The sequence below is a fragment of the Cellulosimicrobium marinum genome (assembly GCF_020551945.1).
In the GTDB taxonomy this organism is placed as follows: Bacteria; Actinomycetota; Actinomycetes; order Actinomycetales; family Cellulomonadaceae; genus Cellulosimicrobium; species Cellulosimicrobium marinum.
Window position 1 is genome coordinate 1 of record NZ_JAJBZH010000007.1, and the last position, 51903, is coordinate 51903.

The window sequence follows — 51903 nt, forward strand, 5'->3', positions numbered from 1 at the left end:
AGCTAAGCCCTTCAGCGCCGATGGTACTGCCCTGGAGACGGGGTGGGAGAGTAGGACGCCGCCGGACAACCCTTCACCGAAGGCCCACCCCACACGGGGTGGGCCTTCGGCATTTCCGCATGCCCTCGCGCGTGCGCGCAGGCTCGTCCCGGGTCGACTACGTGCTCGGCTCGACCCGGCCGGATCCGTGTCGCCCGAGCCAGTGCGTCGGGTACCGGGGGAGAACCCTGGTACGCGCCCCCCAGTAGAATGGCGAGCATGTCCACCATCTCCCGTGACGAGGTCGCGCGCGTCGCCGCGCTGGCCCGCATCGACCTGCGACCTGAGGAGCTGGACCGGCTCTCCGGCGAGCTCGACGTCATCGTCGACGCCATCGCCAAGGTCAGCGAGGTCGCCACGCCCGACGTCCCCGCGACGAGTCACCCGCTCCCGCTGACGAACGTGTTCCGCGACGACGTCCCCGAGCCGGCGCTGCCCGTCGCGGACGTGCTCGCCGCCGCGCCGTCGGCCGAGGACGGCCGCTTCGCCGTCCCGCAGATCCTCGGGGAGGAATGATGACCGACGACCTGACCCGGCTCTCCGCGGCGGAGATCGCCGAAGGCCTGAACGCGTCCGACTTCTCCAGCGTCGAGGTGACGCAGGCGCACCTCGACCGTATCGGCGCCGTCGACGGTGCCGTCCACGCGTACCTCCACGTCAGCAGCGAGGACGCCCTCTCGACGGCGCGCGACGTGGACGCACGGCGTGCCGCGGGCGACGAGCTGCCCCGTCTCGCGGGCGTGCCGATCGCCGTGAAGGACGTCGTCGTCACGAAGGGCATGCCGACCACCGCGGGGTCGAAGATCCTCGAGGGCTGGGTCCCGCCGTACGACGCGACCCTCGTCGAGCGGATCCGCGCGGCGGGTCTGCCCATCCTCGGCAAGACGAACATGGACGAGTTCGCGATGGGCTCCTCGACGGAGCACTCCGCGTACGGCAACACCCGCAACCCCTGGGACCTGGACCGCATCCCCGGTGGTTCGGGTGGCGGGTCCGCCGCCGCGGTCGCGGCCTTCGAGGCCCCGCTCGCGATCGGCACCGACACCGGCGGTTCGATCCGCCAGCCGGGTGCCGTCACCGGGACCGTCGGCGTCAAGCCCACCTACGGAGGCGTCTCGCGCTACGGCCTCATCGCCATGGCGTCGTCGCTCGACCAGGCCGGCCCGGTCACGCGCACGGTCCTCGATTCGGCGCTCCTGCACGAGCTGATCGGCGGTCACGACCCGCGCGACTCGACGTCGTACCGGGACAAGCTGCCGTCGCTCGTCGACGCGGCGGTGCAGGGCGCGACCCAGGACCTCGCGGGCCTGCGGGTCGGCGTCGTCACCGAGCTCTCCGGCGAGGGGTACCAGGACGGGGTGAGCGCGCGCTTCGCGGAGTCGCTCGACCTGCTGCGCGCCCGTGGCGCGGAGATCGTCGAGGTGTCGTGCCCGCACTTCGAGTACGCCCTCGGCGCGTACTACCTCATCATGCCGAGCGAGGCGTCGAGCAACCTCGCCAAGTTCGACGGGATGCGCTTCGGTCTGCGTGTCGAGCCCGAAGACGGTCCCGTGACTGCCGAGCGCGTCATGGCCGCGACGCGCGGTGCCGGTTTCGGCGACGAGGTGAAGCGCCGCATCATCCTGGGGACCTACGCGCTCTCGGCCGGCTACTACGACGCGTACTACGGCAGCGCGCAGAAGGTGCGCACGCTCATCCAGCGCGACTTCGCCGCCGCGTTCGAGCAGGCGGACGTCCTCGTCTCGCCGACCGCCCCCACGACCGCGTTCCGGTTCGGCGAGAAGCTCGACGACCCGCTCGCGATGTACCTCAACGACGTCGCGACGATCCCGGCGAACCTCGCCGGCGTCCCGGGCATGTCCGTGCCCGCCGGCCTGTCCGACGACGGACTTCCCGTCGGGTTCCAGGTGCTCGCCCCGGCGAAGGCCGACGACCGCATGTACCGCGTGGGCGCGGCGCTCGAGGCAGCGCTGCTGGACGCCTGGGGCAGCCCGCTGCTCGACCGCGCGCCCGTGCTGCCCACCGCCACCGCCGAGCTGGAGGGCTGAGGAGATGACCGCCACCACCGTCGACCTCGTCGACTACGCCGACGCCACCCGTCGCTACGACCCCGTCATCGGGATCGAGGTGCACGTCGAGCTCGGCACGCTGACCAAGATGTTCTGCCCGGCCGAGGTGAGCTTCGGCGCCGACCCGAACACGCAGGTCACGCCCGTCTCCCTCGGGCTGCCCGGTGCGCTGCCCGTCGTCAACGGCAAGGCCGTCGAGTACGCGATCCGGATCGGCCTCGCGCTGAACTGCCAGATCGCCGAGACGTGCCGCTTCGCCCGGAAGAACTACTTCTACCCGGACGTGCCGAAGAACTTCCAGACGTCGCAGTACGACGAGCCCATCGCGTTCGACGGGTGGATCGACGTCGAGCTCGAGGACGGCACCGTGTTCCGCGTGGAGATCGAGCGCGCGCACATGGAGGAGGACGCGGGAAAGAACACCCACGTCGGCGGCGCCACCGGGCGTATCCACGGCGCGGAGTACTCGCTCGTCGACTACAACCGCGCGGGCATCCCTCTCGTCGAGATCGTCACGCGTCCGATCACGGGTGCGGGGGACCGCGCGCCCGAGGTGGCGCGCGCGTACGTCCAGACGCTGCGCGACATCTTCCGGGCGCTCGACGTGTCCGAGGCGCGCATGGAGCGCGGCAACGTCCGCGCGGACGTCAACCTCTCGCTGCGCCCGACCCCCGAGTCGCCCCTGGGGACGCGCACGGAGACGAAGAACGTCAACTCGTTCCGTTCCGTCGAGCGGGCCGTGCGGTACGAGATCTCGCGGCAGGCCGCGGTGCTCGACGCGGGCGGCACCGTGGTCCAGGAGACACGGCACTGGCACGAGGACACCGGCATCACCACGTCGGGCCGCGTGAAGTCCGACGCCGAGGACTATCGGTACTTCCCCGAGCCGGACCTCGTCCCGGTCGCACCGCCGCGCGAGTGGATCGAGGAGATCCGGTCGGGGCTCCCCGAGCTGCCCGTCGCGCGGCGTCGGCGCCTGCAGGGCGAGTGGGGCTACGCGGACGCGGAGATGCGCGACGTCGTCAACGCGGGCGCGATCGACCTCATCGAGGCGACCGTCGCGGCGGGCACCAGCCCGGCCGGGGCGCGCAAGTGGTGGATGGGCGAGCTCGCGCGCCGGGCCAAGCAGGACGACGTCGAGCTGGCGGGCCTCGCGGTGACCCCCGCGCAGGTCGCGGAACTCCAGGGCCTCGTCGACGCGGGCCGGATCAACGACAAGCTCGCGCGTCAGGTCCTCGAGGGCGTCCTCGCCGGCGAGGGCGACCCGGAGCAGGTCGTCGTCGCCCGCGGGCTGGAGGTCGTGTCGGACGACGGCGCGCTCCTCGCCGCGATCGACGAGGCGCTCGCCGCGCAGCCGGACGTCGTCGAGAAGGTGCGGGGCGGCAACCTCGGGCCGGTCGGCGCGATCATCGGCGCGGTGATGAAGGCGACGCGCGGCCAGGCGGACGCCGGTCGCGTGCGGGAGCTCATCCTCGAGCGGATCGGGTGATCGCGTGACGCGGGGACCCGTGGTGCTCGGGGAGATGGTGCGTCTGCGGCCGGTCGAGGCTCGCGACGCGGACCGGATGTGGGAGTCGTTGCAGGACCCGGAGTCGAACCGGCTCACGGGGACGACGGCGACGTTCACGCGCCCGCAGATCGACGCGTGGTCGGCCACGATCGGCGACCGGGAGGGGCGCTTCGACTGGGCGATCACCCCGGGCGCCGTCCGTGACGGCCAGCAGGTCAGCGACGACATGATCGGCGAGATCGTCCTCAACGACATCGACGAGCACGCCGGCTCGGCGAACCTGCGTCTCGCGCTCCTGCCGAACTACCGGGGCCGCGGGTACGGTCGCGAGGCGATCTTCGAGGTCCTGCGGTTCGCGTTCGACGGGACGACGGACGTCGACGGCGTCCGCCACGAGGGGCCGCACCTGCACCGGGTGAGCCTCGACGTCCTCAGCATCAACCCGCGTGCGCGGATGCTCTACGAGTCGCTCGGCTTCCGTGAGGAGGGGCGTCTGCGCGACGTCTACCGAGACGGCGACGGGTGGGCCGACGCCACGGTCATGAGCATCCTCGAGGACGAGTTCCGGGCCGGGATCGGCTCGGCCTGACCTCACCCCCCGACGGGCCCGGCAGCGGACGCTGCCGGGCCCGTCGTCGTTCCGGCTCGTCCCGATCGCACCCCGCTGGCCCCCACCCGGCGCCGAGCCGGGGGCCCCACCCGCCGAACCCCGGGTTGCCCGTCACGATCCAGCTCTCGTGACGCGCAACCCGGGGTTCGTCGTACTGCCGCCGCGCGCCCGGCCGCCGCTCGGGCCAGTCTGGTTGACATCGAGCCGCGTGCGGCCGTACATTCATAGGACGGAAACAATATTCCGCATAGCGGAATGGCGACGAAGAGGACGGCGATGACGCTGGACGAGTTCAACGAGCTGGCCCCGCAGGACGCGCGGGAGGTCCTGCTCACGTGCGCCCACGTGGAGCGCTGGGCCGCGGACGTCGCCGCGGGGCGGCCGTACGCGACCGTCGGCTCCGCGGTCCGGGCCGCGACGTCGGCCGCCGACCCGTGGAGCGACGACGAGGTCGACGCCGCGCTGGCCCGGCACCCGCGCATCGGCGAGAGCGCCGCGGGCGACGACGCCGACGCGCAGATGTCGCGCGACGAGCAGGCCGGGGTCGACACGAGCGGCGACGTCGCGCAGCGGCTCGCGGCGGGCAACCGTGCGTACGAGGAGAAGTTCGGCCACGTGTTCCTCATCCGGGCCGCGGGCCGCAGCGCCGAGGAGATCCTCGAGCAGCTCACGGAACGGCTCGCGAACGACGCCGACACCGAGCGCGCGAACGCCGCCCGCAACCTGCGCGAGATCGCCGCGCTCCGGCTGGAAGGGGTGCTGACCGCATGAGCGCGCACCGCAGCCACATCACCACGCACGTACTCGACGCGGCCCGCGGTAGGCCCGCCGAGGGGATCGCCGTCCGCCTGGAGGCGGCCGCGGGGATCGCGGAGGGGACGACGGGGCAGGGCTGGTCCCTGGTGGCGTCCTCCCGCACGGACGACGACGGTCGGGTGCCCGAGCTCGGGCCGCAGACCCTCGTCCCCGGTACGTACCGGCTCGTGTTCGACACGGCCGAGTACTTCGACCGGCAGCACACCGTGTCCTTCTACCCGGAGGTCGTCATCGTCTTCCGGGTGGCGAGCGCCGAGCAGCACTACCACGTCCCCGTCCTGCTCAGCCCGTTCGCCTACTCGACCTATCGAGGGAGCTGACATGACCGAAACCCTGAACGACGCACCGACGTCGTCGGCGACGAGCACGCAGAGCGGCGGCATCGTCCTGGGGGACAACCAGTGGGGGAAGGCGGAGGTGCGCCTCGTGCGCGTCGACCGCGCCACCCCGCGCCACCGCATCACCGACCTCAACGTCTCCTCGCAGCTGCGGGGCGGCCAGGAGGCCACGCACCTGGAGGGCGACAACTCCACGTGCGTCGCGACCGACACGCAGAAGAACACGGTCTACGCGTTCGCCCGTGACGGCGTCGGCGCGATCGAGGAGTTCGCGATCCGCCTCGGCGCCCACTTCGTCGAGGACTTCGAGTGGATCGAGGGCGGCCGCTGGGAGATCGAGCAGTACTCCTGGGAGCGCATCGAGACCGCGGACGGCGAGCACGACCACGCGTTCGTGCGGAACAACCAGGAGACCAGGACGACGGTCGTCCAGCGCGACGGCGACGAGGTCTTCGTCGTCTCGGGCCTCACCGACCTCGTCGTGCTGAAGTCGACGGGTTCGGAGTTCCACGGCTTCCCGCGCGACCGGTACACGACCCTCGTCGAGACGAACGACCGCATCCTCGCGACGTCGGTGACGTCGCGCTGGCGCTACACGACGACGGACCTCGACTTCGACGCCGTGTACGCGAAGGTGCGCGCGATCCAGCTCGAGGCGTTCGCGACGACGCACTCGCTCGCGCTGCAGCAGACTCTGTTCGCGATGGGCAAGGCGGTGCTCGAGGCCGTCCCGGAGATCGCCGAGATCAAGTTCTCGATGCCGAACAAGCACCACTTCCTCGTGGACCTGGAGCCGTTCGGTCTCGACAACCCGAACGAGGTGTTCTACGCCGCGGATCGTCCGTACGGCCTCATCGAGGCGACGGTCCGGCGCGAGGGCGTGCCCGTCGAGCCGCGCGCCTGGGCGACCGTGACCGGGTTCTGCTGAGCCACGGGGCGGACGGACGACCATGAGCACGCGACGCGCCCTGCCGGACCGCGGGGACACCGCGGCCCGGCAGGGCGCGTCGTCGCCCGGCCGGTGCGTCGCCGTCCCCGGGTGCGCCGCGTCAGGGCGCGGTCGTGATGAGCTCGCGGGTGAGCCCCGCCGCGACGCGGTGCAGGACGGGCACCGCGCGGTCGCCGAACTCGTACGTCACGCGGGCCGCCGGGCCGGAGACGGACAGCGCGGTCGGGGTGGGCGCGTCGGGCACGGCGACCGCGAAGCAGCGCACGCCGAGCTCCTGCTCGCCGTCGTCGATGGCGTACCCGCGCTCGCGCGTGCGGTCGAGCTCCTTGAGCAGGTCGTCGACGTCGGTGATCGACTGGTCGGTCGCGGGCGGCATGCCGACGCGGGCGACGATCTCGCGGACCGTCTGGTCGGGGAGCTGGGCGAGCACCGCCTTGCCGACGCCCGTGCAGTGGGTGAAGACGCGACGCCCTACCTCGGTGAACATGCGCATCGAGTGGCGCGACGACGCCTGCGCCACGTACACGGCCATGTCGCGGTCGATCATCGCGAGGTTCGCCGACTCGCCGAGCTCGTCCGCGAGCCGTTCGAGGTAGGGGCGGGCGCCGGCGCCGAGCTGGCGTCCCGCGGACTCGCCGAGGCGGATGAGTCGCGGGCCGAGGGTGTACCGGCGCGACGGGGTCTGGCGCACGTAGCCCTGCGCGAGCAGGGTGCGCAGGAGCCGGTGGATCGTCGGGAGCGGCAGGCCGGCCGCCTGGGCGAGCTCGCTCAGACCAGACTCGCCGCCGAAGTCGGCGAGCAGCTCGAGCAGCTCGATCGCCCGGTCGACCGACTGCACGCCGCCCGACCCCTTCGCCGCCGCGCGTCCCGTCGCCCCTGCCGGGTCCTCCCGCGGCTCCGTCGCCGTGGAGCTCTCGACCATCACCATCTCCTGTCCACCGGGTGCCGTCCGACCACGGATGGGCCACCTGCCTGAAGAGCGCGGATCCCCGCACTCGCTTCCGCATCACGGAAGTTGCACCTCAGCATACGAGAAGAAGGAACGACCATGACGTCCGACCCGCAGCCCACCGTGCCGACGCAGACCGTCCAGCACGTGACGACCAGCCCCAGCTACTCCATCACGCTGCGCGTCGAGGCGCCGAGCGGGCACCGCACCGCGAGCGACATCGTCGCCGCCGTGAGCGCCACCGGTGCCGCCATCACGGGCGTCGACGTCTCCGAGTCGGGCGCGAACCGCCTCGTCGTGGACATCACGGCGGACACCGTCGACACCGCCCACGTCGAGCGCATCCGGGACGCGCTCGGGGCTCTCGACGGGATCGCGGTGCGCCACGTGAGCGACGCGACGTTCCTCATGCACCTCGGCGGCAAGCTCGAGGTCAACCCCAAGGTGCCGCTGCGCCACCGCGCCGACCTCGCCCGCGCGTACACGCCCGGCGTCGCGCGGGTGTGCCTCGCGATCGCCGAGCGGCCCGAGGACGCGCGGCGCCTCACCGTGAAGCGCAACACCGTCGCGGTGGTCACCGACGGCACGGCCGTCCTCGGTCTCGGCGACATCGGCCCGGCCGCGGCGCTGCCGGTCATGGAGGGCAAGGCGGCGCTGTTCAAGCAGTTCGCCGGCGTCGACGCGTGGCCCGTGTGCCTCGACACCACGGACACCGAGGAGATCATCCGGATCGTCAAGGCGATCGCGCCCGTGTACGGCGGCATCAACCTCGAGGACATCTCCGCGCCCCGCTGCTTCGAGATCGAGCGTCGCCTGCGCGACGAGCTCGACATCCCCGTGTTCCACGACGACCAGCACGGCACGGCGATCGTCGTCCTCGCGGCGCTGACGAACGCGCTGCGCGTCGTCGGCAAGAGCATCGAGGACGTGCGCATCGTCGTCTCGGGGGTCGGCGCCGCCGGGTCCGCCATCATCTCGCTCCTGCAGGGGCAGGGCGCCCGCCACATCGTCGCGTTCGACCGCAAGGGCGCGCTCCACGAGGGCAACGCGGGCGACGACGAGACGCGCCGCCGCCTCGCCACGACGACCAACGCCGAGGGGTTCAGCGGGACGCTGCGCGAGGGCCTCGCGGGCGCCGACGTGTTCGTCGGCGTCTCCGGCCCGAACATCCTCACCGGCGACGACGTCGCCACGATGGCCGACGACGCGATCGTCTTCGCCCTCGCCAACCCGACGCCCGAGGTCGACCCGCTCGCCGCCGCGCAGCACGCGACCGTCGTCGCGACCGGGCGCAGCGACTACCCGAACCAGATCAACAACGTGCTCGCGTTCCCCGGGCTGTTCCGCGGCCTGCTCGACGCCGGCGCGCACGAGATCACGGACGAGATGCTGCGCGTCGCCGCCGTCGCGATCGCCGACGCCGTGGAGCCGGGCGAGCTCAGCGCGAGCTACATCGTGCCGAGCGTGTTCGAGCCCGCCGTCTCCGCCTCCGTCGCGCGCGCCGTCGCCGAGGTCGCGGAGCGCGACCGTGCGGAGCAGGCTCAGGGGAGCACGACGCCGCACGCGGACGTCCCTGCCGGGCGTCGCTGACCATGACGACCGCCCCGGCGGACACCGCCGCGCGCCCGACCGCCCTGCAGGAAGGACACCCCATGACCACCACCACGGCCGCCACCGTCCACGGCCCCGCCGTCGAGCGCGCGAACGAGGTCCTCACGCCCGAGGCGCTCGCGTTCGTCGCCGACCTCCAGCGCCGCTTCGGGGCGCGCCGCGACGAGCTCCTCGTCGCGCGCGGCACGCGTCGCGAGGAGGTGTCGCGCACGGGGCGCCTCGACTTCCTGCCGGGGACGGCCGCCGTGCGCGCGGGCGACTGGACCGTGGCGGGCGCGCCGTCGGACCTGGTCGACCGCCGTGTCGAGATCACCGGCCCGCCGACGCCCAAGATGGCGATCAACGCGCTGAACTCGGGCGCGAAGGTGTGGCTCGCCGACCTGGAGGACGCCTCCACGCCGCACTGGAGCAACGTCGTCGGCGGCCAGGTCGCGCTGCACGACGCGACGCGACGCACGCTCGCGTTCACCTCCCCGGAGGGCAAGCAGTACGCGCTGCGGCCGGAGACCGACGACGCGCCGCTCGCCGTCATGGTGGTGCGCCCCCGCGGCTGGCACTTCGACGAGGTGCACGTCCGGGTCGACGGCGCGCCCGCCGTCGGCGCGCTCGTCGACTTCGGGCTGCACTTCTTCCACAACGCCGCCGAGCTGCTGGCGCGCGGCTCCGGCCCGTACTACTACCTGCCGAAGATGGAGTCGCACCTCGAGGCGCGGCTGTGGAACGACGTCTTCACGCACGCGCAGCAGGTGCTCGGCGTCCCGCACGGCACGATCCGGGCGACGGTCCTCATCGAGACCATCCCCGCCGCGTTCGAGATGGACGAGATCCTCTACGAGCTGCGCGACCACGCGTCGGGCCTCAACGCGGGGCGCTGGGACTACCTGTTCAGCGTCATCAAGTACTTCCGCGACTCCGGGCCGTCGTTCACGCTGCCCGACCGCGGCGCGATCACGATGACCGCGCCCTTCATGCGCGCGTACACCGAGCTCCTCGTGGCGACGTGCCACCGTCGCGGCGCGTTCGCGATGGGCGGCATGGCCGCGGTCATCCCGAACCGCCGCGAGCCCGAGGTCACGGCGCAGGCGTTCGACAAGGTCCGCGCCGACAAGCAGCGCGAGGCGGGCGACGGGTTCGACGGGTCGTGGGTCGCGCACCCGGACCTCGTCCCGGTGTGCCGCGAGGTGTTCGACGGCGTGCTCGGCGAGCGGCCGAACCAGCTCGACCGGCAGCGCCCCGACGTGCACGTGACGGCCGAGCAGCTCCTCGACGTCTCGACCGCCGGCGGCGACATCACCGAGGCGGGGCTGCGCAACAACCTCTACGTGTCCGTCGCGTACGTCGCGGCGTGGCTCGCGGGCAACGGCGCGGTCGCGATCCACAACCTCATGGAGGACGCGGCGACGGCGGAGATCTCGCGGTCGCAGGTGTGGCAGTGGGTGCGTTCGGGGGCGACGTTCACCGCGGGGGAGAGCGCCGGCACGGCGGTCACCGCCGACCTGGTCCGCACGCTCCTGGGCGAGGAGACCGCCCGCCTGCGGGCCGACGTCGGGCCCGAGGCGTACGACGCCGGGCCGTACGAGCAGGCGCGGGCCCTCGTCGAGGAGATCGCGCTGTCCGACGACTACGTCGACTTCCTCACGCTGCCCGCGTACGACGCGGTCGTCCGGGCCGAGTCGGGCGACGGCGCGACCGACGGGGCGGCGTCCTGATGCCGGCCGGGTTCGACGAGCGCGACGTCGCGGCGCTGCAGGCGGCGCTCGACCACGACCTCGCGCCGTGGGACGCCGAGCTCGCGGCGCGCTACCCGGGCGACGACGGCTCGCGCCAGCCCGTCCACACCGTGTACGTCCCGGGCGACCGGTACGCCGCGGGTCTCGCGCCCGAGTGGGCCGCACGGGCCCGTGAGACCGTCGACGCCGCCGGCGGGACGCGGCGCCTGGTCGACCTGCTCGTCCCGGACGTCGACGCCGCGCTCGCGGCCGCCGTGGCCGAGCGCGTCGGCGCGAAGCTCGCGGTCGAGGCGATCGAGGACCTGCGCATCGACTTCGAGGACGGGTTCGGGGTCCGCGGCGACGACGCGGAGGACTCCGCCGTCGCCGCGGCGGCCCGCGAGCTCGCCCGCGCCGAGGCGCAGGGGACGGCCACGCCGTTCGCCGGGATCCGGATCAAGTGCCTCGAGGAGGCGACGCGCCGCCGGGGGGTGCGCACGCTCGCGCTGTTCGTCGCCGAGCTGGTCGCGGCGCGCGCCGCGCACGGGCACGCGGGCCTGCCCGCCGGGTTCGTCGTCACGCTCGCCAAGGTGACGTCGCCCGAGCAGGTCGTCGCGATGGCCCGCGCGTGCGAGCACGTCGAGGCCGCGAACGGTCTCGACGCGGGCAGCCTGCGGTTCGAGGTCCAGGTCGAGACGCCCCAGGCGATCCTCGCCGCGGACGGCACCGCGACCGTCGGGCGCCTCGTGCACGCCGCGCCCGGGCGCGTGACGAGCCTGCACTACGGCACGTACGACTACTCCGCCTCGCTCGGGATCGCGGCCGCCTACCAGTCGATGGAGCACCCGGCGGCCGACCACGCGAAGGCCGTCATGCAGCTCGCCGTCGCCGGGACGGGCGTGCGGATGTCGGACGGCTCCACCAACGTGCTGCCCGTCGGCGACCCGGACCGGGTCGACGCCGCGTGGACCCTGCACGGCCGGCTCGTGCGACGCTCGCTCGAGCGCGGCTTCTACCAGGGCTGGGACCTGCACCCGGCCCAGCTGCCGAGCCGGTTCGTCGCGACCTACGCCTTCTACCGCGAGGGGGCCGCGGGCGCGCTCGCGCGCCTCGCCGCGTACGTCGGGTTCGTGCCCGACGCCGGCGGCGTCCTCGACGAGCCCGCGACCGCCAGGGCCATGGCCTGGTTCCTGGGCCGCGGCGTCGACTGCGGCGCCCTCACCGAGGCCGAGGTCCGCGCAGCGACCGGGCTCGACCGCGACGGGCTCGACGTCGTCCGGGTCACCGGTCACGCGCCCCAGCCCGCGGCACGCTGACGGCGGGCCCCCGTACCGCCTGCGCGTCATCCCTCTCACCTGCCACCCACCTGCCCCACGACCGCCCCCCGACCGCCCCCCCGACCACCCCCCGACCGCCGAGGAGACCGACATGACCCAGACCACCCGCTACTGGACCCCGCAGGGTGGCCTGCCCGGGCAGACCGAGCTGCTCACCGACCGCGCCATCGTCACCGAGGCGTACACGGTGATCCCGCGCGGGGTGCTGCGCGACATCGTGACGAGCAACCTGCCGGGCTGGGAGGAGACCCGCCTGTGGGTGCTCGCACGCCCCATCGAGGGCTTCGCGACGACGTTCGCGCAGTACGTCATGGAGGTCTCGCCCGGGGGCGGCGCCGACCAGGGCGAGGACGAGGAGACCGTGCAGTCCGTCGTCTTCGTCACCGAGGGCACGCTCGTCCTCACGCTCGACGGGACCGAGCACGTCCTCGAACCGGGCGGCTACGCCTACCTCGCGGCGGGGGAGCGGTGGGGGCTGCACAACCGTTCGGACGCCAAGGCCGCGTTCCAGTGGGTGCGCAAGGTGTACGAGCCGATCGCGGGTCACACCGCGACGTCGTTCGTCACGCGGGAGCAGGACGTCGAGCCGCGCCCGATGCCCGACACCGACGGCGCGTGGGCGACGACCCGGTTCGTCGACCCCGACGACCTCGCGCACGACATGCACGTCAACATCGTCACGTTCCAGCCCGGCGGGTCCATCCCGTTCGCCGAGACGCACATCATGGAGCACGGCCTGTACGTGCTCGAGGGCAAGGCCGTCTACCGCCTCAACGGCGACTGGGTCGAGGTCCAGGAGGGCGACTTCATGTGGCTCCGCGCGTTCTGCCCGCAGGCCTGCTACGCGGGCGGCCCCAAGCCGTTCCGCTACCTGCTCTACAAGGACGTGAACCGCCAGGTGAAGCTCGACCGCCGGCGCTGACGCGCAAGCGCTCCGGCCGCCCCCGCACGTCCGTGCGGGGGCGGCCGTCGTCGTTCCTGGGGGCGTCGGTGTTGACGCTTCGGCGTCGCGGTGCCTAGACTTCCATCTAGCAGAAGTTAAGTTCCGCAGAATGGAAGTCGCAGCGCAGCGGCCGGGCGGGACCCGATCCTGAGGAGACGACGATGACGAGCCCCACCGACGGCCCCACCTACACCGTCAACTGCTCGATCCTGCTCACGCACCTGCCGCTCCTGGAGCGTCCGGCTGCCGCCGCCGCCGCGGGCTTCCGCGGTGTCGAGTTCTGGTGGCCCTTCACGACCCCGACGCCCGCCCAGGACGAGGTGGACGCGTTCGTCGGTGCCCTCGACGCCGCGGGCGTCCAGCTCACCGGGCTGAACTTCGACGCCGGGAACATGCCCGGCGGCGACCGCGGTCTCGTCTCCTGGCCCGAGCGCTCGGCGGACCTGCGCGCGAACCTCGACGCGGTCACCGCGATCGGCGAACGCACCGGCTGCCGCGCGTTCAACGCGCTCTACGGCAACCGGCAGGAGGGCGTCGCGCCCGAGGAGCAGGACGCGCTCGGGGCCGAGAACCTCGCGCTCGCCGCACGCGCCGTCGGCCGCATCGGGGGCACGGTGCTCGTCGAGCCCGTGAGCGGCGCACCCGCCTACCCGCTGCTCACCGCCGCCGACGCCGTGCGCGTCATCGACCGCGTCGCGGCCGACCACGGCGAGACGAACCTCGGCCTGCTGTTCGACGTCTACCACCTGTCCGTCAACGGCGACGACGTCGACGCGGCGCTGTCCACGTACCGCGGGCGCGTCGCCCACGTCCAGGTCGCCGACGCCCCTGGCCGCGGCGAGCCCGGCACCGGCGACCTGCCCATCGACCGCTGGACCAAGGACCTGCGGGCCGGCGGCTACGACGGCTGGGTCGGCCTCGAGTACACGACCGACGCCGCCGACCCGTTCGCCTGGCTCCCCGCCTCCGAGCGCTGACACCGCACACCGACAGCGACCACCCGACAGCCATCCACACCCGAGGAGCACACCATGGCCTCCATCGCCTTCATCGGACTCGGCATCATGGGCAGCCCCATGGCCGTCCACCTGCAGGACGCCGGTCACGACGTCGCGGGCTACAACCGCACCCCCGAGAAGACGGCGCCGCTCGTCGCCGCGGGCGGGACCGCCGCGGAGTCGGTCGCCGACGCGGTGAAGTCGGCCGAGGTCATCGCCGTCATGGTGCCGGACTCGCCCGACGTCGAGCAGGTCCTGACGGGCGAGGGCGGCGTGTTCGACAACGCCCAGCCCGGCACGCTCGTCATCGACTTCTCCTCGATCCGCCCCGACGTGACGGTCCGCCTGGCCGAGCTCGCGCGCGAGCGCGGCTTTCGCTACCTCGACGCGCCGGTCTCCGGCGGCGAGGCGGGGGCGAAGAACGCCGCCCTGTCGATCATGGTCGGCGGCGACGCGGAGGACTTCGCGGCGGCGCGCCCCGTCTTCGACGCGGTCGGCAAGACGGTCGTGCACGTCGGCCCGAGCGGCTCGGGCCAGACGGTCAAGGCGGCGAACCAGCTCGTCGTCGCGGCGAACATCCAGGCGCTCGCCGAGGCCGTGACGTTCCTCGAGGCCTACGGGGTCGACCTCCCGAGCGCGTTCGAGGTCCTCGGCGGCGGTCTCGCCGGCTCGAAGGTCCTCGACCAGAAGAAGCAGAACATGATCGACAAGTCCTTCACCCCGGGCTTCCGCATCGCGCTGCACCACAAGGACCTCGGCATTGTCACCGCGGCGGCGCGCGAGAAGGGCGTCGTCGTCCCGCTCGGTGCGATCGTCGCGCAGCTCATGGGCTCCGCGCTCGCCAACGGCGACGGCGACCTCGACCACTCGGGCCTGCTCCGCGGCGTCGAGCGCCTGTCCGGCCGCGCGAGCTCCTGACCCCCCCGCCGCTGAGTGCGGGGCATCTGTCGTCGTCCGCCCGTGACGACGACAGATAGCCAGCACTCACGGGAACCCGACGACGACGTCAGCTCCAGCAAGGAGAGAACCATGCCTCGAATGCGTGCGGTGGACGCCGCCGTGGCGATCCTCGAGATCGAGGGAGCCACCCAGGCCTTCGGCCTGCCCGGCGCCGCCATCAACCCCTTCTACTCCGCGATGCGCGCCCACGGCGGCATCGGCCACGTGCTCGCCCGCCACGTCGAGGGCGCGTCCCACATGGCCGACGGCTACTCGCGCGCGAAGCCCGGCAACATCGGCATCTGCATCGGCACGTCGGGCCCCGCGGGCACCGACATGGTCACCGGCCTGTACGCCGCGTGGGCCGACTCCGTCCCGATCCTGTGCATCACGGGCCAGGCGCCCGTCGCCAAGCTCGACAAGGAGGACTTCCAGGCCGTCGACATCGCGAGCATCGCCGCCCCGGTGACGAAGATGGCCAAGACCGTCCTCGAGGCCGGCCAGGTGCCCCAGGTCTTCCAGCAGGCGTTCCACCTCATGCGCTCCGGCCGTCCCGGCCCCGTGCTCGTCGACCTGCCGATCGACGTCCAGATGACCGAGATCGACTTCGACCCGGCGACGTACCAGCCGCTGCCCGTGCACCGCCCGACGGCGACGCGCGAGCAGGCCGCCAAGGCCATCGACATGCTGCTCGCCGCCGAGCGGCCCCTGCTGATCGCGGGCGGCGGCATCGTCAACGCCGGCGGCGAGGACCTGCTCGTCGAGCTCGCCGAGACGCTCGGCGTCCCCGTGATCCCCACGCTCATGGGCTGGGGCGTCATCCCCGACGACCACGCCCTCATGGCAGGCATGGCCGGGCTGCAGACGTCGCACCGCTACGGCAACGCGAACCTCCTCGCGTCCGACTTCGTGCTCGGCATCGGCAACCGGTGGGCCAACCGCCACACCGGCGGCCTCGAGACCTACCGCAAGGGTCGGACGTTCGTCCACGTCGACATCGAGCCCACCCAGATCGGCCGCGTGTTCGCCCCCGACTACGGGATCGTCTCCGACGCGAGGGCCGCGCTCGAGCTCTTCGTCGAGGTCGCGCGCGAGCGCCGCGACGCCGGGCAGGCGCGCGACTACTCGGGCTGGGCGGCCGACTGCGCCGAGCGCAAGCGCACGCTGCAGCGCAAGACGCACTTCACCGAGACGCCCATCAAGCCGCAGCGCGTGTACGAGGAGATGAACAAGGCGTTCGGACCCGAGACGCGCTACGTGACGACGATCGGACTGTCGCAGATCGCGGGCGCCCAGTTCCTGCACGTGTACAAGCCGCGGCACTGGATCAACGCCGGCCAGGCGGGTCCGCTCGGCTGGACCGGGCCGGCGGCGCTCGGTGTCGCGAAGGCCGTGCCGGACGAGCCGGTGGTCGCGCTGTCCGGCGACTACGACTTCCAGTTCATGATCGAGGAGCTCGCCGTCGGCGCGCAGTTCAACCTGCCGTACGTGCACGTCGTGGTGAACAACTCCTACCTCGGCCTCATCCGGCAGTCGCAGCGCGCGTTCGACATGGACTACCACGTCCAGCTGTCGTTCGAGAACATCAACTCGCCCGAGGTCGGCGGCTACGGCGTCGACCACGTCAAGGTGGCCGAGGGCCTCGGGTGCAAGGCGATCCGCGTGACCGACCCCGACGAGCTCGCCGACGCGTTCGTCAAGGCGCAGGGCATGGCCGCCGAGTTCCGGGTGCCCGTGGTCGTCGAGGTGATCCTGGAGCGCGTGACGAACATCGCGATGGGCGTCGAGCTCACGGGCGTCAACGAGTTCGAGGACCTCGCGATCTCCGCCGACGACGCGCCCACCGCGATCGCGCTGCTCGACTGAGACCGGCGCACCATCGATGGCACGGCACGAGACACCGGACGAGGCACGAAAGTGGAGGACGCGATGAGCACGTCACCGAGCGGTCGCGAGCACGAGTACGACCTCGTCGTCCGCGGCGAGCGCGTGCTCGTCGCGTCCGGCGAGCAGCCCCGGGAGGTCGGGGTCGTCGGGGGAGTGGTGCGCGCGATCGAACCCCTCGGGGCAGGGCTCGACGGCGCCCGCGTCGTCGAGCTGGAACCTCACCAGGTGCTCGTCCCCGGGCTCGTCGACACGCACGTCCACGTCAACGAGCCCGGGCGCACCGAGTGGGAGGGCTTCGCGTCCGCGACCCGGGCGGCCGCCGCGGGCGGGGTGACGACGATCGTCGACATGCCCCTCAACTCGATCCCCCCGACCGTCGACCTCGGTGCGCTCGAGATCAAGCAGAAGGTCGCCCGCGACCAGGCGTTCGTCGACGTCGGGTTCTGGGGCGGGGCCGTGCCGGGCAACACGGCCGACCTGCGCCCGCTGTGGGACGCGGGCGTCTTCGGGTTCAAGTGCTTCCTCCTGCACTCGGGCGTCGAGGAGTTCGGCTACCTCGAGCCCGACGAGCTCGAGGAGGACCTGCGGGTGCTCGCCGACTTCGACGGGCTGATGATCGTGCACGCCGAGGACTCGCGCGCCATCGACCGGGCGCCCAAGCCGCACGGCGACCACTACGACGTCTTCCTCGCGTCGCGCCCGCGCGGTGCGGAGAACGTCGCGATCGCCGCCGTCATCGAGGCCGCCCGCTGGACCGGGGCCCGGGCGCACGTGCTCCACCTGTCGAGCTCGGACGCGCTGCCCATGATCCGCAGCGCCCGGCGCGAGGGCGTGCGCCTCACCGTCGAGACGTGCCCGCACTACCTGGCGCTCGCGGCCGAGGAGATCCCGGACGGCGCGACGCAGTTCAAGTGCTGCCCCCCGATCCGCGAGATCGACAACCGCGAGCTGCTGTGGGAGGGCCTGCTCGACGGGACGATCGACTGCATCGTCTCGGACCACTCGCCGTCCACGCCCGACCTCAAGGAGCTCGACACGGGCGACTTCGGGACGGCGTGGGGCGGGGTGTCGTCGCTGCAGCTCGGCCTCGCGATCGTGTGGACCGAGGCGCGCACGCGCGGCATCCCGTTCGCGCGGGTCGTCGAGTGGATGTCGACGCGGCCCGCGGCGATCGCCGGCCTGCAGCGCAAGGGCGAGATCCGGCTCGGCAACGACGCGGACCTGGCGGTCGTCGAGCCCGACACGGCGTTCGTCGTCGACCCCGAGCGGCTGCACCACAAGAACCCGATCACGCCGTACGCCGACCGCGCCCTGTCCGGCGCCGTCGTCGCGACGTACCTGCGGGGCGAGCTGATCACGTTCGACCGCCCGACGGGTCGTCTGCTCGCCCGCGGCGACGCCTGAGGGCCGATGCTCCCGGGCCCGGCTGCGGGGGCCGGGCACGGGCACCGCGGCGAGCGGGGCGGCACCGCTGGTGGGTGCCGCCCCGCTCCCGCGTTCTTCCGGGCGGAGGTCAGGACCGGGCGAGGAGCTCGTCGAGCTGCTCGTAACCCTCGCGGACGCCGACCTCCATGCCGCTCGCGACGAACGCGTCGCGCCCCTCGATGGTGTCGACGAGCGACGTGGCCGTGAGACGGCAGCGACCACCGGGCAGGTCCTCGAACACGAGGCGGTCGAGCGAGACGCCGTCGGGGAAGCCCTCGTAGGTGAACGTCTGGACGATGAGCTCGTCGGGCCGCACCTCGTGGACGCTGCCGAAGAACGCGTACTCCTCGCCGTCGGGGTCGACCTGGACGTAGCGGTACGCGCCGCCGGTGCGCACGTCCCAGTGCTCGTTGCGCTGGGTGAGGTAGCGCGGGCCGTTCCAGCGGGCGAACAGGTCCGGGTCGACGTGGGCCCGGAAGACCTTCGCCGCGGGCGCGTCGAACTCGCGCACGATGCGGACGAGGGGGAGGTCCTTCGGGACGGCGATCTCGGTCTCGTGGGTGCCGGTGGTGGTCATGGTGCTGCTCCCGTCGTGGGGTCGGTGCCGGTGGTGCCCGGTCGGTCGGGCAGGTCGTGCAGGACGTCGTCGAGGCGGCGGTAGCGGTCCTCGGCCTCGCGCCGGTAGCGCTCGATCCACGTCGTCATGAGGTCCAGGACCTCCGCCTCGAGGTGCACGGGGGCGCGCCGGGCGTCCGTCGTGCGACGGACCAGGCCGGAGTCCTCGAGCACGCGCAGGTGCTTGGACACCGCCTGGACGGACATGTCGTAGGGCCGCGCGAGCTCGCCGACGGTGGCGTCGCCCGACGCGAGCCGGGCCACCAGGTCGCGGCGCGTGGGGTCGGCGAGCGCCGAGAACACGCGGGAGAGCGGGTCCGCCACGATCCCTCCTTCTCAACTGTTCGGTTGACGACGACGCTACGCCGCTCCCGAGAGCATGTCAACCATTCGGTTGATAAATGCACGGCAGGCGGGTCCGCCGGCTCAGGACCGTCGCGCGCGCTCGAAGTCGTCGAGCGACACCCGCCGCTCCTCGGCGTGGTCGACGAGCCGCTCCGGGTACCCCTCCGGCTGCTCGCGCAGCCGCCACGGCTCGTGCACCGCCGACCCCTCGACGCCCCGCAGCTCCGGGACCCACCGCCGCATGTACGACCCGTCGGGGTCGAACTTCTTGCCCTGCGTCACCGGGTTGAAGATGCGGAAGTACGGCGCGGCGTCGCGCCCCGTCCCCGCGACCCACTGCCAGTTGAGCTGGTTCTGCGGCACGTCGCCGTCCGCGAGGTGCGCCATGAAGTGGTCCGCGCCGCGCTGCCAGCGCACGTGCAGGTCCTTGACGAGGAACGACGCGACGACCATGCGGACCCGGTTGTGCATCCACCCCTCCGCGAGGAGCTGGCGCATCCCCGCGTCGACCAGCGGGTACCCGGTGCGCCCCGCAGCCCACGCCTCGAGGAACCGGTCCTCCTCCGCCCCGACCGCCCACGCGTCGTCGGGCACCACCGTGCGCAGCGAGCGGTGCGCCGCCGCGGGGTGGTGGAAGAGGACGTCCGCGTGGAACTCGCGCCACGCGAGCTCCGACCGGTAGGCGAGGGCGTCGTCGGAGAGGGCGGTGCCCTCGTCGCGAGCCTCGTGCAGAGCGTCGCGCACGTCGGCGAGCAGCGTGCGCGGGTGCAGCTCGCCCCACTTGAGCGGGACCGACATGCCCGACGTCGCGGGCCGGTCGGGGCGGTCGCGCTCGCTCGCGTACCCCGCGAGGTGGTCCGCGAGGAACGCGCGCCAGCGGGCGCGCGCCGCGGCCTCGCCCGCGGCGGGGAGGTCGGCGTCCGTGCCGGGGTCGTCCGGCAGGCCGTCGGAGCGCACCTCGGCCCACGGGATCTCGCGGGGCCGCGGCGCCGGGCCGCGCCACCCGTGCTCGACCCATGCGTCACGGAACGGGGTGAAGACTTGGAACGGGTTGCCCTGCTTGTTCAGCACCCGCCCCGGGGCGACGGCGTACGGCGAGCCGGTCCGCACGAGGCGCGCGCCGGCGTCGGCCAGCAGGGTCTCGACCGCCTCGTCGCGCGCGAGTCCGTAGGGCTCGAACGACGCCGCGACGTGGACCTCCTCCGCCGCGACCTCGCGCGCGAGCGCCGGCACGACGTCGCGCGGGTCGCCCCGCCGCACGACGACCCGCCCGCCCGTCGCCTCGTCGAGCGCGGCGAGGCTGCGCGCGAGGTACGCACGGCGTGGCGCACCCGCACCGTCCCACAGGCGAGGGTCGAGGACGAAGAGGGCCACCACGTCGTCGTCGGCCGCGCGGGCGGCGTCCGTCGCGGCGACGAGGGCAGGGTTGTCGGCGAGCCGCAGGTCGCGGCGCGACCACCAGATCGAGGGCATCTCGCCACGCTAACGGTCGCCGCGGACGCTCGCCGGTGGGAGCATCGCACTCATGGACAGGGGCGGGGACGAGCCCGGCGACGGCGCACGGGCCGAGGTCAGCACAGGGCCGGCGGCCGGGCGCATCGAGGGCGACCACGCCTTCTTCGGGCACCCGCGCGGGCTGCTCACGCTGTTCACCACCGAGCTGTGGGAGCGGTTCAGCTACTACGGGATGCGCGCCATCCTGCTGTTCTACCTCACCGACACCGTCGCGAACGGCGGGCTCGCGCTCGACGAGACGACCGGTCTCGCGCTCGTGTCGATCTACGGGACGAGCGTCTACCTGCTGTCCGTCGTCGGGGGCTGGCTCGCGGACCGCGTCATCGGGTCACGCCGCTCGGTCCTGTACGGCGGCATCATCATCGCCGCCGGGCACGTGAGCCTGACCGTCCCCGGCATCGCGTTCTCGATGGTCGGCATCGCGCTCGTCGCGCTCGGCACCGGCCTCCTCAAGCCCAACGTGTCGTCCATGGTCGGCGAGCTCTACGCCCGCGACGACCCGCGGCGCGACTCCGCGTTCTCGATCTTCTACATGGGCATCAACCTCGGGTCGTTCTTCGCCCCGTTCCTCGTCGGCGCGGCGCGCGCGTGGGGCGGGTACCACGCCGGGTTCGCCGTGGCCGCCGTCGGGATGGCGGTCGCGCTCGTGTTCTTCGTCGCGGGCCGCCGGTTCCTGGGCGAGGCCGGCGCGCACGTCCCCAACCCGGTCCGGCCCGAGGAGCGCGCGACGATCGCCCGGATCTTCGCGATCATCGCGGCCGGCGTCGTGGTCGTGGGGCTCGTCGCGGTCCTCGTCGCGGGCGGGTTCGGCATCGACACGTTCATCGACACGATGTCCTACCTGGCGTTCCTCGCGCCGATCGCGTACTTCGTCGTCATGTACCGCTCGCCGAAGGTCACCGACGCCGAACGCCCCCGCGTCATCGCGTACATCCCGCTGTTCGTCGCGGCGATGCTCTTCTGGATGATCTTCGAGCAGGCCGCCACGACCCTGTCGTCGTTCGCGCGCGACCGCACCGAGCTGACCTTCCTCGGCTTCACCATCAGCCCCGAGTTCTTCCAGTCCGTCAACCCGCTCGCGATCATCCTCCTCGCGCCGGTGTTCGCGTGGATCTGGCTGAGGACCGGCGACCGCCCCGCGACGGCGAACAAGTTCGCGATCGGCCTCGCGCTCGCGTCCCTGTCGTTCCTCTTCCTCGCCGCGGCCTCCGCGGTCGTCGGCGACGGCAAGGCCCCCGCCTGGGTACTCGTCCTCGTCTACGTCATCCAGACGCTCGGCGAGCTGTGCCTGTCGCCCGTCGGGCTCGCCGCGACCACCCTGCTCGCCCCGCGCGCGTTCCGGTCGCAGGCGATGGCGCTGTGGTTCCTCGCCCCCGCCGCCGGCCAGGCCATCACCGCGCAGGTCGTCCAGGTGACCGAGGGTGTCTCGGACACCGCGTACTTCGGCGGCATCGGAGCAGTCACCCTCGTCTTCGCGCTCGCGCTGTTCGCGCTCGCACCGTGGGTGACCCGGCACATCCGCCACGCCGACGACCTCGAGGGCGTGCGGACGGCAGGCTCCTGACGTCCCGGGGCCGCAGCTGGCCCGCCGGTCAGGTCGGTGTCGACCACCACTCGACTGTCCCGCGCCCGTCGGTCGTCGTCCGGTCGACGGTCATGCCGAGCTTCTCCGCCACGCGTCGTGACGACGCGTTGACGGGTCGCATGGTCGCCCAGAGCCGACGCCGTCCGGTCGCCAGGGCGGCGTCGCGCAGGACCGTCGCCGCTTCGGTCGCGCAGCCCTGGCCGCGAGCCTCCGGCAGGAGCTCCCAGGCGATCTCCGGCTCGTCGAACGTCCCACGGCCGACGAGCACGGCGACGTAGCCGAGGGGCGCAGACCCGTCGAGCGGCCGGAGGACCCGCGCGCCGATCCCCTGAGCCACGAGCGCGTCCATGGCTCCGATCCTCCGACGGGTCTCCGTCTCGTCCACGGGTGGTGCGTCTCGCGTCGCGAAGAGACGCGTGAGCCACGCGGTGTCCTCGATCCGCAGCGGGGTGAGAAGGGTCCGCGCCGTACGCAGCTCGAGCGGGATCGGTGCGAACATCGCCATCGCCGCATCGTCGCACGCGGGCAGACCCGCGGGATGTCGAACCGCGCTCGGCCTCCCGCTCAGCGCAGCCAGGGCGCCCGGCGGACGAGGGGCAGCACGGCCCAGCGGCGGCCGAGGCCCCACGTGTCGCCCGACAGGGTCGTGGCGAGGACCGCGAGCAGCAGGATGATCACGACGTGCGAGTCGACGACCGGGTTGGTCGAGCCCGGGGTGACAGGCCACTGGGACAGCCACAGCAGCGCGAAGAGCACGGAGCCGCTCACGGCCGCGACGCGCAGGCCGATGCCGAGGAGCAGGGCCATACCGACGCCCAGCAGACCGAGCATGAAAAGCCAGTCGGTGAGCGGCCCCGCCATGGCGGTGAAGGTGCTCGCGAGCGGGCCCTGGACCCCGTTCTGCAGGTAGCCCTGCGTCGGGGCGCCGCCGGCGACCCACGCGCGCTCGGCCGGGGTGGCGTACCCAAGGCCGAGCAGCTTGTCGGTGAACGGCCAGAGGAAGACGACCGCGCCGCCGAGCCGCGCCGCCGCGAGCGCGTACCGCGCGGAGGTCGTGGTGACGACGGTCTCCTGCGTCACCGGCCCGGGCGCGTTCGTCGCCGCCACGGCCTCCGTCGTCGCCGGCCCCGTGCCGGGCGGGGAGGTCGTGCTCGTCGTGCTGGACATGGTGGTGCCCCCTTCGAGAAACGGTGAGCCGGACGACGTCCGGCGTCTCGACCGTGGCAGCGACCTGCGCCGGTTTCAACCCTGACGTCCGGATTGCGTGGAGAACCCGTACCGATCCACGGGTACGTACGTAGGGTCCCCGACCACGCTCCGGACGCCTCGCCCGCGCGAGCGCGACGAGGCGTAATGTGGCCCGGCGGCCGGAGGAACGGTCGCGGCCCCCCGTCGAAGGAGCTGACCCCATGAGCCGCCCCCTGCGCTCCCGGACGTCCACGCACGGCCGCAACATGTCCGGCGCCCGCGCCCTGTGGCGCGCGACCGGCATGGGCTCGGAGGACTTCGGCAAGCCGATCGTCGCGATCGCGAACTCGTACACGCAGTTCGTCCCCGGTCACGTCCACCTCAAGGACATGGGTGACCTCGTGGCCTCGGCGATCCGCGAGGCGGGCGGCGTCTCCAAGGAGTTCAACACCATCGCCGTCGACGACGGCATCGCGATGGGTCACGCGGGCATGCTGTACTCCCTGCCGAGCCGCGACCTCATCGCCGACTCGGTCGAGTACATGGTCAACGCGCACTGCGCCGACGCGCTCGTGTGCATCTCCAACTGCGACAAGATCACGCCCGGCATGCTCAACGCCGCACTGCGCCTCAACATCCCGGTGATCTTCGTGTCCGGCGGGCCGATGGAGGCGGGCAAGGCCGTCGTCGCGGACGGGGTCGCGAAGACGCACCTCAACCTCGTCAACGCCATCAACTACGCGGCCGACGACAACGTGTCCGACGCCGCGCTCGCGCAGGTCGAGGAGAACGCCTGCCCCACGTGCGGGTCGTGCTCCGGCATGTTCACCGCCAACTCCATGAACTGCCTCACCGAGGCGCTCGGGCTGTCCCTGCCGGGCAACGGCTCGACGCTCGCCACGCACTCGGCGCGCAAGGAGCTCTTCCTCGAGGCCGGCCGCACCATCGTCGACCTCGCACGGCGCTACTACGACGACGAGGACGACACCGCGGCGCCCCGCGGCATCGCGACGAAGGCCGCGTTCGCGAACGCCATGGCGCTCGACGTCGCGATGGGCGGGTCCACCAACACGGTGCTGCACGTGCTCGCCGCGGCGCAGGAGGGCGAGGTCGACTTCGACCTGACCGACATCGAGCGCATCAGCCGCCAGGTGCCGTGCCTGTCGAAGGTCGCACCGAACCACCCGAACTTCCACATGGAGGACGTGCACCGCGCGGGCGGCATCCCCGCGCTGCTGGGCGAGCTCGACCGCGCCGGTCTCCTCGACCACGACGTCACCTCCGTGCACACCCCGACGCTGCGCGCCTGGCTCGACGACTGGGACGTGCGCGGCGGCAAGGCCACCGAGCGCGCCGTCGAGCTGTTCCACGCCGCCCCCGGCGGCGTCCGCACCACGCAGGCGTTCTCCACGTCGAACCGGTGGGAGTCGCTCGACACCGACGCCGCCGACGGCTGCATCCGCGACCTCGAGCACGCCTACACCGTCGAGGGCGGCCTCGCCGTGCTGCGCGGCAACCTCGCCGAGGACGGCGCCGTGTTCAAGACCGCGGGCGTCGACCCCGACGTCTTCCATTTCGTGGGGAAGGCCCTCGTCTGCGAGTCGCAGGACGAGGCCGTTGAGAAGATCCTCACCAAGCAGGTCCAGCCCGGGCACGTCGTCGTCGTGCGCTACGAGGGCCCCGCCGGCGGGCCGGGCATGCAGGAGATGCTGTACCCGACGTCGTTCATCAAGGGCCGCGGGCTCGGCAAGGTGACCGCGCTCATCACCGACGGCCGGTTCTCCGGCGGGTCGTCCGGCATCTCCGTCGGGCACGTCTCGCCCGAGGCGGCCGCCGGGGGAGTGATCGGCCTCGTCGAGGACGGCGACGAGATCGAGATCGACGTCGACACGCGCCTCATCCGCCTCAACGTCCCCGACGACGTCCTCGCCGAGCGCCGCGCCAAGATGGAGGCGCGGGAGAACCCGTGGCAGCCGGTCGACCGCGACCGGTACGTGTCCCCGGCGCTGCAGGCGTACGCCGCCATGGCGACGTCGGCGGACCGCGGCGCCGTGCGGGACGTGTCGCTCATCCGTCGTCGCTGAACCCGTCGCTGGCTCTTTCGTCCGGGCTGGTCTGCGAGCCTGGGGGCGGGACGTGCCGGGTCTCCCATCCGCGCCCTCGTTCCTCGGGCGCTCCCGCCAGGCCCGCCACGACCCGGCACGTCCCGCCCGCTGTCTCGCTCGTCGGTCAACACCGCGGCGTCTCGTGGCCGACCGCGGGTGTCACCTGAGGCGTCCCCTCGCCGCGCGGCTGCTCCGTTCCTAGAGTGTGGGCATGACGGACACCGACGCCGGACCCGACCTCAAGCCTCGCTCCCGCCAGGTCACCGACGGCCTGGAGGCGACGGCGTCGCGCGGGATGCTGCGCGCCGTCGGGATGGGCGACGAGGACTTCGCGAAGCCGCAGATCGGCATCGCGAGCTCGTGGAACGAGATCACGCCGTGCAACCTGTCGCTCGACCGCCTCGCGCAGGGCGCGAAGGAGGGCGTGCACGCGGGCGGCGGCTACCCGCTGCAGTTCGGCACGATCTCCGTCTCCGACGGCATCTCCATGGGCCACGAGGGGATGCACTTCTCGCTCGTCAGCCGCGACGTCATCGCGGACTCGGTGGAGACGGTGGTGCAGGCCGAGCGCCTTGACGGCACGGTGCTGCTCGCCGGGTGCGACAAGTCCCTGCCGGGGATGCTCATGGCGGCGGCGCGCCTCGACCTCGCGAGCGTGTTCCTCTACGCGGGCTCGATCATGCCCGGCTGGGTGAAGCTCTCCGACGGCACGGAGAAGGACGTCACGCTCATCGACGCGTTCGAGGCCGTCGGGGCGTGCGCGCGCGGCCTGATGAGCCGCGAGGACGTCGACCGCATCGAGCGGGCGATCTGCCCCGGCGAGGGTGCGTGCGGCGGCATGTACACGGCGAACACCATGGCGTCGGTCGCGGAGGCGATGGGCATGTCGCTGCCCGGCTCGGCCGCGCCGCCGTCCGCGGACCGGCGCCGCGACGCGTTCGCGCACCGGTCGGGCGAGGCCGTCGTCGAGCTGCTGCGCCGCGGGATCACCGCGCGCGACATCATGACGAAGGAGGCGTTCGAGAACGCGATCGCCGTCGTCATGGCGTTCGGCGGGTCGACGAACGCGGTGCTCCACCTGCTCGCCATCGCGCACGAGGCCGAGGTCGAGCTGACCCTCGCCGACTTCGACCGGGTCGCGAGCCGCGTGCCGCACCTGGGGGACCTCAAGCCGTTCGGCCGGTACGTCATGAACGACGTCGACCGGATCGGGGGCGTGCCCGTCGTCATGAAGGCGCTGCTCGACGCCGGCCTCCTGCACGGGGACGCGCTCACCGTGACGGGCCGCACCGTGGCCGAGAACCTCGCCGACATCGACCCGCCCGACCCGGACGGCAAGATCTTGCGGGCGCTCGACCGGCCCATCCACCCGACGGGCGGCATCACGATCCTGCACGGCTCGCTCGCGCCCGAGGGCGCCGTCGTGAAGTCCGCCGGGTTCGACACCGACGTGTTCGAGGGGACGGCGCGCGTGTTCGAGCGCGAGCGCGCCGCGCTCGACGCGCTGGAGGACGGCACGATCACGGACGGGGACGTCGTCGTCATCCGCTACGAGGGACCGAAGGGCGGGCCGGGGATGCGCGAGATGCTCGCGATCACGGGCGCGATCAAGGGCGCGGGTCTCGGCAAGACCGTCCTGCTGCTCACCGACGGACGCTTCTCCGGCGGGACCACGGGGCTGTGCGTCGGGCACGTGGCCCCCGAGGCGGTCGACGGCGGTCCGGTCGCCCTCGTGCGCGACGGCGACCGCATCCGCCTCGACGTCGCGAGCAAGACCCTGGACCTGCTCGTCGACGACGAGACGCTCGCGGCCCGCCGCGAGGGCTGGGCACCGTTGCCGCCGACGTTCACGCGCGGGGTGCTCGCCAAGTACGCGAAGCTCGTCCAGTCCGCGTCGCGCGGGGCGATCCTGGAGTAGTCACCCGGCGTCGTGATCGACGTCGGCCCAGGCGACGGCGCCCGTGCACGGGCCGGGCAGGTCGAGGTCGGCGACGTGCCACCCGGGTCCGGGGGACCGCGGTGCGGGCCCCGCGCCGACGTCGTCCAGGGCGAGGCCGCGCGAGAGCCCGGTGCCGAGCGCCTTGAGGTAGGCCTCCTTGCGGGTCCACGCCCGGGCGAACGCGGCGCTGCGCACGTCGGCGGGGGAGGCGTCGATCTCCGCTCGTTCGCGCGGGTGCAGGCTCGGGTTCACGTCGCGCACGGCGGCGGCGGTGGGCGGCGTCTCGACGTCGACGCCCACCGGGACGTCGGCGAGCGCGACGGCGAACACCCCGGCGGTGTGGCTGAGGGAGACGTGCGGGCCGCCGTCGAGCACGGGGCGCCCGTGGGGGCCGCCGCACGTCGGGCACGCGTCGCGGCGCAGGCCGAGGCCACCGGCGTCGGCCGTCCCGGTCCGGCGCGCGAGGAGGAGCCGCAGGACGACGTGCGAGACGACGTACGTCGCACGGTCGGCCTCGTGGGCGAACGCCCGCGCCCGCGCCCGCTCCGCCGAGTCGAGCACGCGGTCGGCGAGGGGCAGCGCCCAGGGTGCGCAGCGCGCCGTCGTGCCCCACCGGACCGCCAGCCCTGTCCGCCCGGTCGACCCCGGAGGCGTCGAAGGGGCTGCGAGCGCGACGGGCTCGACCCCCGGCAGGATGCCGAGGTCGGGTCGACCGGGCGCCGGAACCACCGCACACCTCCCGTCCTCGTCCCGCGCCGAGCATAGGCGGGCCCGGGCGCGCGTGCGGTGGTCGCCCTCGCTACCGTGAGACGCGAGGCGCGACGACGCGGACGGCACACCGGGAGGCCACGAGATGACCGGCACGACGAGCGACCGCGTCACCGCGCGCGAGTTCCACGACAGCGACGGCGTCGAGGACTGGCGCGTCCTGCTCGCGACGGCGCAGACGCTGTTCCGCACCGGGTCGTTCACCGCGGGCGTCGAGCTCGTGGACGCGATCGGCGAGCTCGCCGAGGCGGCGAACCACCACCCCGACGTCGACCTGCGGTACGGCACGGTCACCGTGCGGCTCACCTCGCACGACGTCGGCGGGCTCAGCCGTCGCGACGTCGAGCTCGCGCGCCAGGTCTCCGCGGCGGCCCGCGAGCTCGACCTGCGCGCCGACCCGGCGGCGGTGCAGGAGCTGGAGATCGCGGTCGACGCGCTCGTCGGGTCCGCGGTCCAGCCGTTCTGGCGCGCCGTGCTCGGCTACGACGAGCACGGGCCGGACGGCGCGGCGCCGTCCCTCGCCGACCCGACGACGCACGCGCCGGCGTTCTGGTTCCAGCAGATGGACGCACCCCGGCCCCAGCGCAACCGCATCCACGTCGACGTCACCGTCCCCCACGACGTCGCGGAGGCACGGGTCACCGCAGCCGTCGCGGCAGGTGGGCACCTCGTCTCCGACCGGCGGGCGCCGTCGTTCTGGGTGCTCGCCGACGCCGAGGGGAACGAGGCGTGCGTGTGCACGTGGCAGGCCCGCGACTGAGCCCGACCCACGACCTGCCCCCGGCACGAGGACCGCGCCGCCGTCACGCGCGAGCGACGACCAGCGTCTCGTAGCCGGGGACGAGCACGCGGCGCTTCGCGCGGCGTGACACGACGCGCAACGGGGCGCCGTCGTCCCACAGGGCGTGGAGCAGCGCCGCGATCTCGGCGCGCGCGAGCGCCGCCCCGAGGCACAGGTGGCGTCCGGCGCCGAACCAGAGCTGGCGGGTCTCGCGCACGTAGGGGCGGTCGGCCAGGAACGGGCCGACGGCGGTGTTGGCCGACCAGGTGAGGACCATGATGCGCTCCCCGGCACGCAGGGTGCGCCCGGCGACCTCGACGTCGGCGGACACGCCGCGGCCGACGACCGACGCGGGGCTCGTCACCCGCAGCCCCTCCCGCACGGCGTTCTCCACGGCGTCGGGTTCGCCCGGGGCCCGCTCGACGGGACGGTCGCGCTCCTCGGCGAGGAGGTGCAGGAGACGGTGCTGCTCGCCCGTGTCGACGAGGAGGGCGGTCGTGCGGGCCATCGCGGAGGCCGACGTCTCGGTGCCCGCGACCATGAGCAGGCTCGCGAGGCCCGTCGTCTCCTCCAGGCCGAGACCGAGCTCGCGGCACCGCCCGAGGAGACGGTCGGCGGGGGCGTGCCGCCAGCCGTCCGGGACACCGCGCGTCAGCTCGTCGACGATCTCCCGCGCGGCGACCACCTGCTCCGGCGACAGGGACGTCGACCCGGCGCTGCCGAGGGCGATCGACGCGAGCCGCTCGCCCGTCGCGAAGGCCGCGAGCGCGTCGTCGTCCGGCGTGCGGGTGCCGGGCGAGACGCCGCCCGGTGCCGGGACGCCGAGCAGGGAGATCATCATGCGGCCCACGAGGACGCGGGCGAGGAGCCCGACGTCGACGGTACCGCCGGTCGCGAGCGTGGCCCGTGCGTCGCCGAGCGCGCCCGACCACGCGCCGTCGACCAGCGCGGCGGCGCTCGCCTCCGTGAAGAGCTCGCGCGACCGCGTGCGCAGGTCGTGGTGGCCCGGGCCGTCGAACAGGTCGAGGACCCAGTCCCCGAGGATCTGCGCCCACAGGTGCCCGACGCCGCCCTCGCCGACGATCGTGAAGTGCTGGTGGTCGGTGAGCACCCGGCGGCCCACCGTCGGGTCGGCGGTGACCCAGCCGATCCCGGGGACTCTCCGCAGCCCGCCGCCCGCGCGCGGTCCGGCGAGCGCACCGCCCGCGAGGAGGAGGCCCGCCATGGCGGGCCGTGCGGCGGCCAGGAGGGCGACCTCGTGCCGGGTCGTGGCCACGGCCGGACGCCACCGGCGGGCGGCTGCGCGGGCTGCGGCACGGTCGGCGCCGGGGGCGGTCGGGACGGTCGTCACCCCGTCAGTGTGGCCGAACCGGGCACGTCCCGGGGACTCCCCGCCGTCGCCTGTGGACGCCGGACCCTTGCGGCCGGGGTTCACCCGGTCCGGTGTGGACGGACCGGCGCACGCGGGGTGTCCCTTGGCTACTGTGGCGCGCGTGCCTGACGAACCCGTCCCCGCGGCGAGCCCGCCGCCACCCGTCGCCGTGCTCGCGGCCGTCGGCGTGCACCTGCCCGAGCGCACGGTCGACGTGCGCGAGGCCGAGCGGGCGCTCGCGGCGCGCAACCCGGGCGCGGCACCGCGCGTGCCGATGGTCTCGCGCCTCACGGGTGTGCGGCGGGTCCACGTGCTCCCCGACGAGTGGGACGCGTCCGACCTCGCGGCCGCAGCCGCGGAGAAGCTGCTCGCGGCGGAAGGGCTCGGGGCGCGCGACGTCGACCTGCTGCTCTTCGCCTCCGCGAGCCAGGACATGGTGGAGCCGGCGACGAGCCACATCGTCGCGGCGAAGCTCGGCGTGCGTGCGCCGGTCATGGACGTGAAGAACGCGTGCAACTCGGTGCTCAACGCGATCGAGGTCGCGGAGGCGCTCGTCGCGACGGGCCGCTACGGCACCGTGCTGATCGCGTGCGGCGAGGCGCCGTCGCGCGCGGTGCGCTGGGACGTGCCCGACCGCGCGACCTACCTGCTGTCCGCGCCGGGGTACACGATGTCCGACGCGGGCGCCGCGGTCCTCGTGCGGCGTGCGACGCCGGCGGAGGCCCGCGCGAGGGACGTCGCGGGGCGGGCCGCACCGCGCGGCATCCTCGCGAGCGCGTTCGGGGCCGAGTCGACGCACTGGGACGTCGGCATGCTGCCCGGCGGCGGTACCGCCCACCCGCGCGACCTCGACCGCACCTACTTCGAGATCGACGGCTCGCGCCTGCGCGACGCGTTCCTCGCGCTCGGCCCCGGTGTCGTGCTCGACGCGCTCCGGCGCGCCCGCCTCACGTGGGACGACGTCGCGCTCGTCGCCGTCCACCAGGTCGCGGTGGCCTACCTGGACGACGTGCACGCCGCGCTCGGGCTGCCGACGGGCCGCACGCTCGTCACGGTCGCCGACCACGGCAACGTCGCCTCGGCGACCCTCCCGCTCCAGCTCGCCACCGCGCTGGAGACCGGCCGGGTCGGGCCGGGGGACGTCGTCGTGCTCGTGGGCCTGGCGGGCGGGATCAGCATCGGTGCCACCGTGGTCCGCCTGTGACGGCGCCCGACGCGCGCCGGTTCGCCGGTCGTGGCGCGGCCGGGCAGCGGCTCGCGGTCGTCGTGCCCGCGCGCGACGAGGCGCACGGGATCGGCGCGACCCTCGCGGCGCTGCGCGACCAGGAGGACGCGGACTTCGACCTCGTGGTGGTGGACAACGGATCCGTCGACGGCACGGGCGACCTCGTGCGCCGGACCGCGGCGGGGTGGGGCATGGCGCGGTGGCGCGTCGTCGACGAGGCGCAGAAGGGGACGGGCGCGGCGGCCGACACCGGCATGCGCGCGGCCATCGCGGCCGGGGCGACGCACCTGGCGCGCACCGACGCCGACTGCCTGCCCGCACCCGACTGGACCCGGCGTGTGCGGGCCGCGTTCGCGAGCGGGCACGACCTCGTCGCGGGACGGCTCGTGGCGCGCACGGACGACCGGCCGGTGAACCGGTGGCAGCAGGGCGTGCTCTCGGCGGCCGTGTCCGTCGCGAGCACGTTCGGGCGCTTCCGGCCGGGCAACCAGGACCCGTCCTACCTCGGCCCGTACGTCATGGCGCCCGGCTGCAACATGGCGATCACCGCCGAGCTCTACGAGGCGGCGGGCGGCTTCCCGCGCACCGCGATCGAGGACGTCCACGAGGACCGCGCGCTCGTCAACGCGGTCCGTCGGCTCACGACGCGCTACGGGGCGCACCGCGAGGTCGTGGTGCACGCGTCGGCGCGCCGCGCCCACGAGTGGGGTCTCGTGCGGACGCTCGGCTGGTACGCCGACCACCGGTACCGGCCCGACGTGGTGGACATCCGGTGACCGTCCTGGCCGCGCCGGCAGCGGACCTGCGCGCCGCGATGCGCTGGGAGGAGCGCGTGCAGCGCGGCGCGCACCCCGTCGTCTACCCCGCGATCCGGGGGCTGCGCCGTCTCGGGCCCGTCGTGCGCGTGCCGGGCATCGGCGTCGTCGTGTCCGACGCCGCGACGGCCCGCGCGGTCCTGCTCGACACCGAGCGGTTCAGCAAGGTCGGGCCGGGCTCGCCGTCGGACCTGTGGACCCCGGTGCTCGGCCCGTCGGTGCTGCTCAACATGGAGGGTGCGGACCACGCGCGCCTGCGCCGTGCGCTCGCGGGGCTGTTCACGCCGCGGGCCGTGCGCGACCTCGTCGCGGCGAGCGTCCCCGACGTGCTCGCGGGGATCGCGCCGCGGCTCCTGGCGGGGGAGCGGGTCGACCTCGTCGCGCAGACCGCCGCGACGGCGGGGACCGTGATCTGCGCGATGACCGGGCTCCCGCCGACCGACGCCGCCGTGCGCGACGCGATGACCGCGGCGCAGTCCGTCGTCGGGCTCGTGCGACTGCACCGGCGCAGCCTCACGCCCTCCCAGGTGCGGCACGCGCGCGCGGTCCTCGCCCGCCTCGCGGCCCCCGCGCGCCTCGCGTACCGCGACGGCGACCCCGCGACCGTGCCCGGACGCATGCGGGCTCTCGGGCTCACCGAGGAGGAGGCGATGGGCGCGGTCGGGGCGTTCGTCCTCACGGGCACGGAGACGATCCAGTCGTTCGTCCCGCGCCTCGTCGCGCTCGCCGCCGACACGGCGTGGCTCGACCGCCTGCTCGCCGCCCACCCGGCGACCACGGACGGGCGGGCGCTGCGCGGTCGTGTCGTCGAAGAGGCGCTGCGCGTCACGGCGCCCACGCCCGCGATGCTCCGCTCGGTGCGTGCGGACGCGACGGTCGGCGACGTGCGGGTCCGTGCCGGGGACCGCGTCGTCCTCGCGACGGTCTCGTGCTGCAAGGACGCCGGGGCGTTCGACCCGGACGCGCCCGTCGACCCCGCCGTGCGGCACCTGTGGTTCGGGGCCGGGCCCCACTTCTGCCTCGGGATGCCGCTCGCCCTCGCCCAGGTCGACGCCGTGCTCGACGCGCTGCGGCCGGTGGCGGCGGCGGGCCGGACTCTCGAGGTGACCGACCGCGCCGTCGCGCGCGGGGTCCTCATCCCGTCCTACCGCTCCCTCGTCGTCCGTGCCTCGGGAGAACGGGCGTGACCGGGCCCGACGCCGCGTCCCGGCACCTGCTCGCCCCGATCCTCGCGCGGGGCGCACCCGGGCACGCGTCCGCGGACGCCGTCGCGCTGCGCCGCTGGACCCGTCCCGGCCGCCGTGGCGCGCGGGTCCGCGAGGAGGTCACGTACGCCGGTCTCGCTCGCCGCGTCGAGGCGACCGCGACGGCGCTCGCTGCCGACGGGCTCGTCCCCGGCGACCGCGCGCTGTTCTCCGTCCGTCCGCGCCCGGCGGGCGTCGCGCTCGCCCTCGGTGTGGTGCGCGCCGGCGGGACGATCGTGTTCGTCGACCCGGGCTCCGCGCCCGAGCTGTTCGCGGCGCGCGTGCACGCCGCGGACCCGTCGCTCGCGACCACCGAGTCGCTGCTGTACGCCGTCTCGCGCGGCCCGCTGCGCCGTCTGGCCCGCTCCCGCGGGCTCCTGCTGCCCGACTACGCGAGCCTGCCCGTGCGGCACGTGCACGCCGGGCCGTGGCTGCCGGGCGTCCCACGCGGGTCGCGTGCCGCCGCGGCGCTCGCCGCGCACCCCCCGGACGTGGCACGGCTCCCGGGGCTGGACCCCGACCGCGAGGCGCTCGCGGTCTTCACGTCCGGCACGACGGCGCAGCCGAAGGCCGTCGTCCACACGGCCGGGTCGCTGCTCGCCGGGACCGACCTGCTGCGCGACGTGTTCGCGCTCGCGCCGGGCGACGTCGTGCACACCGACCAGATGCTCCTCGGCATCCCGGCGCTGCTCGCGGGCGCGACCTGGTCCGTGCCCGCCGACCCCCCGGGCCGCGACGTCACGACGTTCGCCCGCCGGCTCGGCGACGCCGCCGGCACCTACCTCGTCCCGGCCGACGTCACCCTCCTGCTCGACGCCGTCGAGGCGGGCCGGATCCCCGCCCGCGGGCCGCGCGTCGCGCTCGTCGGCGGTGCGCCCGTGACCCGCGCGCTCCTCGCCCGGGCGACGCGCGTGCTGCCCGGCACGCGCTGGGTCGCCGTGTACGGGATGACGGAGATCCTGCCCGTCGCCGTCGTGGAGGCGCAGGACAAGCTCGCCCATCTCGGCGACGGCGACCTCGTCGGCGTCCCTCTGCCCGGCACCGTCGCCCGGGTCGACCCCGTCGAGGGCGACGACCTGGAGGAGGGCGGCCCGGAGGGCGACGCACGTGGTGTCGGCGAGCTCGTCCTCGCGGGCCCGTCGCTCATGGCCGGGTACCTGCACGACCTCGACGCCCCCGCGCGCGGCGCGGGGCGCCGCGCCGCCGAGCACCGCACCGGCGACCTCGCCCGCATCGACGCGCAGGGTCGGGTGGTCCTCGTCGGGCGCACGCGCGACATGATCGTCCGCGGCACGACGAACGTCTACCCGGGCCTGCACGAGCCCCGCGTCGCCGCGCTCGACGGTGTGGGCGAGGCGCTGCTCGTCGGCGTCCCGCTGGTCGACGGCGACGAGCGCGTCGTCCTCGTCGTCACGTCGGGCACCGGCAGAGCGCGGAGCACGCCTGACGCCATGCGCGACGCCGCGCCCCGCGCCACGCTCGACCCGTCGGCGCGCGTCCGGCTCGACCCGCACCACCCGCTCGTCGCCCGGGTCCGCGCGGTGCTGCCCACCGTGCTCGACCACGACGCGCTGCCCGACGTCGTGCTGCACGCCGACCGGGTCCCGCTCGCGGGGCGCTCGCGCAAGCCCGACCGCGCGGCGCTCGCCCGCGCGGCCGCCCCGTTCGTCGTGCCCCCCGTCCCCGCCCGGGCGGGCGACACCGCCGTGACCGGGCCCGGCGCGGGCGGAGGACCCGCGTGAGGGTCGTCGTCACGGGAGCGTCCGGGTTCGTCGGCGGAGCGGTGGCCCGCGCGCTCGTCGCCGACGGGCACGAGGTCTGGACGACGTCGCGTCGCGACGCCCGCGTCCGCGGTGCGCGGCACGTCCCGTGGGACCTCGCCGCAGGGCCACCCGCGCTCCCGGCGGACCTCGACCCGGCGCGCGTCGACGCCGTCGTGCACGCCGGTGCCGCGGTGTCCGACTGGTGCGCGCTCGACGTCGCACGGGCCGTCAACGTTGGTGGGACGCGGGCCGTGCGCGAGACGTTCCCCGCCGCGCGGTTCGTCCACGTGTCGTCCGGGAGCGTCTACGACCCGTTCGCGCCGAGCGTGCGCGCCCGCGAGGACGAGGCGCCCGTCGGCCGCTACCTCGACGCGTACGGGACGACGAAGGCCGAGGCCGAGCGGGACCTGGTCGCCGACGCCGCGCGCCACCCCGGCCGCGGCGCCGTCGTGGTGCTGCGCCCGCACGCCGTCTACGGCCCGGGCGACACCACGCTCCTGCCGCGCGTCGAGGCCGCCGTGCGTCGGGGCCGCCTCGTCCTGCCGGGCGGCGGGCGCGTCCTCCAGTCCCTCACCCACGTCGACACGCTCGTCGCGGCCGTACGCGCCGCCGTCGTGCTCCCCGAGGCCGCCGCGGCGCCCGGGTTCCTCGTCGCGAACGTCGCCGACGCCGAACCGGTCGTCCTGCGCGACGCGCTCACCGACGCGCTGCGCCGCCGCGGCACCGACGTGCGCGTCGTCGACGTCCCCGTTCGGCTCGCGCGGGTGCTCGCGGGCGTCCTCGAACCGGTCGCCCGGTGGCTGCGCCGCCCCGAGCCGCCGCGCCTCACGCGCTACGCGCTCAGCCACCTCGCCGTGGAACGGACCTACGACCTCACCGTCCTGCGCGACGTGCTCGGCGTCGACCCCGCGCCGACGTCCTTCGCCTTCCTCACGCAGGACCCTCCCGGCGGGGACGGCCGGCTGCGCGCGCGGCGGCGTGCGGCGTCGGGCAGGGTGAGGGGCGAAACCCGGACCTGAGAGGACGGACCCATGGCGCACGGACCTGCGGACGGCACCGACGACGCACCCCGCGGCGGGTGGCCCGGGGCGTCCGGCCCGGGCGACGCGCCCTGGTGGACGCGCGCCGTCGTCTACCAGGTGTACCCGCGTTCGTTCCAGGACACGGACGGGGACGGCATCGGCGACCTCCCCGGCGTCGTGCGGCGCCTCGACCACCTGGAGCGGCTCGGGGTGGACGTCGTGTGGCTCTCGCCGGTGTACCGGTCGCCGCAGGCGGACAACGGATACGACATCAGCGACTACGAGGACGTCGACCCGCTGTTCGGCTCCCTCGCGGACCTGGACGCGCTGGTCGACGGGCTGCACGCGCGGGGGATGAAGCTCGTCATGGACCTCGTGGTCAACCACACGAGCGACGAGCACCCCTGGTTCGTCGACTCCCGCGCGACCGTTCAGAGCCTCCGGCGTGACTGGTACTGGTGGCGGCCCGCCCGGCCGGGCATGGAGCCCGGTGCCCCGGGGGCGGAGCCGACCAACTGGCGCTCGTTCTTCGGCGGCAGCGCGTGGCGGTTCGACGAGGCGTCAGGGGAGTACTACCTGCACCTGTTCGACCCGAAGCAGCCGGATCTCAACTGGGAGAACCCCGAGGTCCGCGAGGCCGTCTACGCGATGATGCGGCGCTGGCTCGACCGGGGCGTCGACGGGTTCCGCATGGACGTCATCAACCTGATCTCGAAGGACGTCGCCCCCGACGGGTCGCTGCCCGACGGCGAGGTGCACTGGGGGACCTACGGCGACGGGAGCCCGCACTACACGGACGGCCCGCGCGTCCACGAGCTCCTCGCCGAGATGCACCGCGAGGTGTTCGCGCCGTACCTCGCCCAGGGCCGACAGATCCTCACCGTCGGGGAGACGCCGGGCGTGACGGTGGCGCACGGGGTGCGGTACACCGACCCGGCGCACCCCGAGGTCGACATGGTGTTCCAGTTCGAGCACATGGGCATCGACCACGGCGCGACCCGGTACGACCCGGTCCCGTGGCGCCTGACCGACCTCAAGGCGACGCTCGGCCGCTGGCAGGCGGGCCTCGCGGACCGGGGGTGGAACGCGCTGTACTGGGACAACCACGACCAGCCGCGCGTCGTGTCCCGGTTCGGCGACGACTCGCCCGAGCACCGCGTCGCCTCCGCGAAGGCGCTCGCCCTGCTGCTGCACCTCCACCGCGGGACGCCGTACGTCTACCAGGGCGAGGAGCTCGGTATGACGAACGCGCCCTTCACGCGCGTCGAGCAGTACCAGGACGTCGAGTCCCTGGGGTACTTCCGCGAGCTCACGGGCCGGGCCGGGTGGCCCCGGCTGCGCACCGACGAGGAGATGCTCGCCGTCCTCGCGCACGCGAGCCGCGACCACGCGCGCACCCCTGTGCAGTGGGACGCGGGCGAGAACGCCGGCTTCACGACGGGCACGCCCTGGCTCGAGGTCAACCCGAACCATGCGGAGATCAACGCCGAGGCCGCGTGGGCCGACGAGACCTCGGTGCTGCACTTCTACCGGCGGCTGCACGCCCTGCGCCACGAGGAGGACGTGGTCGCGCTCGGCGACTTCCGCATGCTCCTGCCCGAGCACGAGTCCCTGTACGCCTTCACCCGGACGCTCGACCGGCCGTCGGCGGACGGCCGGAGCCTGGAGCGCGAGGAGCTGCTCGTGCTGGTCGTCGTGGGCGGCTCCGCGCAGACCGTCCCGCCCGACCTCGTCCGCGACTGGCGCGACGCGGAGGTGCTGCTCGGCACCCACCCGGTGCCCGACGGCGCGCGGCGGGCACGCGACGTCGGGCACCTCGACCCCTGGGAGGGTGTGGTGCTCCGCCGCCGAGAGATGATCCCGCGCGAGTAGCGCCCCGGTCATGCGCGCGTCGGGCACCGTCCCACGCGGCACCACGGATCCCCTATGCTCCGGTCAGCCGGTCGACGACGCCGGGTCGCCTGCGGCGGTGCCGCGGAGGGGAGCAGGGGAGTGCACAGCACGGGGGAGGCGCCCGCGGTCGAGACGCGGGGCCTGCGCAAGACGTACCGGAGCAGACGCGGGAGATCCGTCGGCGTCGAGGGGCTCGACCTCGTCGTCCCGGTGGGTGGCGTCCACGGGTTCCTCGGGCCCAACGGGTCCGGCAAGACGACGACGATCCGCATGCTCCTCGGCCTCGTCCGGCCCGACGCGGGCACCGCGCGGATCTTCGGCCACGAGGTCCCCCGGCACCTGCCGGACGTCGTGGGCCGGGTCGGCGCGATCGTCGAGTCGCCGAAGTTCTTCCCGGCGTTCTCCGCACGCCGCAACCTCGACCTCCTCGCGGGCGCGATCGGCGCCCCCGCCGGACGCGTGGGGGAGGTGCTGGCGGAGGTGGGCCTCGCCGAGCGGGCCGGAGACCGCTACCGGGGCTACTCGCTGGGCATGAAGCAGCGCCTCGCGATCGCGGCGACGCTGCTCAAGGACCCCGACCTGCTGATCTTCGACGAGCCCACCAACGGGCTCGACCCGGCAGGGATCCGCGAGATCCGCGACACCATGCGCACCCTGGCCGAGCGCGGCAAGACCGTGCTCGTGAGCAGCCACATCCTCGCCGAGGTGGAGCAGGTCGCGGACACCGTCTCGATCATCGCGCGCGGGCGGCTCATCGCGAGCGGCCGCGTCGACGACCTCATCGGCGCCGGCGCGCGCTCCGTGCGCGTCGGCGTCGCCGACCCCGCCCGGGCCGCGGCCGTCCTCCGCGACGGCGGCCTGACCGTCCGCGAGGACGGCCCCCACCTGCTCGTCGACGGTGTCCCCGACGCGTCGAGCATCACGCGCACGCTCGCCGGGCATGACCTGTGGGTGAGCGAGCTCGTCCCCGTCCAGCAGGGCCTGGAGGCGGTGTTCCTCGAGCTCACGGCCAAGGACGCGGCCGCCGGGTCGCGCCACGACCGCCGCACCCAGGTCGAGGAGGTGCCCGCATGAGCCGGCTCCTGAGGGTCGAGCTGCGCCGCCTGCGTGCCCGCCGGCTCGTGCGGTGGGCCGCACTCGTGACCGTCGCGGTCGCCGTGCTCACCGTCGTCGTCGCGTACGTGTCGAGCCTGCCGACGTCCGAGGCGGAGCTCGCGGAGTCGCGGACCTACTACGAGCAGGCGCGCGACGACTGGGAGCAGAACGGCGAGGAGTACGTCGCGCAGTGCGAGGAGGAGCAGGAGGTCGCGCAGGAGACCGACCCCACGGCGGACTACGGCTGCGACCAGATGACGGCCCCGAAGCCGGAGGACTTCACGACCCAGCCCCCGACGTTCGTCGGCGACGAGGGCGCGTGGCCGGTGCCCGGGCTCACGACCCTGGTCCAGCTCGCCCCGCTGCTCACGCTCTTCGCGCTCCTCGTCGGCGTCTCGTTCGTCACCGCGGAGATCTCCACCGGCGCGGTCGGGCTGTGGCTCACGTTCGAGCCGCGCCGCCGCCGCGTCTACTGGTCGAAGGCGCTCGCCGCGTCCCTCGGCGTCCTGCCCGTCGTGCTCGGCGCCTACGCCCTCATGGCGGGCGGCGCGGCCGGTGCGTACGCGCTCAACGGGCAGCTCGGTGACGTCACCGCGTCGACCTGGGCCGAGCTCGGCGCGGTCGGGGGACGGGTCGCCGTCGCCGCCGCGCTGGTCGCCGCGACCGGCGCCGCGCTGGGTGCGCTGCTCAAGCACGCCGCCGCGGCGCTCGGGCTCGCCGTCGGCTGGTTCGTCGTCGTCGAGAACGTCCTCGCCGTCTGGGCGCCCGAGGCGCAGCGGTGGCTGGTGCGGACCAACCTCACGGGCTGGGTCGAGGGCGGTACGTCGTACTGGGTCAACGAGTGCACGACCGACACGACCGGGTCGGTCTGCGAGACCGTCGAGCGCACCGTCTCGCAGACGCAGGGCGGACTCGTGCTGCTCGGGCTCACGGTCGTGCTGTCGTTGCTCGCCGTGCTCGTGTTCCGGCGCCGCGACGTGTCCTGACCTGCGGCGACGTCCGGCGACCGTGACCGTGCGCGGCGCCGGGCGTCGAGGCGCCCGTCCCACCCCGTGAGACGGGCGCCTCGACACGTGACATCCCCGAAACATGGGCGTACAGTCCCATGCCGTGCAGACGATTCTTCTCGTAGTACTTCCTGAGCGCGCGGCAGACGCCACGCTCTGAGGCTTCGTCCGCGCGCTCACCCCTCGTCCAGCCCGTATCCCGGGTTCGAGGGGTTTTTTGTTGCCACCACAACAGCACAGCACCGCCCGACCCGCGCGACCGGCCCACCCGGCCACCCGTGGACGCCGACCGCGAGACCCGCGGCCCCCGGCCACCGCACCCAGCGCGACAGCACGACCGCACGACCACGGTCGGCCCCGGAGCCGGCGGCGCGCCCCGCACGGGGCGCCCGCCGGACCGAGTCCACGACACGCAGGAGACACCATGGCCCAGGGACCCACCCCGGCACCCCCGCGAGCGGGGGCAGCGGCACAGTCCGCGACGCCGAAGCCCGCCCCGACGCCCGCGTCCGTCGCGCCCCGCGCCGACGCCCGCCGCGCGCAGGCCCGGCCGGTCCAGCCGGTCGGCGAGGAGATGAGCGGCGCGCAGTCGATCGTCCGGTCGCTCGAGGAGGCCGGCGCGGAGGTCGTCTTCGGCATCCCCGGCGGTGCGATCCTCCCCACGTACGACCCCCTCATGGACAGCACGCGCCTGCGGCACATCCTCGTGCGGCACGAGCAGGGCGGCGGCCACGCCGCGCAGGGGTACGCGCACGCCACCGGCAAGGTCGGCGTGACCATGGCGACCTCCGGCCCCGGTGCGACGAACCTCGTCACGCCCATCGCCGACGCCAACATGGACTCGATCCCGCTCGTCGCGATCACGGGCCAGGTCGGGGAGGCGCTGATCGGCACCGACGGCTTCCAGGAGGCCGACATCGTCGGCATCACGATGCCGATCACGAAGCACTCCTACCTCGTCACCGACCCCGACGACATCCCGCGGACGATCGCCGAGGCGTTCCACATCGCCTCGACCGGCCGCCCCGGCCCCGTGCTCGTCGACATCGCGAAGTCGGCCATGCAGGCCGGCACCACGTTCTCCTGGCCGCAGGACGTCCACCTGCCGGGCTACCACCCGGTGACGAAGCCGCACAGCAAGCAGATCCGCGAGGCCGCCCGGCTGCTCGCCTCCGCGCGCCGGCCCGTGCTCTACGTCGGCGGCGGTGTCGTCCGCGCGAACGCCTCGGCCGAGCTGCGGCGCCTCGTGGACCTGTCCGGCGCCCCGGTCGTCACGACGCTCATGGCGCGCGGCGCGGTGCCCGACACCCACCCGCAGAACCTCGGGATGCCCGGCATGCACGGCACCGTCCCCGCCGTCGCCGCGCTGCAGAAGGCCGACCTCATCGTCTCCCTCGGCGCCCGGTTCGACGATCGCGTCACCGGCAAGCTGTCGAGCTTCGCGCCCCACGCGCAGGTCGTGCACGCCGACATCGACCCCGCCGAGATCGGCAAGAACCGCGACGTGGACGTGCCCATCGTGGGCGACCTCAAGGAGGTCATCAGCGACCTCCTGCCCGAGCTCGAGCGCGAGCACGAGGCGAAGGGCAAGCCCGACGTCGCCGCGTGGTGGCACCAGATCGACGACTGGCGCGAGACCTACCCCCTCGGCTACACCGAGCCCGACGACGGGCACCTCGCCCCCCAGTACGTCATCTCGCGGCTCGGCGAGCTCGCCGGGCCCGAGGCCCTGTACGTCGCCGGCGTGGGGCAGCACCAGATGTGGGCCGCGCAGTTCATCCGCTACGAGCACCCGCGCACCTGGCTCAACTCCGGCGGGCTCGGCACCATGGGCTTCTCCATCCCCGCCGCCATGGGTGCCAAGGTCGGCCGCCCCGACGCCACCGTGTGGGCGATCGACGGCGACGGCTGCTTCCAGATGACCAACCAGGAGCTCGCGACCTGCACGATCAACGAGATCCCCATCAAGGTCGCGCTCATCAACAACAGCTCGCTCGGCATGGTCCGCCAGTGGCAGACCCTGTTCTACGACCAGCGCTACTCCAACACCGACCTGCACACCGGCCACGGCACCGCGCGCGTCCCCGACTTCGTCAAGCTCGCCGACGCCTACGGCTGCGAAGGCATCCGCGTCGAGTCCGCGGGCGACGTCGACGCCGCGATCAAGCGGGCCATGGAGATCGACGACCGCCCCGTCGTCGTCGACTTCAACGTCTCGCGCGACGCGATGGTGTGGCCCATGGTCGCCGCCGGCGTGAGCAACGACGACATCCAGTACGCGCGGGGAATCTCGCCCGCGTGGGACCGTGAAGACTGAGACCGGGAGCGAAGCCGCCATGTCCCGCCACACCCTCTCCGTGCTCGTCGAGAACAAGCCCGGCGTGCTCACGCGCGTCGCCGGCCTGTTCGCACGCCGCGCGTTCAACATCCACTCGCTCGCCGTGGGCCCCACGGAGCACGAGGAGATCTCCCGCATCACCGTCGTCGTCGACGTCGAGGAGCGACCGCTCGAGCAGGTGACGAAGCAGCTCAACAAGCTCGTCAACGTCATCAAGATCGTCGAGCTCGACAGCGCCGCGTCCGTGCAGCGCGAGCTCCTGCTCGTCAAGGTCCGGGCCGACGGCGCGAACCGCACCGGCGTGCTCGAGGTCGTCAACCTCTTCCGCGCCAAGGTCGTCGACGTCGTCCCCGACGCCGTGACGATCGAGGCCACCGGTACCGGCGAGAAGCTCGACGCCCTGCTCGGCGCGCTCGAACCCTACGGCGTCCGCGAGATCGTCAAGTCCGGCACCGTCGCCGTCGGCCGCGGCGCCCGGTCCATCACCGACCGAGCGCTGGAACGCGTCGTCCGCTCCGCCTGACCATCGCCTACCCTCGCCGCGGGACCCGTCAGGGCCCGGGCGCGGGGCAGGCACCACCACGCACACCCGTACCGCACACGAAGAACCGAGGAGATCCACCGTGGCTGAGCTGTTCTACGACGACGACGCCGACCTGTCCATCATCCAGAGCAAGAAGGTCGCCGTCGTCGGCTACGGGAGCCAGGGGCACGCTCACGCGATGAACCTGCGCGACTCCGGCGTCGAGGTCGTCATCGCGCTCAAGGAGGGCTCGTCGTCCATCGCCAAGGCGACCGACGAGGGCTTCGAGGTGAAGACCGTCGCCGAGGCCGCCGCCTGGGCCGACCTCATCATGATCCTCGCCCCCGACCAGCACCAGCGCGCGATCTACGCCGACTCCATCAAGCCGAACCTCGCCGCCGGCAAGACCCTGGCGTTCGCGCACGGGTTCAACATCCGCTTCGGCTACATCGAGGCGCCCGAGGGCGTCGACGTCGTCCTCGTCGCCCCCAAGGCCCCCGGCCACACCGTGCGCCGCGAGTTCGTCGCGGGCCGCGGCATCCCCGACATCATCGCCGTCGAGAAGGACGCCTCCGGCCAGGCCTGGGACGTCGCCCTCTCGTACGCCAAGGCCATCGGCGGCACCCGCGCCGGCGTCATCCGGACGACCTTCACCGAGGAGACCGAGACCGACCTCTTCGGCGAGCAGGCCGTGCTCTGCGGCGGTATGTCGCAGCTCGTCCAGTACGGGTTCGAGACCCTCACCGAGGCCGGCTACCAGCCCGAGATCGCCTACTTCGAGGTGCTGCACGAGCTCAAGCTCATCGTCGACCTCATGTGGGAGGGCGGCATCGCCAAGCAGCGCTGGTCGATCTCCGACACCGCCGAGTACGGCGACTACGTCTCCGGCCCCCGCGTCATCGACCCGAGCGTCAAGGCGAACATGCAGGAGGTCCTCGCCGACATCCGCTCCGGCGCGTTCGCGAAGCGCTTCATCGACGACCAGGACGCCGGTGCGCCCGAGTTCACCCAGCTGCGCGAGAAGGCCGCACAGCACCCCATCGAGAAGGTCGGCAAGGAGCTGCGCAGCCTGTTCGCGTGGAAGCAGCAGGACGCCGACTACACCGAGGGCAGCGCCGCACGCTGACGCAGGCAGGGCGACGCAGGAGCCCTTGCCGGAGTCGGCGGGAGGTGTTCTGCCCGACCATGAGCACCGAGGGCAGCGCCGCACGCTGACGCAGGCAGGGCGACGTAGGAGCCCTTGCCGGAGTCGGCGGGAGGTGTTCTGCCCGACCATGAGCACCGAGGGCAGCGCCGCACGCTGACCTGAGGTTCGTCGCTCACCTCGAGGAGGGGGCGGCGTCGCGCGCGATCGACCATCCGGCCTCGTGCCTCGGCCTCCCGCCAGGCCCGCCACGATCGCGCGCGACGCCGCCCCCTCCTCGTGCTGTCGGGTCGCCCCGTGTGGGTCGATCGCGCGACCTGGGCGGTGGGGGTGTCCGGATCGGGCGGATCGTCGGTTCGTGCGCGAGGATGGGCGCATGAGCACACCGACGGGGGACGCGATGGCCGGGGACGAGAGCATCGAGGCCGTGGACGGTGCCGTCCCCGGTGGGCAGGACGAGCTGGCGGCGGAGATCCTGGAGTTCTGGGAGGCGGCGCGACCGAGCGCGGGCCTGGGCAAGCTGGGTGTCGTCATCGGGACGGGTGTGGCGGAGAGCGTGCCGCCGCCCGCGTGGTCGTTCGGGGACAACCCGGCGCTGGCGGACTCGCTCCTGGAGGCGGTGCTGTCCGGTGCGAAGACGTCGACGTCGTCGTCGCTGTGGGAGTACGACGACCAGACCCCGGTGCCGGAGAAGGGTGAGCTGTCCATCCTGCTCGACGGCGAGGGGCACCCGCGGGCGCTGATCCGCACCACGGCGGTCGACATCGTCCCGTTCGGCGAGGTCGACGAGGCGTTCGCCGCGGCGGAGGGGGAGGACGACGGGTCGTTGGAGGCGTGGCGCGAGGGGCACCGTCGCTACTTCGAGCGCGTCCTCGACCGTGAGGTGGGCGAGGACATGCCGGTCGTCTGCGAGTGGTTCGAGCTGCGGTACCCCCGCTGACGAGGGGTGGGCAGCGGGGGCCGCGCCACGTTCGGCCGCCCGCTGCCCGCCGGGGCAGGTGAAGAGGACTACCCCGGGATCGTGGACGCGGCGTGCACCGCGTGGTCGGGCCGGCCGGCGGCGGCGAGGAGCAGGGCGCGCACGTCGTGCGCGACGACGGACCGCGCACCGCGCAGCACGGCGAGCTCGGGCACGGCGCTCGCGACGATCGTCCCCGTGGATTGGTCGGTCGCGGCCAGCGCCCGGGTCGTGGCCTCCGCCAGCGGGTCGCCGCCGACGACGCCGGTGGGGCCGCCGAGCACCATCGTGCCGGGTTCGAGGATCGCGACGACGGGCTGCAGGACGACCGCGACGCGGCGGGCCAGGTCCTCGACGAAGCGTTCGACGGCGGGCGAGCCGGCCTGGTCGGTGAGCGCTGCCACGGCGTCGGCGTAGGGGGAGTCGTCGTCGATCCCGTCGACGCCCGCGCGCACCGCGACGTCGACGACCCGCATCCCGCCGACGAGGTCCTGCGCGTTGACGGAGTCGTCGATGTCCTGCGCGGGCAGCGGGAGGTACCCGATCTCGCCCGCGCCGCCGGTGAGGCCGCGGTGGAGGGTGCCGTCGACCCACGAGCCCAGCCCGACGCCCTCGCCGAGCCACAGCAGCGTGAAGGTCTCGTCGGTACGGCCCGCGTCGCGCTCGGCGATCGCGGCGAGGTTGACGTCGTTCTCGACGCGCACGGTGATCCCGAGCTCGTGCTCGAGGTGGGCGCGCAGCCCCTGCCGGGGCCACCCGGGCAGCTCGCCGACGAGCGCGAGGTCGCCGCTGCGGGGTTCGGCGGCGGCCTGCACACCGAGCACCGCGGTCACGACCCGGTCCGTGGGGATGCCGGCGTCCGCGCAGGCCTCGGTCCACGCCGCTCGGACGTCGCCCTCCGCGGTGCGGTCCGGCCCCGACGTCACGACGCTCTCGCCGAGCGTGCGGCCGAGCACGTCGACGACGCTCGCGCGCACGCCCCAGGGCAGCACGTCGAGCGCGAGCCCGACGAGCACGTCGGTCCGTGCCGCGTACATGACGGCCTGGGGGCCGCGTGCGCCCTGGACGGTCCCCGTGGACTCGATGAGGCCGGACTGGTCGAGCCGTGCGACGATCTGGGACGACGTGGGCCGGGAGACGCCGACGAGGTCGCCGATCTGCGACCGGGTCATGGGGCCGTGGTCGAGCAGGAGCTCGAGCGCGGCACGGTCGTTGATCGTGCGGAGCAGGCCGGGGGTGCCCGGCGTGCGGGGGGTCGGGGGCGCGGTCATCGCGGGTTCTTTCGACGCGGTTTAATAAAGTTTCCTAATAGTGCACTGTCGATGGCTCCGGCGCAAGGTCGTCCGGTGCGTGAGACCCGCGTCCCGAGGAGTGGCGCGCGGCGTAGTCTCCTCGCATGACGCGCACCCTTGATCTGGCAGTCGTCGCGGGCGACGGCATCGGCACCGAGGTCGTCGAGCAGGGTCTCGCCGTGCTCGAGGCGGTCGTGGCCGGTTCCGACGTCACGATCACGACGACGCCGTTCGACCTCGGTGCGCGTCGCTGGCACGCGACGGGCGAGACGCTGACGGACGCCGACCTCGACGCGATCCGCGGGCACGACGCGATCCTCCTCGGCGCGATCGGCGACCCGACGGTCCCGTCGGGCGTCCTGGAGCGCGGGCTGCTGCTCAAGCTCCGCTTCGCGCTCGACCACTACGTGAACCTGCGCCCCGGCAAGCTCTACCCGGGCGTGACGTCCCCGCTGGCCGACCCGGGCGAGATCGACTTCGTCGTGGTGCGCGAGGGGACCGAGGGCCCGTACGTCGGCAACGGCGGCGCGCTGCGGACCGGCACCCCGCACGAGATCGCGACCGAGGTGTCGGTGAACACGGCGTTCGGCGTGGAGCGTGTCGTGCGCGACGCCTTCGCCCGCGCGCAGGCGCGTCCGCGCAAGCACCTCACGCTCGTGCACAAGCACAACGTCCTCGTCCACGCGGGCCACCTGTGGCGTCGCACCGTCGAGGCGGTCAACGCCGAGTTCCCCGACGTGACGACGGACTACCTGCACGTCGACGCCGCGACGATCTTCCTCACGACGAACCCGTCGCGCTTCGACGTCATCGTCACGGACAACCTCTTCGGCGACATCCTCACCGACCAGGCCGCGGCGATCACCGGCGGCATCGGTCTCGCGGCGTCGGCCAACATCAACCCGGACCGCACCGCGCCCTCGATGTTCGAGCCGGTCCACGGGTCCGCTCCCGACATCGCGGGCCAGGGCAAGGCCGACCCGACGGCCACGGTCCTGTCGGTCGCCCTGCTGCTCGACCACCTCGGGCTCGCCGACGAGGCGCGCCGCGTCGAGGCGGCCGTGGCAGCGGACCTCGTCGAGCGTGGCGGCCGAGTACGGTCGACGGCCGAGGTGGGTCGCGAGCTCGCCGCTCGCGCCGCCGGCTGAGCCTCGCCGCTGCCTTCCCGCACCGGCGACCCCGGTCGCAACGCCTCGGTCGTCCTCACCCCGGACCGGAACCCCTCCCGTTCTGACCCGGTGACGCCGTCGCGACGTCGTGCTGCCCGCACCGGGCGGCGGCTCGTGGAAAACTAGGCGGAGACCACCCGGGTCACCAGGTGAAAGGCCTCATGATGAGCACCCCGCTTGCAGCGCAGCACCAGCCGACCTCCTCGACGGAGGATCTCATCGCCCTCTTCGACGTCCGTCGCTCCGACGCGCCCCTCCCGGCGCACGAGCGCGAGGCCGCGATCGAGGCGCCGAAGTTCGGCACGGTCTTCACGGACCACATGGCCCGGATCAGCTGGAACTCCACCGACGGCTGGGTCGACCGCCGGATCGAGAGGTACGGCCCGCTCCAGCTCGACCCGGCGACCGCCGTCCTGCACTATGCGCAGGAGATCTTCGAGGGCATGAAGGCGTACCGGCACGCCGACGGCTCCGTGTGGACGTTCCGGCCGGAGGCCAACGCGGCCCGGTTCGCGCGCTCCGCGCACCGCCTCGCCCTCCCGGCCCTCTCGGTCGACGACTTCATCGGGTCGATCACCGCTCTCGTGCGGACCGACGTCGAGTGGGTGCCCTCCGGCGAGGAGGCGAGCCTCTACCTGCGCCCGTTCATGTACGCGTCCGAGGCGTTCCTCGGGGTGCGCCCGTCGCTCGAGGCGGAGTACCTCGTCATCGCCTCGCCCGTGGGGCCGTACTTCGCGGGCGGGGTCAAGCCCGTGTCGATCTGGGTCGACCGTGAGTACAGCCGCGCCGGCGCAGGGGGCACCGGCGACGCGAAGTGCGGCGGCAACTACGCCTCGAGCCTCCTGCCGCAGGTCGTCGCGCAGCAGAACGGCTGCGAGCAGGTGTGCTTCCTCGACTCGGGCACCCGGACGTTCCTCGAGGAGCTCGGCGGCATGAACGTGTTCGCGGTGCGCGCCGACGGCTCGGTCGAGACGCCCGAGCTCACCGGGTCGATCCTCGAGGGCGTCACGCGCTCGTCGATCATCCAGCTCCTCACGGACCGCGGGCACGAGGTCGTCGAGCGGCGCATCCCGCTGACCGACCTCCTCGACGGCATCCGCGACGGCTCCGTCACCGAGGTCTTCGCCTGCGGCACGGCCGCGGTCATCACGCCCATCGGACGGCTCGCCGGCTCCGACTTCGACGTCACCATCGGGGGCGGCGAGGCGGGACAGCTCACCATGGCGGTCCGCACCGAGCTCACCGACATCCAGACCGGCCGCTCGGCCGACCGGCACGGGTGGCTGCGCCGCCTCGCCTGATCACACCACGCGCCCGCCCGTGCCCGACGCCGCGGCGCACCTCCGCACGAAGGTGCGCCGCGGCGTCGGGCACCGGCTCTCACAGCGCCGGACGGCGGACGATCGTGCGGCCCGCGACGCCCGCGAGCAGCGACCACACGGCGATCCCGATGAGCAGGTTGATGAGGCCCGAGAGCGCGGCCGCGGTCACGTCGCTCGACCACGCGAACGGCAGCACGGCGATCACCACGATGACGAGCGCCATGATCCAGCCGAAGAACGCGCGCGGACGGGGCGTGCTGAGGATCAGCAGGTGCAGCAGCCCCGCGGCGAGCAGCGCGAGGATCGCACCGTCGATCGCCCAGGCCGACTGCTGGGACCCCGTGCCGAAGACGTCCGGCGGCGGGACGAGGTCCACCGCGAAGATCCGCTCGAACACCAGCACACCGATCAGCCCGATCAGAGCCGCCACGAGCGCGGTCGCCGCCGCACCCGCCCAGAAGCGGCCCGCCTCGACCGTGAGGCGCGGGTCCGCGGGGCTCACCGACCGTTGCGGCTCGGGGAAGTCCGCCCGCGGCGCACCCCCCGGCGGGACGGCCGGCGGCTGCCCCGGCGGGACACCGCCCGCGGGCGGCTGGCCGTAGCGGCGCGTCGGAGGGTCCTGCGGGTCGTACCCGCCGGTCGTCGGGTCGCTCATGGTCACTCCTGGGTTGGTCCGGCACTCCGGTCCCGTCCGCTGGGGCACGCGCGAGCCTGCCCAGAGGATGGACGCTCCTGTCCATCCTGTCGGAAGGTGTGGCACCATGTGCGCTGTGACACACCTCGCCTCCCAGCTCATTATCGAGTAGCGCGCCCGGACCACCCCCGGACGCGCAGACCTCCCGCACCCTCGGGGGGTCTTTTTGTTGCCAGGCGCCACCCCCGCCCGGCAGCCCGGACGCCGGGCCCTCCGCCTCACGAGGGCACGACCCGGCATCCCGGGAGCGACACCAGAGGGCCTCGCGGCCCACCGCACCACCCGACGACCGGCAGGAAGAAGCACCATGACCTCGGTGACGACCCCCGTGACCAGCCCACGCAGCCCGCGGGTCTTCCACGTCTACGACACGACGCTGCGCGACGGCGCGCAGCAGGAGGGCATCAACCTCTCCGTCGCGGACAAGCTCGCCATCGCCCCGCTCCTCGACGAGCTCGGCGTCGGCTTCATCGAGGGCGGCTGGCCCGGTGCCGTGCCCAAGGACACCGAGTTCTTCCGCCGTGCCGCGAAGGAGCTCGACCTGCGTCACGCCGTGCTCGCCGCGTTCGGCGCCACCCGCAAGGCCGGGCTGCGCGCGTGGGACGACCCCCAGGTGCGCGCCCTCGTCGACTCCGAGGCCCCCGTCGTCACCCTCGTCGCGAAGAGCGACGTGCGCCACGTCGAACGCGCCCTGCGGACCACCCCCGACGAAGGCCTCGCGATGATCCGCGACACCGTCACGTTCCTCGTCGGGGAGGGGCGACGCGTCGTCGTCGACGCCGAGCACTTCTTCGACGGCTACCGCCACGACCCCGCGTTCACGCGCGCCGCCGTCCAGGTCGCGTTCGAGGCCGGCGCCGAGGTCGTCGCGCTCTGCGACACCAACGGCGGCATGCTTCCCGCCTGGGTCGGCGACGTCGTCACCGAGCTGCGCGGCACCCTCGGGATCGGGCACGGCGACGACGCCCTGCCCGGCGACCCCCTGCTCGGCATGCACGCCCACAACGACTCCGGCTGCGCCGTCGGCAACACCCTCGCGGCCGTCGAGGCCGGCGCCGCCCACGTGCAGGGCACCGTCAACGGGTACGGCGAACGCACCGGGAACGTCGACCTCCTCACCGTCGTCGCCAACCTCGAGCTCAAGCACGGCCTGCGCACCCTCGCCGGCGCCGGGCTCGAGGAGGCCACCCGCATCGCGCACGCCGTCTCCGAGATCACCAACATCTCCCCGTACGCCCGCCAGCCCTACGTCGGCGCCAGCGCGTTCGCGCACAAGGCCGGCATCCACGCCAGCGCCATCAAGGTCGACCCCGACCTCTACCAGCACATCGACCCGACAGCCGTCGGGAACGACATCCGCATGCTCGTCTCCGACATGGCCGGACGCGCGTCCATCGAGCTCAAGGGCCGCGAGCTCGGGTTCGACCTCACCGGGCAGGGCGAGCTGCTCACCCGTGTCACGAACCGGGTCAAGGGCGACGAGGCCAACGGCTACACGTACGAGGCCGCCGACGCGTCGTTCGAGCTCCTCCTCCGCGAGGAGATCACCGGCGAACGCCCCGGGTACTTCCGCGTCGAGAGCTGGCGCACCATCGTCGAGCGCGCCGGCGGCCGCGGTACCGAGGCGCGCGCGGAAGCCACCGTCAAGCTCCACGCCCGCGGCGAGCGCATCGTCACCACCGGCGAGGGCAACGGGCCCGTCAACGCCCTCGACCACGCCCTGCGCCTCGCCCTGACACGCGTGTACCCCGAGATCGAGGCCTTCGAGCTCATCGACTTCAAGGTCCGCATCCTCGACACCGAGCAGGGCACCGACGCCATCACGCGCGTGCTCATCGAGACGACCGACGGATCCACGTCGTGGTCGACCGTCGGCGTCGGTCCGAACCTCATCGAGGCGGCGTGGGAGGCGCTCACCGACTCCTCGATCTACGGCCTGATCCACGCGGGGGTCGACCCGCGCTGAGTCTCGGGTCTCGGGTCGGTCGCGGGTGTTGGTTCGCTGGTGTCGGTTAGCGGGGGGGGGGGGGGGGGGGGGGGGGGGGGGGGGGGGGGGG

The 51903-nt window shown here is 73.7% G+C and carries 44 protein-coding genes; 34 read left to right on the forward strand and 10 right to left on the reverse strand.

Annotated elements, in window-relative coordinates; genetic code table 11:
• Positions 1–258 precede the first annotated feature (258 nt).
• From gatC to pucL, 7 genes are all read left to right on the forward strand, one after another.
• A complete protein-coding gene (gene gatC / locus LGQ04_RS14925) occupies positions 259–555 on the forward strand; it encodes an Asp-tRNA(Asn)/Glu-tRNA(Gln) amidotransferase subunit GatC (protein WP_229244745.1) in 297 nt (98 codons plus the stop codon).
• Positions 555–2087 carry an Asp-tRNA(Asn)/Glu-tRNA(Gln) amidotransferase subunit GatA gene (gatA, locus tag LGQ04_RS14930; protein ID WP_229244746.1) on the forward strand — a complete coding sequence of 511 codons (1533 nt, stop codon included), beginning with the start codon at positions 555–557 and terminating at the stop codon, positions 2085–2087. Before gatC ends, gatA begins: the two co-directional genes overlap by 1 nt.
• Positions 2088–2091: 4 nt before the next feature.
• Positions 2092–3597 (forward strand): Asp-tRNA(Asn)/Glu-tRNA(Gln) amidotransferase subunit GatB, encoded by a 1506-nt coding sequence (gene gatB / locus LGQ04_RS14935; protein WP_229244747.1) that lies wholly within the window; start codon positions 2092–2094, stop codon positions 3595–3597.
• A 4-nt stretch (positions 3598–3601) separates the two neighbouring features.
• Positions 3602–4207 carry a GNAT family N-acetyltransferase gene (locus LGQ04_RS14940; protein WP_229244748.1) on the forward strand — a complete coding sequence of 202 codons (606 nt, stop codon included), beginning with the start codon at positions 3602–3604 and terminating at the stop codon, positions 4205–4207.
• A 297-nt stretch (positions 4208–4504) separates the two neighbouring features.
• A complete protein-coding gene (gene uraD / locus LGQ04_RS14945) occupies positions 4505–4999 on the forward strand; it encodes a 2-oxo-4-hydroxy-4-carboxy-5-ureidoimidazoline decarboxylase (RefSeq protein WP_229244749.1) in 495 nt (164 codons plus the stop codon).
• Entirely contained in the window at positions 4996–5364 is a 369-nt protein-coding gene (gene uraH / locus LGQ04_RS14950; RefSeq protein WP_229244750.1) for a hydroxyisourate hydrolase, read from the forward strand. Before uraD ends, uraH begins: the two co-directional genes overlap by 4 nt.
• Position 5365: 1 nt before the next feature.
• Complete coding sequence (pucL, locus tag LGQ04_RS14955) at positions 5366–6310, forward strand: factor-independent urate hydroxylase (RefSeq protein WP_229244751.1); 945 nt, start codon at positions 5366–5368, stop codon at positions 6308–6310.
• A 121-nt stretch (positions 6311–6431) separates the two neighbouring features.
• On the opposite strand, the gene LGQ04_RS14960 is transcribed toward pucL, so the two are convergent.
• On the reverse strand, positions 6432–7253 hold the full coding sequence (locus LGQ04_RS14960) for an IclR family transcriptional regulator (RefSeq protein WP_229244752.1): 822 nt from the start codon (positions 7251–7253) through the stop codon (positions 6432–6434).
• 126 nt (positions 7254–7379) lie between these two features.
• Between LGQ04_RS14960 and LGQ04_RS14965 the strand changes: the two genes are divergently transcribed.
• The 8 genes from LGQ04_RS14965 to allB all read left to right on the forward strand — a co-directional run bounded on the left by LGQ04_RS14965 (position 7380) and on the right by allB (position 18108).
• Positions 7380–8870 carry an NAD-dependent malic enzyme gene (locus LGQ04_RS14965; RefSeq protein WP_229244753.1) on the forward strand — a complete coding sequence of 497 codons (1491 nt, stop codon included), beginning with the start codon at positions 7380–7382 and terminating at the stop codon, positions 8868–8870.
• Positions 8871–8932: 62 nt separating this feature from the next.
• Positions 8933–10600 carry a malate synthase A gene (gene aceB, locus LGQ04_RS14970; protein WP_229244754.1) on the forward strand — a complete coding sequence of 556 codons (1668 nt, stop codon included), beginning with the start codon at positions 8933–8935 and terminating at the stop codon, positions 10598–10600.
• On the forward strand, positions 10600–11916 hold the full coding sequence (locus tag LGQ04_RS14975) for a DUF6986 family protein (protein WP_229244755.1): 1317 nt from the start codon (positions 10600–10602) through the stop codon (positions 11914–11916). Before aceB ends, LGQ04_RS14975 begins: the two co-directional genes overlap by 1 nt.
• 112 nt (positions 11917–12028) lie before the next feature.
• On the forward strand, positions 12029–12859 hold the full coding sequence (locus tag LGQ04_RS14980; RefSeq protein ID WP_229244756.1) for a bifunctional allantoicase/(S)-ureidoglycine aminohydrolase: 831 nt from the start codon (positions 12029–12031) through the stop codon (positions 12857–12859).
• Between the two features lie 182 nt (positions 12860–13041).
• Entirely contained in the window at positions 13042–13857 is an 816-nt protein-coding gene (locus LGQ04_RS14985; protein ID WP_229244757.1) for a hydroxypyruvate isomerase family protein, read from the forward strand.
• 54 nt (positions 13858–13911) lie between these two features.
• A complete protein-coding gene (locus LGQ04_RS14990) occupies positions 13912–14796 on the forward strand; it encodes a 2-hydroxy-3-oxopropionate reductase (RefSeq protein ID WP_229244758.1) in 885 nt (294 codons plus the stop codon).
• Between the two features lie 111 nt (positions 14797–14907).
• Positions 14908–16683 (forward strand): glyoxylate carboligase, encoded by a 1776-nt coding sequence (gene gcl, locus LGQ04_RS14995; protein ID WP_229244759.1) that lies wholly within the window; start codon positions 14908–14910, stop codon positions 16681–16683.
• Between the two features lie 63 nt (positions 16684–16746).
• On the forward strand, positions 16747–18108 hold the full coding sequence (gene allB / locus LGQ04_RS15000; protein WP_229244760.1) for an allantoinase AllB: 1362 nt from the start codon (positions 16747–16749) through the stop codon (positions 18106–18108).
• A 109-nt stretch (positions 18109–18217) separates the two neighbouring features.
• On the opposite strand, the gene LGQ04_RS15005 is transcribed toward allB, so the two are convergent.
• The 3 genes from LGQ04_RS15005 to LGQ04_RS15015 all read right to left on the reverse strand — a co-directional run bounded on the left by LGQ04_RS15005 (position 18218) and on the right by LGQ04_RS15015 (position 20562).
• Positions 18218–18706: an SRPBCC family protein gene (locus LGQ04_RS15005; protein ID WP_229244761.1), complete on the reverse strand. Its 489-nt coding sequence runs from the start codon at positions 18704–18706 to the stop codon at positions 18218–18220.
• Positions 18703–19068 (reverse strand): ArsR/SmtB family transcription factor, encoded by a 366-nt coding sequence (locus LGQ04_RS15010; RefSeq protein WP_229244762.1) that lies wholly within the window; start codon positions 19066–19068, stop codon positions 18703–18705. The genes LGQ04_RS15005 and LGQ04_RS15010 overlap by 4 nt, the downstream gene beginning before the upstream one ends.
• A gap of 102 nt (positions 19069–19170) precedes the next feature.
• Positions 19171–20562: a cryptochrome/photolyase family protein gene (locus tag LGQ04_RS15015; protein WP_229244763.1), complete on the reverse strand. Its 1392-nt coding sequence runs from the start codon at positions 20560–20562 to the stop codon at positions 19171–19173.
• Positions 20563–20614: 52 nt separating this feature from the next.
• Between LGQ04_RS15015 and LGQ04_RS15020 the strand changes: the two genes are divergently transcribed.
• Positions 20615–22168, forward strand: coding sequence for a peptide MFS transporter (locus tag LGQ04_RS15020; protein WP_229244764.1), 1554 nt, complete (start codon positions 20615–20617; stop codon positions 22166–22168).
• A 28-nt stretch (positions 22169–22196) separates the two neighbouring features.
• On the opposite strand, the gene LGQ04_RS15025 is transcribed toward LGQ04_RS15020, so the two are convergent.
• On the reverse strand, positions 22197–22694 hold the full coding sequence (locus tag LGQ04_RS15025; RefSeq protein WP_229244765.1) for a GNAT family N-acetyltransferase: 498 nt from the start codon (positions 22692–22694) through the stop codon (positions 22197–22199).
• A 59-nt stretch (positions 22695–22753) separates the two neighbouring features.
• Complete coding sequence (locus LGQ04_RS15030) at positions 22754–23356, reverse strand: DoxX family protein (protein WP_229244766.1); 603 nt, start codon at positions 23354–23356, stop codon at positions 22754–22756.
• Positions 23357–23598: 242 nt separating this feature from the next.
• Between LGQ04_RS15030 and ilvD (LGQ04_RS15035) the strand changes: the two genes are divergently transcribed.
• Together ilvD (LGQ04_RS15035) and ilvD (LGQ04_RS15040) are read left to right on the forward strand one after the other, a co-directional pair.
• Positions 23599–25461, forward strand: a complete 1863-nt coding sequence (gene ilvD / locus LGQ04_RS15035) for a dihydroxy-acid dehydratase (RefSeq protein ID WP_229244767.1) — start codon at positions 23599–23601, stop codon at positions 25459–25461.
• Positions 25462–25693: 232 nt separating this feature from the next.
• A complete protein-coding gene (gene ilvD, locus LGQ04_RS15040) occupies positions 25694–27400 on the forward strand; it encodes a dihydroxy-acid dehydratase (RefSeq protein WP_229244768.1) in 1707 nt (568 codons plus the stop codon).
• Here ilvD (LGQ04_RS15040) and LGQ04_RS17840 read toward each other — a convergent pair whose 3' ends face one another.
• Positions 27401–28150: a 4'-phosphopantetheinyl transferase family protein gene (locus tag LGQ04_RS17840; RefSeq protein ID WP_229244770.1), complete on the reverse strand. Its 750-nt coding sequence runs from the start codon at positions 28148–28150 to the stop codon at positions 27401–27403.
• 124 nt (positions 28151–28274) lie between these two features.
• Between LGQ04_RS17840 and LGQ04_RS15050 the strand changes: the two genes are divergently transcribed.
• The gene (locus LGQ04_RS15050) at positions 28275–28949 is read left to right on the forward strand and encodes a 4a-hydroxytetrahydrobiopterin dehydratase (RefSeq protein ID WP_229244771.1); all 675 of its coding nucleotides are present in this window, start codon (positions 28275–28277) and stop codon (positions 28947–28949) included.
• A 43-nt stretch (positions 28950–28992) separates the two neighbouring features.
• Here LGQ04_RS15050 and LGQ04_RS15055 read toward each other — a convergent pair whose 3' ends face one another.
• Positions 28993–30321 (reverse strand): cytochrome P450, encoded by a 1329-nt coding sequence (locus tag LGQ04_RS15055; RefSeq protein WP_229244773.1) that lies wholly within the window; start codon positions 30319–30321, stop codon positions 28993–28995.
• Between the two features lie 142 nt (positions 30322–30463).
• Here LGQ04_RS15055 and LGQ04_RS15060 point away from each other — a divergent pair, with 142 nt between their 5' ends.
• From LGQ04_RS15060 to LGQ04_RS15115, 12 genes are all read left to right on the forward strand, one after another.
• Positions 30464–31546: a 3-oxoacyl-ACP synthase III family protein gene (locus tag LGQ04_RS15060; protein WP_229244774.1), complete on the forward strand. Its 1083-nt coding sequence runs from the start codon at positions 30464–30466 to the stop codon at positions 31544–31546.
• Positions 31543–32343 (forward strand): glycosyltransferase family 2 protein, encoded by an 801-nt coding sequence (locus LGQ04_RS15065; RefSeq protein ID WP_229244775.1) that lies wholly within the window; start codon positions 31543–31545, stop codon positions 32341–32343. The genes LGQ04_RS15060 and LGQ04_RS15065 overlap by 4 nt, the downstream gene beginning before the upstream one ends.
• Positions 32340–33569, forward strand: coding sequence for a cytochrome P450 (locus tag LGQ04_RS15070; protein WP_229244776.1), 1230 nt, complete (start codon positions 32340–32342; stop codon positions 33567–33569). The genes LGQ04_RS15065 and LGQ04_RS15070 overlap by 4 nt, the downstream gene beginning before the upstream one ends.
• Entirely contained in the window at positions 33566–35368 is a 1803-nt protein-coding gene (locus LGQ04_RS15075; RefSeq protein WP_229244778.1) for a class I adenylate-forming enzyme family protein, read from the forward strand. Before LGQ04_RS15070 ends, LGQ04_RS15075 begins: the two co-directional genes overlap by 4 nt.
• On the forward strand, positions 35365–36408 hold the full coding sequence (locus tag LGQ04_RS15080) for an NAD-dependent epimerase/dehydratase family protein (protein WP_229244779.1): 1044 nt from the start codon (positions 35365–35367) through the stop codon (positions 36406–36408). Before LGQ04_RS15075 ends, LGQ04_RS15080 begins: the two co-directional genes overlap by 4 nt.
• Positions 36409–36420: 12 nt before the next feature.
• A complete protein-coding gene (locus LGQ04_RS15085) occupies positions 36421–38283 on the forward strand; it encodes a glycoside hydrolase family 13 protein (RefSeq protein ID WP_229244780.1) in 1863 nt (620 codons plus the stop codon).
• Between the two features lie 120 nt (positions 38284–38403).
• Positions 38404–39378 (forward strand): ATP-binding cassette domain-containing protein, encoded by a 975-nt coding sequence (locus LGQ04_RS15090; RefSeq protein WP_229244781.1) that lies wholly within the window; start codon positions 38404–38406, stop codon positions 39376–39378.
• A complete protein-coding gene (locus LGQ04_RS15095; RefSeq protein WP_229244782.1) occupies positions 39375–40385 on the forward strand; it encodes an ABC transporter permease subunit in 1011 nt (336 codons plus the stop codon). Before LGQ04_RS15090 ends, LGQ04_RS15095 begins: the two co-directional genes overlap by 4 nt.
• 445 nt (positions 40386–40830) lie before the next feature.
• Complete coding sequence (locus tag LGQ04_RS15100) at positions 40831–42723, forward strand: acetolactate synthase large subunit (RefSeq protein WP_229244783.1); 1893 nt, start codon at positions 40831–40833, stop codon at positions 42721–42723.
• Positions 42724–42742: 19 nt separating this feature from the next.
• Positions 42743–43267 carry an acetolactate synthase small subunit gene (gene ilvN, locus LGQ04_RS15105; RefSeq protein ID WP_229244784.1) on the forward strand — a complete coding sequence of 175 codons (525 nt, stop codon included), beginning with the start codon at positions 42743–42745 and terminating at the stop codon, positions 43265–43267.
• A gap of 100 nt (positions 43268–43367) precedes the next feature.
• Positions 43368–44393, forward strand: coding sequence for a ketol-acid reductoisomerase (gene ilvC / locus LGQ04_RS15110; RefSeq protein WP_229244785.1), 1026 nt, complete (start codon positions 43368–43370; stop codon positions 44391–44393).
• Positions 44394–44787: 394 nt separating this feature from the next.
• Positions 44788–45351, forward strand: a complete 564-nt coding sequence (locus tag LGQ04_RS15115) for an ASCH domain-containing protein (protein WP_229244786.1) — start codon at positions 44788–44790, stop codon at positions 45349–45351.
• A 68-nt stretch (positions 45352–45419) separates the two neighbouring features.
• Here the strand turns inward: LGQ04_RS15115 and LGQ04_RS15120 are convergent, their stop codons facing one another.
• Positions 45420–46640: an ROK family transcriptional regulator gene (locus LGQ04_RS15120; protein ID WP_229244787.1), complete on the reverse strand. Its 1221-nt coding sequence runs from the start codon at positions 46638–46640 to the stop codon at positions 45420–45422.
• A gap of 125 nt (positions 46641–46765) precedes the next feature.
• Between LGQ04_RS15120 and LGQ04_RS15125 the strand changes: the two genes are divergently transcribed.
• Entirely contained in the window at positions 46766–47809 is a 1044-nt protein-coding gene (locus tag LGQ04_RS15125) for a 3-isopropylmalate dehydrogenase (protein WP_229244788.1), read from the forward strand.
• Positions 47810–47994: 185 nt separating this feature from the next.
• On the forward strand, positions 47995–49131 hold the full coding sequence (locus LGQ04_RS15130) for a branched-chain amino acid aminotransferase (protein WP_229244789.1): 1137 nt from the start codon (positions 47995–47997) through the stop codon (positions 49129–49131).
• 79 nt (positions 49132–49210) lie between these two features.
• Here the strand turns inward: LGQ04_RS15130 and LGQ04_RS15135 are convergent, their stop codons facing one another.
• On the reverse strand, positions 49211–49807 hold the full coding sequence (locus LGQ04_RS15135; RefSeq protein WP_229244790.1) for a DUF6069 family protein: 597 nt from the start codon (positions 49805–49807) through the stop codon (positions 49211–49213).
• Positions 49808–50153: 346 nt separating this feature from the next.
• Between LGQ04_RS15135 and cimA the strand changes: the two genes are divergently transcribed.
• On the forward strand, positions 50154–51812 hold the full coding sequence (gene cimA, locus LGQ04_RS15140; protein ID WP_229244791.1) for a citramalate synthase: 1659 nt from the start codon (positions 50154–50156) through the stop codon (positions 51810–51812).
• Positions 51813–51903 lie beyond the last annotated feature (91 nt).

Coding starts and splice junctions, on each gene's coding strand:
- gatC (WP_229244745.1), top strand. CDS start 259: ATGTCCACCATCTCCCGTGACGAGGTCGCGCGCGTCGCCGCGCTGGCC.
- gatA (WP_229244746.1), top strand. CDS start 555: ATGACCGACGACCTGACCCGGCTCTCCGCGGCGGAGATCGCCGAAGGC.
- gatB (WP_229244747.1), top strand. CDS start 2,092: ATGACCGCCACCACCGTCGACCTCGTCGACTACGCCGACGCCACCCGT.
- uraD (WP_229244749.1), top strand. CDS start 4,505: ATGACGCTGGACGAGTTCAACGAGCTGGCCCCGCAGGACGCGCGGGAG.
- uraH (WP_229244750.1), top strand. CDS start 4,996: ATGAGCGCGCACCGCAGCCACATCACCACGCACGTACTCGACGCGGCC.
- pucL (WP_229244751.1), top strand. CDS start 5,366: ATGACCGAAACCCTGAACGACGCACCGACGTCGTCGGCGACGAGCACG.
- LGQ04_RS14960 (WP_229244752.1), bottom strand. CDS start 7,253: ATGGTCGAGAGCTCCACGGCGACGGAGCCGCGGGAGGACCCGGCAGGG.
- LGQ04_RS14965 (WP_229244753.1), top strand. CDS start 7,380: ATGACGTCCGACCCGCAGCCCACCGTGCCGACGCAGACCGTCCAGCAC.
- aceB (WP_229244754.1), top strand. CDS start 8,933: ATGACCACCACCACGGCCGCCACCGTCCACGGCCCCGCCGTCGAGCGC.
- LGQ04_RS14975 (WP_229244755.1), top strand. CDS start 10,600: ATGCCGGCCGGGTTCGACGAGCGCGACGTCGCGGCGCTGCAGGCGGCG.
- LGQ04_RS14980 (WP_229244756.1), top strand. CDS start 12,029: ATGACCCAGACCACCCGCTACTGGACCCCGCAGGGTGGCCTGCCCGGG.
- LGQ04_RS14985 (WP_229244757.1), top strand. CDS start 13,042: ATGACGAGCCCCACCGACGGCCCCACCTACACCGTCAACTGCTCGATC.
- LGQ04_RS14990 (WP_229244758.1), top strand. CDS start 13,912: ATGGCCTCCATCGCCTTCATCGGACTCGGCATCATGGGCAGCCCCATG.
- gcl (WP_229244759.1), top strand. CDS start 14,908: ATGCCTCGAATGCGTGCGGTGGACGCCGCCGTGGCGATCCTCGAGATC.
- allB (WP_229244760.1), top strand. CDS start 16,747: ATGAGCACGTCACCGAGCGGTCGCGAGCACGAGTACGACCTCGTCGTC.
- LGQ04_RS15005 (WP_229244761.1), bottom strand. CDS start 18,706: ATGACCACCACCGGCACCCACGAGACCGAGATCGCCGTCCCGAAGGAC.
- LGQ04_RS15015 (WP_229244763.1), bottom strand. CDS start 20,562: ATGCCCTCGATCTGGTGGTCGCGCCGCGACCTGCGGCTCGCCGACAAC.
- LGQ04_RS15020 (WP_229244764.1), top strand. CDS start 20,615: ATGGACAGGGGCGGGGACGAGCCCGGCGACGGCGCACGGGCCGAGGTC.
- LGQ04_RS15025 (WP_229244765.1), bottom strand. CDS start 22,694: ATGGCGATGTTCGCACCGATCCCGCTCGAGCTGCGTACGGCGCGGACC.
- LGQ04_RS15030 (WP_229244766.1), bottom strand. CDS start 23,356: ATGTCCAGCACGACGAGCACGACCTCCCCGCCCGGCACGGGGCCGGCG.
- ilvD (WP_229244767.1), top strand. CDS start 23,599: ATGAGCCGCCCCCTGCGCTCCCGGACGTCCACGCACGGCCGCAACATG.
- ilvD (WP_229244768.1), top strand. CDS start 25,694: ATGACGGACACCGACGCCGGACCCGACCTCAAGCCTCGCTCCCGCCAG.
- LGQ04_RS15050 (WP_229244771.1), top strand. CDS start 28,275: ATGACCGGCACGACGAGCGACCGCGTCACCGCGCGCGAGTTCCACGAC.
- LGQ04_RS15085 (WP_229244780.1), top strand. CDS start 36,421: ATGGCGCACGGACCTGCGGACGGCACCGACGACGCACCCCGCGGCGGG.
- LGQ04_RS15095 (WP_229244782.1), top strand. CDS start 39,375: ATGAGCCGGCTCCTGAGGGTCGAGCTGCGCCGCCTGCGTGCCCGCCGG.
- LGQ04_RS15100 (WP_229244783.1), top strand. CDS start 40,831: ATGGCCCAGGGACCCACCCCGGCACCCCCGCGAGCGGGGGCAGCGGCA.
- ilvN (WP_229244784.1), top strand. CDS start 42,743: ATGTCCCGCCACACCCTCTCCGTGCTCGTCGAGAACAAGCCCGGCGTG.
- LGQ04_RS15115 (WP_229244786.1), top strand. CDS start 44,788: ATGAGCACACCGACGGGGGACGCGATGGCCGGGGACGAGAGCATCGAG.
- LGQ04_RS15120 (WP_229244787.1), bottom strand. CDS start 46,640: ATGACCGCGCCCCCGACCCCCCGCACGCCGGGCACCCCCGGCCTGCTC.
- LGQ04_RS15125 (WP_229244788.1), top strand. CDS start 46,766: ATGACGCGCACCCTTGATCTGGCAGTCGTCGCGGGCGACGGCATCGGC.
- LGQ04_RS15130 (WP_229244789.1), top strand. CDS start 47,995: ATGAGCACCCCGCTTGCAGCGCAGCACCAGCCGACCTCCTCGACGGAG.
- LGQ04_RS15135 (WP_229244790.1), bottom strand. CDS start 49,807: ATGAGCGACCCGACGACCGGCGGGTACGACCCGCAGGACCCTCCGACG.
- cimA (WP_229244791.1), top strand. CDS start 50,154: ATGACCTCGGTGACGACCCCCGTGACCAGCCCACGCAGCCCGCGGGTC.